Annotated in this window: 46 protein-coding genes, 2 tRNA genes and 1 pseudogene; 27 read left to right on the forward strand and 22 right to left on the reverse strand. The window is 62.5% G+C overall.

Annotated elements, in window-relative coordinates; translation table 11 throughout:
- A pseudogene (locus tag QZY01_RS10820) lies at positions 1 to 675 on the reverse strand (IS21 family transposase); the annotation flags it as partial.
- Positions 676 to 879: 204 nt separating this feature from the next.
- Between QZY01_RS10820 and QZY01_RS10825 the strand changes: the two are divergent.
- Both QZY01_RS10825 and QZY01_RS10830 read left to right on the forward strand, forming a co-directional pair.
- Positions 880 to 1,821: a DUF927 domain-containing protein gene (locus tag QZY01_RS10825; protein WP_294536922.1), complete on the forward strand. Its 942-nt coding sequence runs from the start codon at positions 880 to 882 to the stop codon at positions 1,819 to 1,821.
- A 259-nt stretch (positions 1,822 to 2,080) separates the two neighbouring features.
- Positions 2,081 to 2,359 (forward strand): hypothetical protein, encoded by a 279-nt coding sequence (locus tag QZY01_RS10830; RefSeq protein ID WP_294536925.1) that lies wholly within the window; start codon positions 2,081 to 2,083, stop codon positions 2,357 to 2,359.
- A gap of 48 nt (positions 2,360 to 2,407) precedes the next feature.
- On the opposite strand, the gene QZY01_RS10835 is transcribed toward QZY01_RS10830, so the two are convergent.
- Positions 2,408 to 2,944 (reverse strand): hypothetical protein, encoded by a 537-nt coding sequence (locus QZY01_RS10835; protein WP_294536928.1) that lies wholly within the window; start codon positions 2,942 to 2,944, stop codon positions 2,408 to 2,410.
- Positions 2,945 to 3,411: 467 nt separating this feature from the next.
- Here QZY01_RS10835 and QZY01_RS10840 point away from each other — a divergent pair, with 467 nt between their 5' ends.
- Both QZY01_RS10840 and QZY01_RS10845 read left to right on the forward strand, forming a co-directional pair.
- Positions 3,412 to 3,819, forward strand: coding sequence for a hypothetical protein (locus QZY01_RS10840; protein WP_294536931.1), 408 nt, complete (start codon positions 3,412 to 3,414; stop codon positions 3,817 to 3,819).
- A 43-nt stretch (positions 3,820 to 3,862) separates the two neighbouring features.
- Positions 3,863 to 4,036 (forward strand): RNA-binding protein, encoded by a 174-nt coding sequence (locus QZY01_RS10845; RefSeq protein WP_294536934.1) that lies wholly within the window; start codon positions 3,863 to 3,865, stop codon positions 4,034 to 4,036.
- Here the strand turns inward: QZY01_RS10845 and QZY01_RS10850 are convergent.
- Positions 4,033 to 5,034, reverse strand: coding sequence for a P63C domain-containing protein (locus tag QZY01_RS10850; protein WP_294536937.1), 1,002 nt, complete (start codon positions 5,032 to 5,034; stop codon positions 4,033 to 4,035). The genes QZY01_RS10845 and QZY01_RS10850 overlap by 4 nt on opposite strands.
- 192 nt (positions 5,035 to 5,226) lie before the next feature.
- Here QZY01_RS10850 and QZY01_RS10855 point away from each other — a divergent pair, with 192 nt between their 5' ends.
- The 3 genes from QZY01_RS10855 to QZY01_RS10865 are packed head-to-tail and all read left to right on the forward strand — an operon-like array spanning position 5,227 to position 10,201.
- Positions 5,227 to 6,681 (forward strand): N-6 DNA methylase, encoded by a 1,455-nt coding sequence (locus QZY01_RS10855; protein WP_294536940.1) that lies wholly within the window; start codon positions 5,227 to 5,229, stop codon positions 6,679 to 6,681.
- Complete coding sequence (locus QZY01_RS10860) at positions 6,678 to 7,856, forward strand: restriction endonuclease subunit S (RefSeq protein ID WP_294536943.1); 1,179 nt, start codon at positions 6,678 to 6,680, stop codon at positions 7,854 to 7,856. Before QZY01_RS10855 ends, QZY01_RS10860 begins: the two co-directional genes overlap by 4 nt.
- 8 nt (positions 7,857 to 7,864) lie before the next feature.
- Positions 7,865 to 10,201: a type I restriction endonuclease subunit R gene (locus QZY01_RS10865; RefSeq protein WP_294536946.1), complete on the forward strand. Its 2,337-nt coding sequence runs from the start codon at positions 7,865 to 7,867 to the stop codon at positions 10,199 to 10,201.
- Between the two features lie 430 nt (positions 10,202 to 10,631).
- Here the strand turns inward: QZY01_RS10865 and QZY01_RS10870 are convergent.
- From QZY01_RS10870 to QZY01_RS10880, 3 genes are all read right to left on the reverse strand, one after another.
- Positions 10,632 to 10,708, reverse strand: a tRNA-His gene (locus QZY01_RS10870).
- A 117-nt stretch (positions 10,709 to 10,825) separates the two neighbouring features.
- Entirely contained in the window at positions 10,826 to 11,422 is a 597-nt protein-coding gene (locus QZY01_RS10875; RefSeq protein WP_294536951.1) for a phasin family protein, read from the reverse strand.
- Entirely contained in the window at positions 11,422 to 11,790 is a 369-nt protein-coding gene (locus QZY01_RS10880; RefSeq protein ID WP_294536953.1) for a phasin, read from the reverse strand. Before QZY01_RS10880 ends, QZY01_RS10875 begins: the two co-directional genes overlap by 1 nt.
- 342 nt (positions 11,791 to 12,132) lie before the next feature.
- On the opposite strand from QZY01_RS10880, the gene QZY01_RS10885 reads away from it, so the two are divergent.
- Positions 12,133 to 14,997 (forward strand): PAS domain-containing sensor histidine kinase, encoded by a 2,865-nt coding sequence (locus QZY01_RS10885; protein WP_294536956.1) that lies wholly within the window; start codon positions 12,133 to 12,135, stop codon positions 14,995 to 14,997.
- 24 nt (positions 14,998 to 15,021) lie between these two features.
- Positions 15,022 to 15,288, forward strand: a complete 267-nt coding sequence (locus QZY01_RS10890) for a hypothetical protein (RefSeq protein WP_294536960.1) — start codon at positions 15,022 to 15,024, stop codon at positions 15,286 to 15,288.
- Between the two features lie 3 nt (positions 15,289 to 15,291).
- On the opposite strand, the gene QZY01_RS10895 is transcribed toward QZY01_RS10890, so the two are convergent.
- Both QZY01_RS10895 and QZY01_RS10900 read right to left on the reverse strand, forming a co-directional pair.
- Entirely contained in the window at positions 15,292 to 16,197 is a 906-nt protein-coding gene (locus QZY01_RS10895) for an outer membrane beta-barrel protein (protein ID WP_294536963.1), read from the reverse strand.
- Between the two features lie 242 nt (positions 16,198 to 16,439).
- The gene (locus tag QZY01_RS10900) at positions 16,440 to 17,321 is read right to left on the reverse strand and encodes an outer membrane beta-barrel protein (protein WP_294536966.1); all 882 of its coding nucleotides are present in this window, start codon (positions 17,319 to 17,321) and stop codon (positions 16,440 to 16,442) included.
- Between the two features lie 430 nt (positions 17,322 to 17,751).
- Between QZY01_RS10900 and QZY01_RS10905 the strand changes: the two genes are divergently transcribed.
- Together QZY01_RS10905 and QZY01_RS10910 are read left to right on the forward strand one after the other, a co-directional pair.
- On the forward strand, positions 17,752 to 19,047 hold the full coding sequence (locus tag QZY01_RS10905; protein ID WP_294536969.1) for an adenylosuccinate synthase: 1,296 nt from the start codon (positions 17,752 to 17,754) through the stop codon (positions 19,045 to 19,047).
- Between the two features lie 51 nt (positions 19,048 to 19,098).
- Positions 19,099 to 20,256 carry a hypothetical protein gene (locus QZY01_RS10910; RefSeq protein WP_294536972.1) on the forward strand — a complete coding sequence of 386 codons (1,158 nt, stop codon included), beginning with the start codon at positions 19,099 to 19,101 and terminating at the stop codon, positions 20,254 to 20,256.
- A gap of 111 nt (positions 20,257 to 20,367) precedes the next feature.
- Here the strand turns inward: QZY01_RS10910 and rpoH are convergent, their stop codons facing one another.
- A complete protein-coding gene (rpoH, locus tag QZY01_RS10915; RefSeq protein ID WP_294536976.1) occupies positions 20,368 to 21,288 on the reverse strand; it encodes an RNA polymerase sigma factor RpoH in 921 nt (306 codons plus the stop codon).
- A 253-nt stretch (positions 21,289 to 21,541) separates the two neighbouring features.
- Here rpoH and QZY01_RS10920 point away from each other — a divergent pair, with 253 nt between their 5' ends.
- Complete coding sequence (locus QZY01_RS10920) at positions 21,542 to 22,741, forward strand: amino acid aminotransferase (protein WP_294536979.1); 1,200 nt, start codon at positions 21,542 to 21,544, stop codon at positions 22,739 to 22,741.
- A gap of 207 nt (positions 22,742 to 22,948) precedes the next feature.
- Here QZY01_RS10920 and QZY01_RS10925 read toward each other — a convergent pair whose 3' ends face one another.
- A complete protein-coding gene (locus tag QZY01_RS10925; protein ID WP_294536982.1) occupies positions 22,949 to 23,587 on the reverse strand; it encodes a response regulator transcription factor in 639 nt (212 codons plus the stop codon).
- Between the two features lie 275 nt (positions 23,588 to 23,862).
- Between QZY01_RS10925 and QZY01_RS10930 the strand changes: the two genes are divergently transcribed.
- Together QZY01_RS10930 and QZY01_RS10935 are read left to right on the forward strand one after the other, a co-directional pair.
- Positions 23,863 to 24,579 (forward strand): PEPxxWA-CTERM sorting domain-containing protein, encoded by a 717-nt coding sequence (locus QZY01_RS10930; protein WP_294536985.1) that lies wholly within the window; start codon positions 23,863 to 23,865, stop codon positions 24,577 to 24,579.
- Positions 24,580 to 24,750: 171 nt separating this feature from the next.
- On the forward strand, positions 24,751 to 26,541 hold the full coding sequence (locus QZY01_RS10935) for a hybrid sensor histidine kinase/response regulator (RefSeq protein WP_294536988.1): 1,791 nt from the start codon (positions 24,751 to 24,753) through the stop codon (positions 26,539 to 26,541).
- 148 nt (positions 26,542 to 26,689) lie between these two features.
- Here QZY01_RS10935 and QZY01_RS10940 read toward each other — a convergent pair whose 3' ends face one another.
- Entirely contained in the window at positions 26,690 to 28,312 is a 1,623-nt protein-coding gene (locus tag QZY01_RS10940) for a mucoidy inhibitor MuiA family protein (RefSeq protein ID WP_294536991.1), read from the reverse strand.
- Between the two features lie 161 nt (positions 28,313 to 28,473).
- Between QZY01_RS10940 and QZY01_RS10945 the strand changes: the two genes are divergently transcribed.
- Both QZY01_RS10945 and QZY01_RS10950 read left to right on the forward strand, forming a co-directional pair.
- Positions 28,474 to 29,403 carry a DMT family transporter gene (locus QZY01_RS10945; protein WP_294536993.1) on the forward strand — a complete coding sequence of 310 codons (930 nt, stop codon included), beginning with the start codon at positions 28,474 to 28,476 and terminating at the stop codon, positions 29,401 to 29,403.
- A complete protein-coding gene (locus QZY01_RS10950; protein ID WP_294536996.1) occupies positions 29,400 to 30,590 on the forward strand; it encodes a lytic murein transglycosylase in 1,191 nt (396 codons plus the stop codon). The genes QZY01_RS10945 and QZY01_RS10950 overlap by 4 nt, the downstream gene beginning before the upstream one ends.
- Before the next feature lie 73 nt (positions 30,591 to 30,663).
- Here QZY01_RS10950 and hemA read toward each other — a convergent pair whose 3' ends face one another.
- Positions 30,664 to 31,950 (reverse strand): 5-aminolevulinate synthase, encoded by a 1,287-nt coding sequence (gene hemA, locus QZY01_RS10955; RefSeq protein WP_294536999.1) that lies wholly within the window; start codon positions 31,948 to 31,950, stop codon positions 30,664 to 30,666.
- 323 nt (positions 31,951 to 32,273) lie between these two features.
- Entirely contained in the window at positions 32,274 to 32,936 is a 663-nt protein-coding gene (locus tag QZY01_RS10960; RefSeq protein WP_294537001.1) for a carboxymuconolactone decarboxylase family protein, read from the reverse strand.
- Between the two features lie 255 nt (positions 32,937 to 33,191).
- Here QZY01_RS10960 and shc point away from each other — a divergent pair, with 255 nt between their 5' ends.
- The 5 genes from shc (at position 33,192) to QZY01_RS10985 (ending at position 38,187) form a co-directional block, all read left to right on the forward strand.
- The gene (gene shc, locus QZY01_RS10965; RefSeq protein ID WP_294537002.1) at positions 33,192 to 35,171 is read left to right on the forward strand and encodes a squalene--hopene cyclase; all 1,980 of its coding nucleotides are present in this window, start codon (positions 33,192 to 33,194) and stop codon (positions 35,169 to 35,171) included.
- A gap of 270 nt (positions 35,172 to 35,441) precedes the next feature.
- Positions 35,442 to 36,107, forward strand: coding sequence for a response regulator transcription factor (locus tag QZY01_RS10970; RefSeq protein WP_294537003.1), 666 nt, complete (start codon positions 35,442 to 35,444; stop codon positions 36,105 to 36,107).
- A 32-nt stretch (positions 36,108 to 36,139) separates the two neighbouring features.
- A complete protein-coding gene (locus QZY01_RS10975; protein WP_294537004.1) occupies positions 36,140 to 36,661 on the forward strand; it encodes a hypothetical protein in 522 nt (173 codons plus the stop codon).
- A gap of 27 nt (positions 36,662 to 36,688) precedes the next feature.
- Entirely contained in the window at positions 36,689 to 37,036 is a 348-nt protein-coding gene (locus tag QZY01_RS10980) for a DUF6460 domain-containing protein (RefSeq protein ID WP_294537006.1), read from the forward strand.
- Between the two features lie 113 nt (positions 37,037 to 37,149).
- On the forward strand, positions 37,150 to 38,187 hold the full coding sequence (locus QZY01_RS10985) for a glycosyltransferase family 1 protein (protein ID WP_294537007.1): 1,038 nt from the start codon (positions 37,150 to 37,152) through the stop codon (positions 38,185 to 38,187).
- 106 nt (positions 38,188 to 38,293) lie between these two features.
- Here QZY01_RS10985 and QZY01_RS10990 read toward each other — a convergent pair whose 3' ends face one another.
- Positions 38,294 to 39,154 (reverse strand): alpha/beta fold hydrolase, encoded by an 861-nt coding sequence (locus QZY01_RS10990; RefSeq protein ID WP_294537009.1) that lies wholly within the window; start codon positions 39,152 to 39,154, stop codon positions 38,294 to 38,296.
- Between the two features lie 744 nt (positions 39,155 to 39,898).
- On the opposite strand from QZY01_RS10990, the gene QZY01_RS10995 reads away from it, so the two are divergent.
- The gene (locus QZY01_RS10995; protein ID WP_294537010.1) at positions 39,899 to 40,975 is read left to right on the forward strand and encodes a histidine kinase dimerization/phosphoacceptor domain -containing protein; all 1,077 of its coding nucleotides are present in this window, start codon (positions 39,899 to 39,901) and stop codon (positions 40,973 to 40,975) included.
- A gap of 81 nt (positions 40,976 to 41,056) precedes the next feature.
- On the opposite strand, the gene QZY01_RS11000 is transcribed toward QZY01_RS10995, so the two are convergent.
- Together QZY01_RS11000 and QZY01_RS11005 are read right to left on the reverse strand one after the other, a co-directional pair.
- Entirely contained in the window at positions 41,057 to 42,130 is a 1,074-nt protein-coding gene (locus QZY01_RS11000) for a quinone-dependent dihydroorotate dehydrogenase (RefSeq protein ID WP_294537012.1), read from the reverse strand.
- Entirely contained in the window at positions 42,127 to 42,471 is a 345-nt protein-coding gene (locus tag QZY01_RS11005) for a DUF952 domain-containing protein (protein ID WP_294537014.1), read from the reverse strand. The genes QZY01_RS11000 and QZY01_RS11005 overlap by 4 nt, the downstream gene beginning before the upstream one ends.
- 205 nt (positions 42,472 to 42,676) lie before the next feature.
- Between QZY01_RS11005 and QZY01_RS11010 the strand changes: the two genes are divergently transcribed.
- On the forward strand, positions 42,677 to 44,368 hold the full coding sequence (locus QZY01_RS11010) for a lysine--tRNA ligase (RefSeq protein ID WP_294537016.1): 1,692 nt from the start codon (positions 42,677 to 42,679) through the stop codon (positions 44,366 to 44,368).
- On the opposite strand, the gene QZY01_RS11015 is transcribed toward QZY01_RS11010, so the two are convergent.
- Positions 44,349 to 46,241 (reverse strand): glycosyltransferase family 2 protein, encoded by a 1,893-nt coding sequence (locus QZY01_RS11015; RefSeq protein ID WP_294537018.1) that lies wholly within the window; start codon positions 46,239 to 46,241, stop codon positions 44,349 to 44,351. The genes QZY01_RS11010 and QZY01_RS11015 overlap by 20 nt on opposite strands.
- Before the next feature lie 92 nt (positions 46,242 to 46,333).
- Between QZY01_RS11015 and QZY01_RS11020 the strand changes: the two genes are divergently transcribed.
- From QZY01_RS11020 to QZY01_RS11030, 3 genes are all read left to right on the forward strand, one after another.
- Positions 46,334 to 47,170: a transporter substrate-binding domain-containing protein gene (locus QZY01_RS11020; RefSeq protein ID WP_294537020.1), complete on the forward strand. Its 837-nt coding sequence runs from the start codon at positions 46,334 to 46,336 to the stop codon at positions 47,168 to 47,170.
- Between the two features lie 227 nt (positions 47,171 to 47,397).
- A complete protein-coding gene (locus tag QZY01_RS11025) occupies positions 47,398 to 48,993 on the forward strand; it encodes an arylsulfatase (protein ID WP_294537077.1) in 1,596 nt (531 codons plus the stop codon).
- Between the two features lie 293 nt (positions 48,994 to 49,286).
- Positions 49,287 to 50,747: an esterase-like activity of phytase family protein gene (locus QZY01_RS11030; protein ID WP_294537022.1), complete on the forward strand. Its 1,461-nt coding sequence runs from the start codon at positions 49,287 to 49,289 to the stop codon at positions 50,745 to 50,747.
- A 112-nt stretch (positions 50,748 to 50,859) separates the two neighbouring features.
- Here QZY01_RS11030 and QZY01_RS11035 read toward each other — a convergent pair whose 3' ends face one another.
- From QZY01_RS11035 to QZY01_RS11055, 5 genes are read right to left on the reverse strand one after another with little or no spacing between them, the layout of a single operon-like run.
- Positions 50,860 to 51,480 (reverse strand): SCO family protein, encoded by a 621-nt coding sequence (locus QZY01_RS11035; protein ID WP_294537024.1) that lies wholly within the window; start codon positions 51,478 to 51,480, stop codon positions 50,860 to 50,862.
- Between the two features lie 19 nt (positions 51,481 to 51,499).
- Entirely contained in the window at positions 51,500 to 51,637 is a 138-nt protein-coding gene (locus QZY01_RS11040; RefSeq protein ID WP_294537026.1) for a hypothetical protein, read from the reverse strand.
- 12 nt (positions 51,638 to 51,649) lie between these two features.
- The gene (locus tag QZY01_RS11045; protein ID WP_294537028.1) at positions 51,650 to 54,763 is read right to left on the reverse strand and encodes an efflux RND transporter permease subunit; all 3,114 of its coding nucleotides are present in this window, start codon (positions 54,761 to 54,763) and stop codon (positions 51,650 to 51,652) included.
- Positions 54,760 to 55,848 carry an efflux RND transporter periplasmic adaptor subunit gene (locus QZY01_RS11050; RefSeq protein ID WP_294537029.1) on the reverse strand — a complete coding sequence of 363 codons (1,089 nt, stop codon included), beginning with the start codon at positions 55,846 to 55,848 and terminating at the stop codon, positions 54,760 to 54,762. The genes QZY01_RS11045 and QZY01_RS11050 overlap by 4 nt, the downstream gene beginning before the upstream one ends.
- Positions 55,848 to 56,930 carry an efflux RND transporter periplasmic adaptor subunit gene (locus tag QZY01_RS11055; protein ID WP_294537031.1) on the reverse strand — a complete coding sequence of 361 codons (1,083 nt, stop codon included), beginning with the start codon at positions 56,928 to 56,930 and terminating at the stop codon, positions 55,848 to 55,850. Before QZY01_RS11055 ends, QZY01_RS11050 begins: the two co-directional genes overlap by 1 nt.
- A 188-nt stretch (positions 56,931 to 57,118) precedes the next feature.
- Here QZY01_RS11055 and QZY01_RS11060 point away from each other — a divergent pair.
- Positions 57,119 to 57,194: transfer RNA gene (locus QZY01_RS11060), tRNA-Glu, on the forward strand.
- Positions 57,195 to 57,544: the final 350 nt, after the last annotated feature.

Genomic DNA, 57,544 nt, shown 5'->3' on the forward strand with positions numbered 1-57,544 from the left:
GGTCGGCGTCATGCCGTAATGGGCGCATAGATCGTCGTAGCGCCGGGTCAGATCCTCACGCGCGTCCTTGTCGAGATTGCGGAACGCGGCGGAGAGGCTGTCGCTGCGGTGTTCGAACGGCGCCCCGCCGAGCGCCCACAGGGCATTTTGCAGTCCTTCCGCCAAAGCGACGAAGCTTTCGCCGCCAAGGACGACATGGGCATGTTCGAAGCCGGAATAGACGAGGCGGAAATGATAGAGCCGGTGATCGAGGACTACGCCGCCGATGGTGACGGCGAGGTCGCCCATTTCGGTAAAGTCGGATAGGCCCATACGCCCAGGCTCATGCGTCTGGCGGAAGATCACCTCGCGTTCGGCGCCATGCAGGGCGCGCCAGACGCGAACGCGCCGCTCCAGCGTGCGGCGGATTCCATGCCCGAGTTCGGGATGACGACGGATCATCTCCTCGAAGATCGCGATTGGCCGCAGGCCCGGCGCCGCCGCCAGCATCGGCGCCACCTCCTGCTCGAAAATGGCGCTGAGCGGATCGGGGCGACGCCGCGCGCGCGTTTCGGCCTTTGCCGATGGCAGCCGCGGATCCTGTTCGATGCGATAAGCGGTGGCGGCGCTGAACGACGCCTTGGCTGCCGCGACGACGACTGGCTTGGTCTGACGGAACTTCATGAAAAGCCTCATCTGGTGGTCGGTTACGTGGCGGCCGGGCAAAAGGCGATTCCTCCAATGCGGAAAAGTCCCCTTGTGCCCGACCGGCCGCGATCGCCAGAAGGCTTCAGAAAAAATGCATCGCCGTGGGGCTGCGCCTTCGGTCGGGCTCCGCCCTCCCTCCGTCACAGCCCCACGGCGATTCTCATCCTGTTTGACGCGCCGTTCTCATCCTGATTGTCGCGCGGCAGCGAGGGGCGTGATGTGGGAGCGGCAGTCTATGCGCTGGCCAACGGGCTCGGTAAGGCGCGCGCTGGGCGCGACGGCGCGGCGCGCGATCCCCGGACGTGGCGCATCGGTTTATTGTCGTCTGGCGAGATTAGCGTCGCACAAAAGATCGCCGAGGACCGAGGGCGGAGCACGAGAGCGGGACAGGCCGTCAGGGTCCTCGACATTCCCGCCGACGCTGGCAAAGGTTACGGCGCTTTCGATCATGCCGGCGGCTTTGGACACGCGGGTGAACTGGCCGACGCCATCAAGGCCGAAGCTTGTCGATCCTACGGAACGGCGGGGCCTCAGTTCGTCCGCAGGATCACCGCCGAAGGCGTCGAGCGGGTCGTGGTGGCAGCAAAGACCGGCATGGCGCAATTTGTCGCCAAGGTCGCAGCTAAAGACGGCGGCGATCAGGTCGTCCGGGCGGCGAAGAAGTTTGCCTTGATCGCGGTCGCGGGTGAACTGGCGACGGTCCTCGGCGTCACCCCTTGGGCGAATGGCGAGGCCCGCCATGCGGCTGAGTGGGCCTTCTCCCGCTGGCTGGAGCAGCGTGGCGGCGTTGGGTCGCACGAGGCGCGGCAGGCCGTCGAACAAGTCCGGCTCGTTGTCGAGCAGCATGGCGAATCGCGCTTTGAAGATATCGGGGGCTCGGTGCACCCAGTGCGTGATCGGCTGGGCTGGCGCAAAGGCGAGGGCGCGGCGAGAGAATGGTGGGTCCCAGTTCAGACGTGGAAGTCCGAAATCTGCGCGGGCCTTGATCCGACATTCGTCGCCCGCACTCTCGACGCGAAGGGAATGTTGCGGCGCCAGGACACAAAAAATCTGCCTGCTGTCGTCAATGTCCGCGATCAGCGCATCCGCGCCTACGTCCTGACTGCTAAAATTCTCGACGGCGACCAGCGGTGAAAATTATGTTTTTCGCTCTTGCCCCGCCCACCAGATTCAACATCGGTCGTAACGGTCGTAACCTCTTAGGAGTTACGACCGTTCCAGGTCGTAACCAAATGCGAGAAAACCCAGATCGGTTACGACCGGAAGTGGTCGTAACTCAAGGGGAGTTACGACCGTTACGACCTGTTGTGCGGTTTAGAGCAGGGGGAGGGCAAAAAAACCAAAATTCTGGTTCGACAGCGACGACTAACCACCATCAAGCGAGGCGCAGACGATGAGTCTCTACATCAAGGAATTGATGCGCGACGCTGAACGAGCTAGCGCTGCCGCCGAAGCGCAGCGCTGGCCCCTTCTTCAACGGCTCGAAGCTTGGCATAAGAGTTTGCCGCCCGCCTCCCGCAACCGGCCCTTCGCCATGGTCGAGCTTGAGCAGGCGACGGGCGTCGCAGGCCGGCTCTTGTCGGCGACACTGATCGAGGCAGGCTGGACGCGAAAGCGCCGCTGGCAGGGCACGGCGCATTATTATCGGTTCTGGCTGCCGCCCGGCTCGTGAAAGGGGCATCCAGCACGGTTTCCAACTGAAAAGATGCTCTGCGACCCACTATTCGAAGAAACCATAAAAGCGTACGTCCCAACAATTATAATTTATCGGCTGCGTGACAGTTACATATATATCTCGAAAAAACTTTTTATCAGTGTCTATATATGTCCAATATTTATCATCTTCTGCATTATATGGAAATACGGTAATCGTAATAATATTATGTTGGCATGGATCAAAATTAGAAATTCCAAACTTAACTTTAGTTATTTTGTAGCTCGACGGCTTATTGTCGACGCATAACGCCACACGCCCATCTGATGTATTTTCATCACACCGTCTATAAGTGATTTTCGCTCTGTCCAAGAGCGTTTCTTGCGGTGCAGGCTCTGGAAAATACACGCTCTTTGGAGGAAACTTTTCGAGACAGACCACTTGCGCTATCGGGCCCATGTTCGCGGGCTGCCCTCGCATTTGCTCGATCATGCATTCGGCATAATTGCTAGGACCGAACCACCCAGCATTCGCGCCGCTGTTCAAATAGCCAGAGCAAGCCATTGCGCCGAACGTCACCGCGAAAAAATTGCTACGGGTCATGAAAACGCCCCTAGTGTCTAAAGGAGGCAATATTACACCGTAAGGTTTTGTTTTTCGATATTTTTTTATCATTTGTGGACGATCTTGAACGCCTGACTTTATCGCCTTCCACCCCCTTAGGGGTGGGCACCCCCTCTAAGAATTCCTTGCAGGGTTGCCCAGATCGGGCGATTCGAGGGGCGGGCCAGCGCCGAGACGCAGTCGCCAGCGGTATCTCACGAGGGCCGGGAAGGGTGTCGTAGCCGGCAGGGATGGCTTGGGGTTGGACAGTTCCGCACGGCCCTACGCAAGCTCGGCTTCAGGCGAGAGCGGCGGTGGACTGGCGATGATGGTTTTCGGGCGGTCTGACGAAAAGAGAATGAAATATCCTCGACGAGCAGTGTCTCAGTTTGAAATTTGAGGGGCTTGGCCGACGCTCGCGCGCCCCTATCTCCCGTGCTATGCTTAGGGCAAAGCAGGGGGCAGATTTGTCCGGGAAGGTCGCCGCATTCGCCAGCTACGGCGTTGTTCTAAGAAATGTTCAATGGAGCTGGTCGGGCATCACGCCGTCTGGAGAGGTTGTCGTTACGCTTTGGATCGATGAGTTTAATTATCGCGATACGCCAGCAACCTATAGCAACCAAAATAGTCGTGACTTTCAGGAATGGGTGTCGAGCCTAGGGAACCTAGAGAGAATTGAAAATCTGAAAATAGCCCGCGACAAGCACGCGGGAATTTTTCGCGTTATCGTAATAAAGGCTGTCAGCGAGACTACTTATCCGCGAACCATCGCAGAGGCATATCCGCGACACAATATAATCATGAGGCTTGTCGAATTCGACGAAAATACAGGTAAATTCAAGGCTGAACTTGTGGAGAATGCCCACCGGACCTAAAGGCGAAAATCGCCCCGCCGATGTGTTCGCGAACGCTGCTCGCGTGATGCGGATAGCCACGGGCGAAGAAGCCGAAGTGCTGACCAGCGACGGCAAGAATGCCGCCGCCGTCTCGCTTGGTAAGAAGGGCGGCGCCGCGCGCGCCAAATCTATGACGCCGGAGCGGCGCTCCGAGATCGCGAAAAAGGCGGCGGCAAAAAGGTGGACAAAGGGTTAGAGTCCCGTCGTCGGGCTGTCGAACGGCAGCGCCATTGTCTCGCCATACCGTGGTTTGACCCGGTCCAATTTCACCATGAAATCATCATATGTGTCGCTAAGCATCATTACTGTGATAACTGATGCGAGATGCTCTCTCAACTTGGGATGGCCGAGGTTTTCCGTAAGCCGCCTGAAGTACTGATGCTTGCGCCGCCCGCTTGGTAGTTTTGGGGTCAATCGTTTTAGTTCGTCGACAATGCCGGGTGCCAATCGCTTATAGATGACGTCGTTGGTTAGATAGCCGAAATACTGGGGCCGCTTCACGGTATCACGCGGATAATGCAGGCCGCGCAAGCGGAAGAGATTGTCGTAAAATTCGGGGGGAAACGTCTGCACCCAAGGCTGAAGTTCCTTGGCGATGTAGTTTTCCAAAATCCGAGCAAGGGCGTCAGCGGCTCGCTCACGCTGATACCCTGTAGCTTCGTCAATCAGGCCAATAATACCGACGCGAGTAAGACCCCGACTTAAGGTCCGACAAGCGGTAGCAATGTGTTTTTGGTTTGCGCGCAATACCCCGGCTCGGTCGGCATCAGCGAAAATATCGCAGACGTCTGGAAGCAGTTCTGCGCGATAGCCAATCATTTGGGCATCACCGTCCATGAAAAGAATGGGTTTGGAATTCACATCTAAGTCACTAGGGAAGAATGATTTTAGGTTCTCTGCGGTCAAGAAAACTGGCGTTTGGAATTCTTCATCGAAACCGCGTCCGCCCTTGACCTTTCCGGTTCGGCCAATAGCACGAACGAAACTGGCGCGCGCTAGGACGCGGGTTTCATCGTCAAGCACGTAGCACTGCAATTCAGTGTCGCCGACCTTAACGATTCCCTCTCTGCTGATTGCTTGGCGTAACGTTCCCCACCTTGAAGCGCCCGCCCTGCGAGCAATCTCACTGCGGCGCTCCGGGGAAAGAGCCAATGCTCTAGCCCTTCCTCCGGCCGATTTGCTAGATTCTGTCACCGACATCTCCTACTTGCAGGCTCGATGTGCAAGCTATAGTGCTTGCAGATAGAATTAGCAAGCATGAGGCTTTCGCTTGATGCGAAATTTCAAACTGAGACACTAACCCGAGCGCGCATCGCTTCCGCCCCCTCTGAAAAGTGCTAAGCTAGCCGCCATTCATCGCGACTCACGGCGGCTCGATCAAAAATCATGTTTGAACAGACGTTTAAGAATATCGACGACGTTCTCTGGAAAGAGGCGGGCTGCACGACCGAACTCGATTACACCGAGCAAACGTCATGGATTTTGTTCCTCAAGTACCTGGACGATCTGGAGCAGGAGCGCGCGCTTCAGGCCGAGTTGGTCGGCAAGGCTTACGCCTTTATCATCGACCCGCCGCATCGCTGGTCGAAATGGGCCGCGCCGAAAAACCGCAAGGGTGAGTTTGACCACGACAAGGCCCTGACTGGCTCGGACCTGATCGACTACGTCAACCAAAAGCTCTGGCCCTATCTGCGCGGCTTCAAGGCCTCGGCCGAGCATCCCGACACCATCGAATATAAAATCGGCGAGATTTTCAGCGAGATCGAAAACCGGTTCCGGAGCGGCTACAGCCTGCGCGACGCTTTGGAGCTGATCGACCAGTTGCGCTTTCGCTCCCAGGCTGAAAAGCATGAGCTATCGCACCTCTATGAAGCCAAGATCAAGAATATGGGCAACGCCGGGCGCAACGGCGGCGAATATTACACGCCGCGCCCGCTCATCCGCGCGATGATCAAGGTAACAAAGCCCAAGGTCGGCGAGCGCATCTATGACGGCGCCTGCGGCTCGGCCGGCTTCTTGTGCGAGGCTTTCGATTATCTGCGCGCGCAGCCGAACCTTTCGACCGCTAATCTCAAAACCTTGCAGGAGAAAACCTTTTACGGGCGGGAGAAGAAGAGCCTCGCCTACGTCATCGCCATCATGAACATGATCCTGCATGGCATCGACGCGCCGAACATCGTCCACACCAACACGCTGGCCCAAAACCTCAGCGACATTCAGGAAAGGGACCGGTATCACGTCATCCTGGCCAATCCACCTTTTGGCGGCAAGGAGCGGCCCGAGGTCCAGCAGAATTTCCCGATTCGCACCGGCGAGACGGCGTTTCTGTTCCTCCAGCATTTCATCAAGTCGCTGAAGGCAGGCGGGCGCGCCGCCGTTGTCATCAAGAACACCTTTCTGTCGAACGGTGACAACGCCAGCGTCAGCCTGCGCCGTGAGCTGCTGACGAGCTGCAATTTGCATACGGTGCTCGACTGCCCCAGCGGCACGTTCCTCGGCGCGGGCGTCAAGACCGTCGTGCTGTTTTTCGAGAAGGGCGCGCCGACCCAGAAAATATGGTTCTACCAGCTCGACCCGGGTCGCAGCATGGGCAAGACCAATCCGCTTAACGACGCCGATCTGATGGAGTTCGTGGCGCTGCAAGAAAGCTTCGCCGACTCGCCGAAGAGCTGGAGCGTCGAGGCCGCGAGCCTCGACAGGACGAGCTTTGAGCTTTCGGTCAAGAACCCCAACGGCGGCGACGATGTGACGCATCGCAGTCCGCAGGAAATCATAGACGAAATCGCGGCGCTAGACGCTGAAAGCGCCGACGTTTTGGCGACGATCCGGAGGCTGCTGTGAATAGCGGGTGGCAGATCAAAAAACTCGGCGAAGTTTGCGTAACGGATAAAACGCAAGGAATTCATCGCAATTTGCCTTATGTCGGACTTGAAAATATTGAGGCGCATACCGCTGAATTTATTGGCTCGCTTGAAGTACAAGCTGCGCAAAGCGCTACTTTCAGATTTTCACAAGAACACGTATTATACGGTCGTTTGCGCCCCTACCTAAACAAGGTATTCGCCCCAGATTTTGAAGGACATTGCTCGACTGAAATCTTCCCAATTCGGCCGAATCCTCGATTGTTACGCGAATTTTTACTCTACTGGTTCCTTGCAGATGAAACTGTAAACCGGATCAACGGGACCTGCACTGGCGCAAGAATGCCACGCGCAAATATGAATGACGTGATGGAGTTTGAGTTTCCGCTTCCTCCGCTCGCTGAGCAACGCCGGATCGTTAGCATACTTGATAACGCGCTAAGCGGTATCTCTGCCGCCAAAGCCAATGTCGAAAGCAACCGCAAAAACGTGCGCTCTCTATTCGAAAGCCGGGCCAACGAAATTTTTTTGCAGCGTGGCGACGGATGGATCGAAAGAACACTTGCGACGCTATGCGACATAAAACACGGTTTCGCCTTCAAGAGCGAGTTTTTCACATCATCCGGTGACTACACGTTACTTACGCCCGGTAATTTTTACGAGGCGGGCGGGTACCGTGATCGAGATGAAAAGCAAAAGTATTACTGCGGCGAAATCCCAAAGGGCTATGTTCTCTCAGAAGGAGACTTGCTGGTTGCAATGACAGAACAAGCGGCAGGGCTTTTGGGAAGCCCTGCGCTTATCCCTGCATCCGGAAAATTTCTTCATAATCAACGGCTCGGTCTTTTAACCAAGAAGCCTGACGCGCCTTGGATCAACGAATTCTTTTTCCATGTTTTCAACACGAGTGCGGTTCGAAAGGCAATTCATGACAGCGCGTCAGGTGTGAAAGTCCGCCATACATCGCCGACAAAAATCGGCGAAGTTATCGTCGCGTTTCCGAAATCAACCGAAGAACAGCGAGCAATTGTTGCTCAGCTTTCTGATTTAGATATTGAATCCCAACGCCTCGCCGCCATCTACCAGCAAAAAATCGACGCCCTCGACGAATTGAAAAAATCCCTTTTGCACCAAGCCTTTTCCGGCCAACTTTAGAGCCCGCCATGAACGAAGCCGAGACGCGCGCCGAATTGATCGACCCCGCCCTGACAGCCGCAGGCTGGGGAGTGATCGAGGGCAGCCGCACCCGACGGGAGATGATCGCGCCAGGGCGAATTCAGGGCGGCGGCAGGCGCGCCGACGCGCTTAAATGCGATTACGTCCTGACCTACCGCAACCAGAAGCTGGCGGTGATCGAGGCCAAGAGGTGCGGGCTCGCCGACACGGAAGGCGTCGGGCAGGCGAAGGACTACGCGGGGCGGCTTTTGACCCGCTTCGCCTATTCGACCAACGGCGTCGGCATCTATCAGATCGACATGAAGACCGGCGCGGAGGGCTATGTTTCCGCGTACCCCTCGCCGGATGATTTGTGGAATCGGGTCTTCGCCGAGGCGAACGTATGGCGCGACAGGTTCAACGCCATCCCCTTCGTCGAGAAGGGCGGCGGCTGGTCGATTCGCTACTATCAGGCCAACGCCGTCAATAAGGCGCTGGAGGCCCTCGCGGCCGGCAAAACGCGCATCCTGCTGACGCTGGCGACTGGAACCGGCAAGACAACCATCGCCTTTCAGATCGCCTGGAAGCTGTTCGAGGCGCGATGGAACCTTTCGGGCGAGCCGACGCGCCGCCCGCGCATTCTGTTCCTGGCCGACCGTAACATTCTCGCCAATCAGGCCTATAATGATTTTTCCTCGTTCGCCGCCTTCGCCGAAGACGGAATGATTCGGATCAAGCCGGACGAAATCGCCAAGCGCGGCCGGGTGCCGAAAAACGGCAATCTGTTTTTCACGATCTTCCAGACCTTTTCGAGCGGGCGCGACGCCGAGGGCAGGCCCGCGCCGAGTTTCGGCGACTATCCCTCGGATTTTTTCGATTTCATCATCATCGACGAATGCCATCGCGGCGGCGCGAACGATGAAGGCGATTGGCGCAAAATTCTCGAATATTTCGCGCCGGCCGTGCAGCTCGGCCTGACCGCGACGCCCAAGCGCAAAAACAATGTCGACACCTACGCCTATTTCGGCGAGCCGGTTTACACCTATTCGCTCAAGGAGGGCATCAACGATGGCTTCCTGACCCCGTTCAAGGTCAAGCAAATCGCCACGACGCTCGACGACTATGTCTACACGCCCGATGACACGGTCGTCGAAGGCGAGATCGACCAAGCGAGGCGCTACACCGAGGCCGATTTCAACCGGGTCATCATCATCGAGGCGCGCGAGCAATATCGCGTAAAACTCCTCATGAGCCTGATCGATCAGCGCGAAAAAACCCTCGTGTTCTGTGCGACCCAGCTTCACGCGCTCGCCGTGCGCAATCTGATCAACCAGATGAAGGCGAGCACAGACCCGCACTATTGCGAACGCGTGACCTCGGATGACGGCAAGCTGGGCGAACAAAGCCTGCTGGCCTTTCAGGACAACGAAAAAACCATCCCAACCATCCTGACCACGTCGCAAAAGCTCTCGACGGGCGTCGACGCCCGCAACATACGCAATATCGTGCTGATGCGGCCGGTCACTTCGATGATCGAATTCAAGCAGATCATCGGGCGCGGAACCCGGCTGTTCGACGGCAAGGACCATTTCACGATTTATGATTTCGTGAAGGCCTACGAACTTTTCAACGACCCTGAATGGGACGGCGAACCGCAAGACCCACCAGAACCGGCCACGCCACGCCCGCCGCGTCCCGACGGTGAGGGAGAGGGCGAAGGCGGGGGGGAGGGCGATGAGGATGAAGAGGCCGCCCGGCCCAAGACGATCAAGATCAAGCTGGCGGACGGCAAGGAGCGCACCATCCAGCACATGATGGCGACAACCTTCTGGAGCCCTGACGGCCGCCCCATGTCGGCGGCGGAATTCGTGCAGCGGCTCTTCGGCGAGTTGCCACAGCTTTTCAAGGACGAGGACGAGCTACGGAAAATCTGGTCCGCGCCTGAGACGCGCAAGGCCTTGCTGGATCAGCTTTCGGAAAAAGGTTTCAGCGGCGAACAGCTCGACGCAATGCGCAAGCTGATCGACGCCGAGAAAAGCGACCTGTTCGACGTGCTTGCCTATATCGCCTATGAACTGCCGCCGATCACGCGCGAAGACCGCGTCGAAGGACGCCGCGCGATAATTTTGGCGCCCTATGACGCCAAGCTCCAGACCTTCTTGAGTTTCGTGCTGGCTCGATACATCCGGGACGGTGACGGCGAACTCAGCTTTGAAAAGCTTGGCGGCCTGTTGGAGTTAAAATATCACTCGGTCAATGACGCCACCGTCGAACTGGGGAGCGTCGCATCGATTCGCGACGCCTTCAATGGGTTTCAGCGGTATCTATATGACGCGCCGAGCTAAGGCGTCGGTAACGACCCCAGCCATTACGCCTTAAAGTTATAGTGTTGGCGATTTTGTTGATCGGGTGTGCATGAACATTGAGCCGTGACGCTCGCGTTCAAAATCCCCCTTGGGGGTAGGGGCGGGGGGCCAGTAATTCTTCCCAAGCAGTCCCTGCCTAACCGCCATTCGCACGAGTCGGCGCGGGACGGGCGCTCGCGTCGCTGGGCGGGCGTAAGGGAGCCGGACAGCAGGAACGCAGCCCTGTGGTCTCTCATCGTCATCCTGTCGCCCGCTCTCGACGGAAGAGGCGCGCGCCGCAGCCCATCGCAAGCCAGAGGACTCAGAGGCGAGCGGGGCTATTTTCGCGGTGGTGCTTCCCATGTGCTTCCCAACCGAACTTTCTTGGAAGCGCGGAATGTCAGGATGGCCAGTAAACGATTGTTTCTAATGGTACCGCCACCCCGGCTTGAACGGGGGACCTCTAGATCCACAATCTAGCGCTCTAACCAACTGAGCTATGGCGGCCAATTTGCGCGGAACCTAAAGCGGAGAGCGCGCTAATGCAAGTGCATCGCGCGCCCAAAATTCGCCGTCCGGATTTCCGGCGCCCGCATTTCGCGGACGCCGGAAGGGACAAAGGATTCACTTCGGTTTGAAAACCTTGCCGATCTGGTCCTTGAACGGACCAGCCGCGTCGGAGGCGACTTGCTGCGCCAAAGCCGTCAGTTCCTTGGCTTGCGCCGACAGGTTCTCATATTGCTTGCGCGCATGTTCGCTCTGCAGGGCGATGGCCTCGGAGATGCTGCGCACGCCCGACAGCGCCTGAAGGTAGGACACGGAAGCCACGGCATTGGCCTGATAGGCCTCCAGCGCCTTGGCCGAAAAAGCCTGAAGGCTTTTGCTGGCCGCGCCGAAGGAGCCTTCGAGGGCATGGACCGTTTCCGTGACCGCTTCCTTGGCGGCCTGCTGGACCTTGGCGACTTCGGCGACGATCTCCTTCGTCTTGCCGGAGTCGAGGGCCTTGACCGATTCGAGCGCCTTGGCGGGGTCGAAAGTCTTGACCTGTTCGGCGGTTTCGGCGGCTACGGCCTTGACCGCTTCGACGATCGCCTTCAGGGGTTCGGCGATGGTCGTCTCATGTTCGACGACAGCCGTTTCCGGTTCGGCGACGGGCGCGCCTTCAGGCGCGCTGACCGCCTTGGCGGCGGGTTTGGAAGTCTTGCGCGGACGGGTCGGCATTATTTGGTTTCCGTCGGGGTGACGGCCTTCTTGACGGCTTCGCCGAGGGCCTTGGCCTGTTCTTGCACTGAAGCGACCTGGCTCTTGAGGTACTCGGACTGGATGGAGAGAAATTCCTTGGGATCCTTGGCCTTGACCAGCTTGTCGGCAAGATCGAAAGCGGCCTTGACATTGGTTTCGGCGAAGGTGATCGCCTTGGCGTTCAGTTCCTTCGCGCTGGAGGCGAGCGTCGAGGCGGCGGCTTCCGACTGGGCGGTGGCCTTCTGGGCGGCGGCGACATAGCTGTCGAAAGCCTTGCGGGCTTGATCGACGGTCTTTTCCGCGAATTCACGAACTTCGGTGGGGATTTCGAGGTTGAGGTTGGTCATGGAAGTTCCTTGAGGTTGCGCCCGGTCTGTAAGCTCCCGCCTCCGGGCCGCTTGTCATTACGATCCGAATATATCGCTAAACATGCTGCATTGCAATATGCTATTTGTGCACCGCAGCATGCGCTCCGCGACTGGAATTAACTCCGCCTTCATCATAAATGAATCCGATGGGGATTGTCATGGATCAAATGTGGATTCCCCGCACCGGACGTGATTAAGTTTTGGTTAAGCTGCGGCGCCGACCGGGGATGCCGCCACGGCTTGAACGGGCGGTCGGAACAAGCGGCGCGATCTGGTGGACTGGACCTCTTTTTCTTTCGTTCGGAACGGGCGCATTGACCCATGGTTGACGAGACCGCGAACAGGCCGCCGCGCCCCGACGTGACGGCGGCGCTGGCAGAGCCGACCTTCGCGTCGCTGGCGCGCGCCGGCGCGCCGATCGTCGTCGCGGACGGCGATCCGGCGCGCGTCATCTACGCCAATGGCGCGGCGCTGGCGCTGTTTGCGGCGGCCGGCTGCGAAGATCTGTCGCATCGGCTGTTCGCCTCCGACGAACCGGGGGCGCTGCGCCTCGCCCATCTCGCGCGCATCGTTCTCCCCGGCGCCGCTGCGCGTCTTGAAAGGCTGTCGCTGCGTTTCGACCTGCTGTCGGAAACCGTCACCTTCCTCTGCCGCCGCACCCCGGGGGCCAATCCGCTGTTCGTCCTCGCCGGGCTCGGCCTGCGCGCCGGCCAGCCGCGCGCGCGCATCCCGCTTGCAACGGAAGCGCCTCGGGGCGCGATGGCGCAAGAGTCGGGACAAGAATCGGAACACGAATCGGAACAAGAATTGGGGCACGCGTCCGCGCCCGAAGCGGTCGCGCCGCCCGCGCCCGTCGCCGGGACGGAATCCCCCCTTGCCGAGGATGGGTTGGCGCCTTTGCGCGATGATCTGGCGCGGCGTTTCCCCGGCCTGCCGCCGTCGCGATTCCTGTGGCGCACCGACGCCTCGAACATTGTCACCGAGGTCACGCCGCCGCTGGCCGAACTGGTGGGTCCCGGCTGCGCCGCCCTGATCGGGCGCGATCTCGTCGCCGCGGCCGAGGCGCTCGGACTCGACCCGCGCGGCGAGCTGACGCAGGCCTTGCGCGGTCGCTCGACCTTCAGCCGAATCGAGGTGGACTGGCCGGTTGAGAACGCCGCCGCCGCCGCGCCGGTCACGCTCGGGGCGCTGCCGGCTTTCGGACGCGGTCATGATTTCGAGGGCTGGCGCGGTTTCGGCGTCATCCATCTTGACCGCCTTCACGCCGCGCCCCTGATCGATCCGCCTTTCGCCGATACGCGCTCTTTCGACGAAGCGCTGCCGGCCGCCCCGCCGCAGCTTGCGTCGGCCTCGCCCGAATTTTCCGGCGTCGTCGTGCCGCTGCGTCCTTTCTTTCAGCCTCAGGTTCAAGCGCCGCCGCCGCCGGCTTTGGCGCGCGACAACGACGCCGATTCGGTTTTGGTCGCGCTGGCGCCGCATGAACGCAACGCTTTTCGGGAAATCGCCCGCACGCTCGGCGCAAGAAGCGAATTTGGCGCAAGAAGCGATTTTGGCGTGCGAAACGATTTTGGCGCACGCGGCGAGGCTGGCGGAAATTTCGGCGCCCCTTCCGAACCGGGTCGCGACCTTGGCGAGCCGCCGCTTCCGCCGTCCTTCGGCGCCGGAAACGGGCTTGATGCAGACGGGCTCGATGTTCTGCCTTTCGGCCTTCTGGTGCTGCGCGACGGCGAGGCGGTTTTCGCCAGCCGTCCGCTGCTCGACTGGCTGGGATTCGCCGATCTCGCGGCTTTCGAGGAGGCCGGCGGCCTGCACGCGGTCTGCCGCAACGCCCTGCCCCCGAGGTTCGAGCGGCAAGCGCCGGCGCCCGAACGGCGCGCCGTGTCGTTGCGCTCGATCGAGGGCGACTCCTTCGTCGTCGACGCCCAGCGCGGCCAGCTCAATTGGGAAGGCGCGCCTGCCGAATTCTGGGCGATGACGCGGCCCTCCTCGGCGGCGCTGGAACAGCGCGTCGGCGTGCTGGAGGCGGCGCTGCGCCAGCGCGAGGACGAGGCCGAGGAGACGCTGGCCATTCTCGACACCGCCGCCGACGGCTTTGTCCTGATCAATGCCGACGGCGCCATTCTCGGCCTCAACCGCTCGGCCGAAACGCTGTTCGGCTATGGCCGCAACCAGATCGCGGGCGAAAATTTCACGCTGTTGCTCGCCAGCGACTCCCAGCCGGCGGCGCTCGAATATTTCGCCCGGCTCAAGGCCGGCCAGCATGAGAGCGGGCGCCAAATGATCGGGCTCCATCAGCATGGTCGTGAAGTCTTGGGGCGCCCGCGCCTGGGAGGGACGATCCCGCTGCATCTCGCCATCGGGCGACTCGGCAGGGGCGCCGACGGCAAATTCTGCGCCGTGCTGCGTGACCTGAGCCGCTGGAAGCAGGCGGAAGCCGCCATCGAGGAGGCGCGCGCGCACGCCGAACGCGGCAGCCAGGCCAAGTCGGAATTCCTGGCCAAGGTCAGCCATGAAATCCGCACGCCGCTCAACGCCATTCTCGGCTTCGCCGAAGTCATCATGGAAGAGCGGTTCGGTCCGGTCGGCAACGAGCGCTACAGGGAATATCTGAAGGACATCCACGCTTCCGGCGTCCATGTGATGAGCCTCGTCAACGACCTGCTCGACCTGTCGAAGATTGAATCGGGCGGGCTCGATCTGACCTTTTGCGCCGTTGACGCCAATCGCGTCGTCGCCGAATGCGTCGCGCTGATCCAGCCGCAGGCCAATCGCGACAAGGTCATCACCCGACTCGCTCTGGCGGCGCGGCTGCCGGCGGTCTGGGTGGATGAGCGCTCGCTGCGCCAGATCGTGCTGAACCTGCTCGCCAATGCGGTGCGCTATAATGAACCGGGCGGGCAAGTGATCGTCTCGACCGCCTGTCACGCCTCCGGCCAGGCGGTGTTGCGGGTGAAAGACACCGGTATAGGCATGAGCGAAAGCGAATTGCAGAAGGCGATCGAGCCCTTTCGCCAGATCGATCCGTCGCGCGGCGGCGGCGCGGGCCTCGGCCTGCCGCTGACCAAGGCGCTGGCGGAGGCCAATCGCGCCAGCTTCGCCATTCGCAGCCGCAAGGGCGAAGGCACTCTGGTCGAAATCGCGTTTCCGCTGGCGCCGGCCGAATCGGTCGCCGACAAGGCGGGATAGAATTTTGTTTCCGGGAGACGCCACATGGATGCGCAGTTAAAAGAGCGGCTGGAACTGGCCGGGCTTTCGGCGACCGATCTGGCCTGGTTCGATTCGTTCGACTGCGACGATGCGCGCGTGCCGGTCCCGCGTCCCGGAGAAATTGCCGATTACAGCCGACGCGAGGCGGCGCTCAACGCCGCGGTGAAGGCTCTGACTTTCGCCGAGCGCGGCGAAGCCCCCGAGGGCCGCCTCGCCGCGGCGATCGGCGCCCGCATCGCCGACGCGCGCGATCCCGAAGAGGAAGAGTGAGTCTTACAAGTCCGGCGTGAAGCGCAATCCGGCGCGCGCCTCCTGCGCGGTGACGCTCGATCCCAGATTGAGGAAGCGATAGCCCAGATCCAGCTTGACATGCGGGGCGACGTCGATGGCGAGGCCGGCCATCAGCGCAAAGGCGAAGTTGATGGTCGATCCGCCGGGGCCGCGATCGTTGGGATAACCGAGGAAATAGCAAGGCAAGCCGCCGAGGCCGCCCTGGAACCCGCAATAATTATTGTGCCCGCCGGTTCCGTAAGCGACGCCGCTCATGAACTTGTAGTCGATGTTCGAACTGGTCAGCAGGTAGGAGGCGCCGAGCCCTGCCCCCACATAGGGCGTGAAGCCGGACCAGTTGCCGAGATCGATGTAGAAGTTCAGCAAATAAGCGCTGGCTTGCAGCTTTTCCCAAGGGTTGGCGGTGCAGGACGTGGTGAAGACATTGCCCGGAATAGCCGGGTCGGCGGCGACGGGGCAGCTCTGCGGCAACCGCCCCAGGCCGGGCGCGGCGATACTCGTGGCGGCGCCGGTCCCCGGCAGCGCGAAGGTCCGGCGTCTGGTGAAGGATTCGAGCCCTTCATAGGTCGCATCCACGCGGAAATAGGGGTTGAACTGGTAGCCGGGGCCAATGCTGCCGCCGACCAGCGGCGCGCTGACGCCGCCATAGGACATGTTCATGTGCAATTCGTTGTAGCCGACATCGCCGCGCAAATACCAGCCTGAGCCGAGTTCGGCCAAAGGCGCGGGGGAGCGCGGATCGTCCTGCGGGTAGAGCGGCGGCTGGCTCATGTCCGCGGCTTGCGCGCAGAGGGTCGCGCTGGCGGCCCACGCCGCCAGCGCCGCAAGCGCTGCAAGGGCCGCTTTGGACGGACGGGGGCCCCTCGCCGCCTGAATCGACTTACCCATGTCATACCTCTTCGACTGCTTTTCGGGCGCGTCGCCACAACTTCAGGTTGTGATAGAAGTAAAGAAAGAGGGTTAATCGCGGCTTAAGGCCGGCGCCCCTGGCTCGAAAAGACAGGCATGCCGGCCAAAATCGCGTACCCTTCGCCGGGCGGAGGGGCGCAATCGATACCCGACGCAAAAAAAGGCGGAAGCTTTCTGCCTCCGCCCCTGGCCGGATCGGCGAACCCGTCAGGCGGGTTCATTCAATATCTGGCGCGAACCGGCGGTTCGGCATAGGCGACTGCAGCCGGCATCCAGCGCAGGCCGACGCGCAGGTCGTTCGAGGCGACATTGAAATGCTGTGTTTCGAAATGGCAGCTAAATTGGGTCTGGTTGTTGCACGCGATGGTCCCGGTGTTGAAGGTTCCCATGTTGACATAGCGATAGCCGACATCGAGCAGCAGATTGGGAGAAAGGCGATAGGCGACGCCGGCCGTCAGCGCCCATGCGAAATTCGTCCCGTTGTTATTGTTGGCGAAGCCGAAGGCGGCGCCGGGATAGAGCGAAATATCCTTCAGGCCCGAGACCTGATAGGCGGCGAAACCGACGCCGCCGCCGACATAAGGGGTGAATCCGCCCCAGGTTCCGACGTCGATATAGCCATTGGCGAGAAACAGCGCGGTTTTGATCTGGCCGGTATATTCGTCCCCGCAAAACACTCCCGAGGTCGGGTCGCAAGGCGATACGGACGGATCGCCCCATTGATAGGTCGAACTGGCGCGATAATTGATGCTGTTGCGGTATTCGCCGGTGACGTCGGCGCGCAGCCATGGGTTGAATTTATAGCCGACGCCGAGTCCGAGCAGGAGGGGGTCGCCGACGCTGGCCGGGCCTTCGATCGTGCTGAGCGAGGCGACGGTCTGGCCATCGCGATAGGTCGACTGGAGATTCGAGGCGTTGGCGTTGGCGACGCCGAGGTCGCCGCGCAGATAAAAGCCGGTTTCCTCGACGATCGCGCCGCGCAGCGGTTCTTCGATCGGCGGCGCCGGCGGCAGCAGATCGGCGGCGCGCGCGCCGCCCCCGACGGTCTGGGAGCCGGCGATGGCCGCGACGCTTGCGAGAATGAGGGCTTCGATACGGCCCATGACGGAATCCCTTTTTTGGACGGGCGCATTTGGCCCGAAATCTTGTTCCACGAGGGGATTCTTGCCAGTAAAGGCTTAAATAGGTCTTAACCCTAATCTTTAACCGTATTTTTTATATCTTGCCGCATGGCCGGAACATCCGAGGCGGACGGGACTGGCGCGGCCGGGATCGTGACGTAGGTAAGGACTTTACTAATGCGTTTCGATCCGCTACGCCATTGCCGCAGATTGCCCCGGCCTTGCGCTGGGGTTTTTGCGTTGCGCCGGAAATGGGCGCCGGTTCGCCTGAACCGAAGGTCCGCGTTAGAGCTTTTTCAGGCGAGGCGCACCCGGTTCGCGTGAAGAAAACGCATGAAAACGACAACGAGGGCCCCGATCCGATGCGATTCGATCGATAAAGGCTCGGACGGAAAGCGAAAGACCTGAAGATATGGCCAATGTGGTGGTGGTCGGCGCCCAATGGGGCGACGAAGGCAAGGGCAAGATTGTCGATTGGCTGTCGGTCGAGGCCGATGTGGTGGTGCGATACCAGGGCGGCCATAACGCCGGCCATACGCTGGTCATCGACGGCGTCACCTTCAAATTGTCGCTGCTGCCCTCCGGCATCGTGCGCCCCGGCAAGCTGTCGGTGATCGGCAATGGCGTCGTCGTCGATCCCCGCCATCTCATCAAGGAAATCGCCGGACTGCGCGCGCAGGGCGTCACGATTTCGCGCGAAAACCTGCGCATCGCCGAAAACGCGCCGCTGATCCTGTCGCTGCATGGCGAACTCGACGCCCTGCGCGAAAACTCGGCCGCCGAGGGCGCGCGAATCGGCACGACCAAACGCGGCATCGGCCCGGCCTATGAGGACAAGGTCGGCCGCCGCGCCATCCGCGTCATGGATCTGGCGGAACTCGCGACCCTGGACGCCAAGATCGAGCGCCTGCTGACCCATCATAACGCCTTGCGCCGCGGCTTCGGCCTCGAAGAGATCGCGCCCGGGACGATCCGCGCCGAACTGGAGGAAGTCGCGCCGCACGTCCTGCCCTTCATGGACCGCACCTGGTCGCTGCTCGAGGATTTGCGCCGCGCGGGAAAGCGCATTCTGTTCGAGGGCGCGCAGGGCGCGCTGCTCGACATCGACCACGGCACTTATCCCTATGTCACTTCGTCGAATACGGTGGCGTCCAACGCGGCGACGGGGGCGGGTCTCGGGCCGAAAGCGATCGGCTATGTGCTCGGCATCGCCAAGGCCTATACGACGCGCGTCGGCGAAGGGCCTTTCCCGACCGAATTGCATGACGACATCGGCCGGTCCATAGGCGAGAAGGGCCGCGAATTCGGCACGGTGACGGGACGCGCGCGGCGCTGCGGCTGGTTTGACGCGGTGCTGGTGCGCCAGACCGTGAAAACCTCGGGAATTGACGGCATCGCCTTGACCAAGCTCGATATTCTCGACGGGTTCGAGGAACTCAAGGTCTGTGTCGGCTATCGCCTCGACGGCCAGACCATCGAGTATCTGCCGGCGAGCCAGGCGGCGCAGGCGCGGGTCGAGCCGATCTTCGAGACGGCCGAAGGCTGGCGAGAACCCACCGGGGGCGCCCGCTCCTGGGCGCAATTGCCGGCGCAGGCGATCAAATATGTGCGCCGGATCGAGGAATTGATCGAGTCGCCGGTGGCTTTGCTCTCGACCAGCCCGGAGCGCGAAGACACAATATTGATGCATAATCCCTTCCGGGATTGACGCCGACCGTTTCTCGACGGAAAAACTTCAGGCGAAGAGCAAAGGCGCAGAATGGCTGACTATTATCCGCTCCTGGCCAAAGCCGTTTCCGGCCTGAAGGCGTCGACGCCGGAGACGCGGCAGGCAATTTACGAACGCGCGCGCAAGGCGCTGCTGGGGCAATTGCGCTCGATGCAGCCGCCGGCGCCCGAAGGCGCCATCGAGCGCGAAGCCGAGGCGCTCGACGAGGCCATCGCGCGGCTGGAGCGCGCCTTTTTCGGCGCTCCAACCGCCGACGTCGCCGAACCCGCGCGCGACGAAACCACTATTGCCGAACCTGCCGCCGCCGCATCCGCCGTTCAACAGGCCGAACCCGCCGCGCCGGTCGATGAGCCGGAAGTTGTGACGCTTGCGCCGCGCGAAAACGCCCGTCCGGCGGCGCCCAAACCCGATCTCAAGGAGCGCGGCGGCTGGCGGCGGATCGCCATCGTCGCCGGCGCGCTGGCTTCGGTGCTGGCCCTCGTCGGCTTCGCCGCATGGAAATTGCGCGACAATCCGGAGGAACTGGCGCGCCGGAGGCCCACTCCGGAGGCGGCCGAACCGAATACCGGCGGCAAGATCGGCGAAAGAATCGGCGATGGACAAGCGTCGCGAAATCCGGCGGGAGCGCCAGGCGGGCCGGTCATTCCCGTGGCCTCCCGCGCCGCTGTATTGGCCCAGGCCCCTGACGAACCCGGCGGCGTCAAGACCTACATCGGTTCGGTGGTCTGGCGCCGCGATTCGGCCAACCGTGGCCCCAACCAGCAACTGGCCGGCGCGATCCGCGCCGATATCGAGATTCCGGAAGCGAAATTCAAAGCCTCGGTGGTGATGGAAAAGAATTACGACACGGCGCTTTCCTTCAGCCACACCATCAATCTGCGCTTCGAGCCGGCGGCGGGGTCGCCGATCGGCGATGTCAACGCCATCAACATGCCGGAAATGCGTCGCGACGACGCCGCCAAGGGATCGCCTTTGCTCGGCCTGCCCGTCCAGATCGCGCCGAATGTCTTTCTGGTGGGGCTTGCTTCGGCTTCCGAGACGCAAAATCTCGACCTGCTGCGCGGTCCGAACTGGATAGACATTCCGATGAGCATCGCCAATAGCCGCGTCGCCAAATTGACCTTCGAGAAAGGTCCGGGCGGCGACAAACTCGTCGCCGACGTCCTCGCGGAATGGAAGGGCCCATGAAAAGGCCGTCGTAATGGGCAGACCCATGCTGTAGAAACAATTGCCTGGAGACTTCTGTTTTAAAAGGCTCCAGAGCAACCTCTACGAACTGGCGCGCTCCAATCTGAGGCTTTAAAGCCGCGCCTGCGCCTGCGCCGGCGCGGACAGCGGCAGGGGACGCGGCAAGGCTTCGATGCGGGAGACGCGCTCGCGCACCGCCTGCTGCACTTTCTCGAATGCGCGCACCTCGATCTGCCGCACCCTTTCGCGCGAAATGCCGAATTCGGTGGAGAGATCTTCGAGCGTGATCGGATCGTCGGCGAGCCGGCGGGCCTCGAAAATGCGCCTTTCGCGCTCGTTGAGCACGCCGAGCGCCTGAGAAAGCGCCTCGCGGCGCGTGTCGCTTTCCTCGGACTGAACCAGAAGGCTCTCCTGACTCGCGGAATCGTCGACGAGCCAATCCTGCCACTCGCCTTCGCCCTCTTCGCGCAGCGGCGCATTGAGCGAGGCGTCGCCGCTGAGGCGGCGGTTCATATCGACGACTTCCTTCTGCGACACGCCGAGCTTGGTGGCGATGGCGGCGACGTGGTCGTGTTTCAGATCGCCGTCCTCCAGCGCCGAGATCTGGCTCTTGGCCCGGCGCAGGTTGAAGAACAGCTTTTTCTGATTGGCCGTGGTGCCCATTTTGACAAGGCTCCACGAACGCAGGATATATTCCTGAATCGAGGCGCGGATCCACCACATCGCATAGGTGGCGAGGCGAAAGCCCTTTTCTGGCTCGAACCGCTTGACCGCCTGCATCAGCCCGATGTTGCCCTCGGAAATCACTTCGCCGATCGGCAGGCCGTAGCCGCGATAGCCCATGGCGATCTTGGCGACGAGCCGAAGATGCGAGGTGACCAACCGATGCGCTGCGGCGCTGTCGGAATGTTCGCGCCAGCTTTTGGCCAGCATGTATTCTTCCTGCGGCTGAAGCATGGGAAAACGGCGGATTTCATCGAGATAACGCGACAGGCCACTGTCGCCTGCAAGAATGGGTAGCGCGGCTGCCATCAAACCCTCCTGGATCCGGACGCCCGGCACGGCGCGTCCGAGACGGTCGCAACACGCCGACCGTCGAACGGAACATATAGGGACCAGAAACCATGGCCGAAAGAGGGCGATGCCTTCAAATCCCGATTAAAAATCGGTAACCCGGCGCGCAGGCGCCTGTTCCCTCTACGGGGGAAAATGCTTTTTGGTTCTGGCATTGAACCGTCATTATGCGCTAACACAACGGTCAATCCCGAAAAAACAGGGCGCATCGATGCAAAACTCCCTTTTCGCTAATGTCGCGGAACTTCCCCGCGACCCGATCCTCGGCCTGACCGAGGCCTTTGTCGCCGACAAGAATCCGGGCCGCGTCAATCTCGGCGTCGGCGTCTATCAGGACGAAAGCGGAAAGACGCCGCTGCTGGCTTGCGTCAGGCTGGCGGAGGAAAATCTGCTCGCCAAGGCCGCGCCCCACAGCTATGTCCCGATCGACGGTCTTGGGGGCTTCAATTCCGCCATCACCCGGATGGTCTTCGCCGATTCCGCCGATTTCGCCCATGTCGCCACGGCGCAGGCGCTCGGCGGCACCGGCGCGCTGAAACTGGGCGCCGAACTCTTGAAGGTGATCTCGCCCGGCGCAAAAATATGGATCAGCGATCCGAGTTGGGAAAACCATCGCGCCTTGTTCTCCGCCGCCGGTTTTGCGGTCGAGACCTATCCCTATTACGGAGCCGATGGCGAACTGGACTTTTCAGGGCTGATCGCGGCGCTCGAAAAAATTCCCGCCGGCGACGTCGTGCTGCTGCACGCCTGCTGTCATAATCCGACCGGCCTCGACCTGTCGCAGGAACAGTGGCGACGAATCGCCAAAATCGTGCGCAAGCGCGGCCTGACGCCCTTTCTCGACACCGCCTATCTGGGCTTTGCCAAAGGTCTCGACGCCGACGCCTTTTCGGTGCGGCTGTTTGCCGAAGACGGCCGGCCTGTGTTGGTCTCCTTCTCGTTTTCCAAGTCGATGTCGCTGTATGGCGAGCGCGTCGGGGCCCTAAGCGTGCTGACCGCCAGTTCGGCGGAGCGCGGACGCGTGCTGAGCCAACTCAAGCGCATCGCCCGCGTCACCTATTCCTCTCCCCCGAGCCACGGCGCGGCGGCGGCGGCGCTGGTGCTGGCCGATCCGGCCTTGAGAACGCAATGGGTGGACGAACTCGCCAGGATGCGCCTGCGTATCAAGGCGATGCGCACGGCGCTGGCGGCCAACCTGTCCGAGCGCCTGCCGAACCGCGATTTTTCCTATATCACGCGCCAGAACGGCATGTTCTCCTACTCGCGCCTGACCGCGCCGCAGGCCATCGCACTGCGCGAAAAATATGCGGTCTATGCGCTCGACAGCGGCCGTATCTGCGTCGCGGCGCTGAACGGCAAGAACATCGATTTCGTCAGCGAATGCATAGCCAAAGTGATGACGGAAGTCTGAGGCGAGGCTCGGAAGTCTGGTTAACAACTTCGTCATGCCCGTGCTGGTTACGGGCGTCATGCAATCCACGCCGGGCCGCAGCCTCGGCGGAACCAAAAACAGCCTGAACCTCGCCACGAGAAGCCGCCGCGCCGCCGGTTAGCGTTCCGGCGGCGGCGCAATGGCGCAAGACGCGCGTGCGGGAATCGAGACGTTCCGGCAAGCCGGCTAAATCAACCCGTCGCGCTTCGCGGCCGCAGCGGCCTGCATGCGGTTCACGACATTGAAAGCCCTGAAAATGGCGGTGACATGGACTTTGACGGTTTTGTCCGAAAGTCCGAGCGCCCGCCCGATTTCCTTGTTCGACTGCCCGGCGCTTAGCAGTTGCAACACCTCCTTCTGCCGCTCTGTCAGGCTCACAGCGATCTCAGGCCCGCCGTGGTCGTCCCCCGTGGCCAACGGCTCCGGCGTTTCATTCGCCAGCAAAGTCGGAACGTAGACGTTGCCCGCGAGCACGAATTGCAGCGCCGCGAGAAGGGTCTTCGGGGGCGCCGATTTGGGAATATAGCCGACGGCGCCCGCGGCCAGGGCTTTGCGCACGTCGCGAGGGTCCTCCGATGACGACAGAATGATCACCGGGAGTTCCGGTCGCCGCCGCCCGAATTCGCCGATCGCCGCCCATCCGTCGCCGCCGGGCATCGCCAGATCGAGAAGCACCGCATCGAGATCGGCATGAGCCTCGGCGAGCGCGAGGCCCCTCGCGCTATCCTCGGCCAGTAGCGCGGTCGTGTTTGATCCCGCCTGCCGCAGCAAAGCCGCAAGGCCCTCGCGCACGACCGGATGATCGTCGACAATCAGCAGTTTCATTTGCGGATTGTGGATCATTGCCTGTTGTTCGGCAAGCGAACCGGAGGTCTTAAGACCAGTCTTAGCCGCTCAGTCCAATTTACATAGCGGCATCATACGCAGAAAGTGGAAGGATGACGGTCAAGTACAAAGCATACCAAGCTATGTCAAATTTATCGTGGACGATTGGTCGCGTCGAGCACAACAGGAATGGCGCGTGAATTGCGGACTATTGTTGCTCGTTGCCAAACAGAATATTACTTAGGTCATTTTCCATTTAAAACCAGGAGGATAACATGACAAGAGTGCATCTGGCAGTGGCGTTTGCGGCGCTTGTCGCAGGTTCCGAAGCGGCCTCGGCAGCTGTGATCGATAACATTAACGGCAATTTCCTGCCGCCCTTCAATGTGTTTGGGCCGCCTATCGAAAACATCGGTTGGACCTATACGCCGTCTTTTTCCTATAATCTGGATGGCGTTTTTTCGTATTTCAAGGCCGTCCCGAACGCCACCGCCGGCGCGCGAACAGTCACAGTCGTCATCGAAAATACCCCGGGCGGTTCCCCCATCGCCAGCGGAACTTTCACTGTCGGAAACGGCGGTGGCGCTCAAGGGGCGACCTTTTCACCCATTACACTTACTGCGGGTCAAACCTACTTCGTGGGCTTCGAGAATGTCGGCGATGGAACAGGCTCCAATACGAGCGGCGGTTTGGGCATCAACATTGTAGATTGGTATTCAGGTGTAAATGGTCAGCCTCTTAACCAGCAACCTGCCGGCACGGTCAACCTGAATGGTTGGTACTACGGTACGGCTTCGGGTAATGATTTCTCGAATTTCGTATCGCAAACGCCGTTTGCCGCGCCGATACTCAACTTCTATGGGACGCCAATCAGCACGGGCGCCGTCCCCGAACCGTCCACTTGGGCAATGATGCTGCTCGGCTTCGCCGGCCTTGGCCTGGCCGGCTATCGTCGGCAAAGAAAGACCGATGCGGTTGCCGATGCGGCCTGATCCGCGAGCGCCGCTATAAATTGCAAGAGACCGCCGCGAGGCGGTCTTTTCGTTTTTAAGGCCGCTTGTCGCCAGAAGCGAGTTTGAACTGTTCTCCAAGCGGTTGCTGCCTTAATGATGACCGAGGGCCCTACAATCCTGACGGTGGTTTTGCAAGGCAGGGAGTTGCGCATGCCTCGCGAGGTTGTCAGCGACCGGATTCGCGCAGAGCAGATCCGAATGCTCTATGGAACCGGGCGGGTGGGCGTCATCGCCGCCGCCGTTTCGGCCTTTCTGCTTGCCGGGGCATTGCAATTCATTGGCAGTTCGTCGTCGCTCGGAACCCGGTTGTGGTTGGCCTACGTCGTTGTCGTCGTGACCGGCCATCTCGCGCTGTGCCGACGGTTTTGGCGCGCGGCGCCCGCCGACGCCGCCTGGCGCCCATGGGCTTTGGGGTTCGTCGCGTTCAGCGGCGCCGAGGGAGCGATGTGGGCCCTCGCCTCGGCGGCGCTGACCACGCCCGGGCAGGTCGATCAGCAGCTGCTCGTGTTGGTGGTTGCCGGCTCGGTCGCCGCTGGCGCCCTGGCGGTGTTCGGCACTTACCTTCCCGCCTTCTACGCCCTGCTGTTTCCCTTCGCCGTTCCTTATGCAATCGCTGCGGCGGCCGGGGGCAGGCCGTTTGACCATTCGCTTGCAATATTGTTCCCCATCTACATCGTCGCCTTCGCGGTCCTGGGGCGGAAAATCAGCGCAAATCTCGTTGAAACGCTGCGCCTGCGCTTCGAGAACGAGGATCTGGCCCGCGAGTTGCGCATTCAGAAAGAGGCCGCCGAACAGGCCAATATCGCCAAATCAAGCTTTCTCGCTGCGGCAAGCCATGATCTTCGCCAGCCCGTCCATGCGCTGAGCCTGCTGGTCGGCGCGTTGCAGGGGCACGCGATGAGCGACGAGATGCGGGGTCTCGTCGAGCACATCGGCGGTTCGGTCGCCGCCATGGACGGCCTCTTCAATTCGCTGCTCGACATTTCCAGGCTCGACGCTGGCGTCGTGAAGACCAGCATCGAGGAGTTTGCGATCCAGCCGCTGCTCGCGCGAGTCTGCCGAGACTACGGCGACGAGGCCGAGACCAGGGGCCTGGGTCTGGTTTTGCTCCCGTGTTCCGCCATCGTGCGCAGCGACCCGGTGCTGATCGAGCGAATCCTGCGCAATCTCGTCGCCAACGCGCTGCGCTACACGGAGAGCGGGCGCGTCGTCGTCGGGTGTCGCCGACGCAACGGGCTTCGGATCGAGGTTTGGGATACCGGGCGCGGCATCCCGCCGGACCAGCAGCAGCAGATCTTTCGCGAGTTCTACCAGTTGGCCAATAGCGAGCGCGACCGTGCGAAAGGCCTCGGATTGGGGCTGGCGATTGTCGACCGGCTTGCGAAACTGCTCGATTGCCGCCTCTCGCTAAAATCGGCGCCCGGCAAAGGCTCGGTGTTCCGGATCGTCGTCCCGCTCGCCCACAATCAGGTTCTCAACGCCGCCCTTGCGCCCGAAGCGCCATTGAACGCCATGCCCCGCGGGCTGATCCTGGTCATCGACGATGACGCCGCCATTCAAGGGGCCATGGCAAGTCTGCTGTCGAGTTGGGGACACGAGGTCGTGGCGGCCGGTTCCCTTGCCGAAATGCTCGAGCGCGTCGAGACATCGCTGCGGCGCCCCGACCTCCTGCTTTGCGATTACCGGCTGCGCGATGGCGAGAACGGCATCGACGTCATCCGACGCTTGCAGTCCGAGTATAACGAAGCCCTGCCCGCGGTGCTGATTACCGGCGATACGGCCCCCGACCGGCTCAGAGAAGCAAGGGAAAGCGGCCTGATCCTGCTTCACAAGCCGGTCACCAACATCAAACTCAGGGCGACGGTCGGAAATCTGATTCGGGCCAACATCGGCGATAGGCTAAAGGATGCGGAGATATCCGGGAGCGAGCAGCTTTCTTAAAGCGATCCGGCAGCCATCCGTCTCCTTGCATTTTCCCGGCGGCAGGACCGTCTTTGCTGCCCGTTGCGCGGTGAACGCGGCATAGCCGGCGAGGCTCGCGAAGGACGGCGACGACCGCCGCAAGCGCCAGCCGCGCGCGCCGCCCGCCTCATTCAACCACCACTTCCCGGTCCGCCGGCCATTTCAGGCGATAGGCGAGGCGCAGTTCTTTGGCGGCGTTTGGCGCGAGGTCGAAACGCCAGCGCAACAGGCCCTGCTTGCCTTCCGGGGACTTTTCGTCGGGCGGCGTGGTCTGTCCCAGAATCTCGATGGCGATGGCGCTGTTTTCCGAAAAAGGCGTCTGGTCGGTGACCACCGCGTGGATCGGGAAATCGTGCAGGTTGCGCACGACCGTGCCGACCTCGCGGGTTTCGGTGCGGGTCTGGCCAAACAACGACGGCTCGTTTTCCTTGCGCGACACGGGGGCGCGCACAACGCTCACGCGGTCGTCGGCGCCAAAGCCCAGATCGAGCGCCGCGCCCGGCGCCGCAAAAGCCAGCCGGCTCTGGCCGACCAGCGCGCCGTCGCGGAAAATCGAGACTTGCCCCGGCAGCAGCGGCGCCTCTTCGCCATTGACGAAATGAGCGGAAAGGAAAGCGCGCGGATCGAGCGCCGGAGAAATCCGCCAGCTAAGGGCGGCTTCCGGCTGCTGCATCGTCAGGCCGATGTTTTTGGTCGTCCCATCCGAGGCGAGGCTCACTTTTCCCGGCGCGCGGAATTTCGACTGCCAGGTTCCGGCCTCGATCCGGCTTGGTCGATCTTCGGCGCGCATCGGCGCCGGCGCCGGCGCGGCGGCGAGCGTCGAGGCGGCCTTGGCCTGCGGCGCGGCGCCGACGGGAAAGGCGACCGGCGGCTGGACAAAATCAACGATCCGGGGCGTCACCTGCGGCGCCTCGGTTCCCCCGGTGGCGGGGAAGGCGGCGAGGACCAGCGACACATTACTCCAGTCTTCGCCGGTTGTTTGCGAGATCAGCGCGCGGCGGCTCAGCTCCAGATGGGGCTTGCCGTCTTTTCCGCCGCTGTCGAGCCGCGCGTCATAGGCCGGGGTCCAGCGCGCGCCGGGGACGCGGTAGTTGAGAACCAGCCGGAATTTTCCAGCCGCCGGGGCCTCGACTTCGACCGCGACATCCCGCGCCGGCCCGGCAAAGGACGGGGTCGGGCGGGCCGTCTCCAGCGCCTTGATGCGGGCGTCGATCTCGGCGACGGCGGCGCGTGCGGCGCGCAAGTCGAGCCCGATCTTTTCGAGCGCCACGCCGATGACCTCCCAGACCTGCGGCCAATCCTCCGGCTTCAGCGCCTTGCCGTCGGCGCCGAGCTTTTCCGGGTTGGCGTGAGAAAAGCGTTTCATCATCGCCTGTTTGCCGTCGAGCGCGTCGATCTTGACCTGGGCTTCGTCGCGCTCCACCCGGAGTTTCTTGAGTTGCATCTCCAGCGCGCTGTCGCTGACCGGCGCCGGAGCCTTTCTCGCATCCACCGCGCCAAGCAGGATTTTCTGGTCGCCTTCGCCGCTGACGCGCAGCGAGCCGGGATCGATTCCACCGGGCAAGGCGTGAAACACCAGCCGGCTCGTCCCGGCGGGCAGATCGACGTCGGCTGAGCGCGTCACCAAGGCCGCATCGGGATAGAGCGTCACCGTGTCGATGCGCGAGGCGGCGTCGATGTCGGCGGCGCGCGCCGGAGCGGCAGCGCACAGGGCCAGAATCGAAAGGGCGGCGGCTTCTCTTTTACGCATGTTTTTGTTCCGGGCTTTGGCGAAGGCGGATCATTCGCCGCCATTTGCGATTTTTTTTCGACGCAAAAGCGCCGTTACCGATTTGCAAGGCGCTTTTGCTGGACGGGGGCGGCAATCGCCGACATGGTCGGCGCGACCGCTGCACTCGAAAAGGCGCCCGCGTGACCGAATTTTTTCGCCGGATCGGGCGCAGCCTTTACGACCGCGCCGTGATCCCGCTGATGCTGACGGCGGCGCTCTGGGGCGCCAATGGCGTCGTCAGCCGCGCGGCGGTCGGCGAGGTTTCGCCCATGACCATGGTGACGCTGCGCTGGCTGGTGGTCTGCGCCCTGCTGGCGCCGCTGCTGCATGGCCAGATCGTCCGATATGAAGGCGAATTGCGCCGGCGCTGGCGCTATATCGGCTTGATGGCGCTCTGTGGCTATACCGGCTTCAACGTTTTGTTCTATCTCGCCGGCTACTGGACCAGCGCGGTCAACATCACGCTGCTGCAAGGCTCGATCCCGCCGATGGTCCTTGCCGGGGCCGCCTTGTTCAAGGGGCTTCGCGTCACGCCGATGCAGATCGTTGGCATGGCGGTGTCCTTTGCCGGCGTCGGGTTGATCGGGACGCGCGGCGACCTTTCCAATCTCGCGGCGATGGACTTCAATCGCGGCGACCTGATGCTGCTCGCCGCCTGCGCGCTTTACGCCGGCTATACGATTGCGCTTCGCGACCGGCCGCATCTGCCGCCGATGGTGTTTTTTGCCGGCATGGCGATCGCCGCTTTCGCCGCGTCGCTGCCTTTGTTCGCCGTCGAGATTTTTTCGGCGAGCTATCGCTGGCCAACCGCCAAGGGCTTTGCGCTGGTGCTGTTCGTCGGCCTCGGGCCGTCGCTGGTCAGCCAGCTGTTTTTCATGCGGGCGGTCGAATTGATCGGCCCCGGCCGCGCTGGTATTTTCACCAATCTGACGCCGCTGTTTGGCGCTTTTTTCGCGATCGTTTTGCTCGGCGAGCCTTTTCACCTTTATCATGCGGCGGCGCTGGCGCTGGGTCTTGGCGGCATAGGTCTGGCCGAGACCGGCAAGAGGCGCGCGGAGGAGCCTGTATGAACCGACGCCGGATTCTGGCCAGCCTGCTGCTGTGCGCCCTGGCCTTGAAGGCTCGCGCACAGGAGGCGGGCGAGTTCGGCAAATTTGTCGAAAGCTTGCGGGCTCCGGCGCGCGACGCCGGCGTGCCGGACGCGATTTTCGACTCCGTTGCATCGAGCCTCGCGCTCGATCCCTCGCTGACCGGCAAGCGCGCCAGCCAGGGCGAATTCGTCGTGCCGCTGAAAACCTATGTCGAGGGGGCGGCCAATCCCGTCCGCGTCGCCAAGGGACAGGCCATGCGCGACAAGTTTTCCGCGCCCCTGCGGCAGATCGCGAAAAAATATGGCGTTGCGCCGGAAATAGTGGTGGCGCTCTGGGGCATGGAGAGCGATTTCGGCGCATCGCGCGGCGACCGCGACATTTTCCGCGCGCTGGCGACGCTGGCCTTCCTCCATCGCGACAATCCGGTCTATGCGCAGGAATTCGTCGCCGGCCTCGCGCTGCTGCAAAAAGGCGTCGCGCGCGAGAAATTGCGCGGTTCATGGGCCGGCGCGATGGGCGATCCGCAGTTCATGCCCTCGGCCTATCTCAAATATGCCGTGCGTTTTACCGGCGACGGCCCGCCGGAAATCTGGAGCAGCGGCCCGGATTCGCTCGCCTCCATCGGCAATTTCCTCAAACAATCCGGCTGGCGGCCCGGCCTGAAGCCGGTAATCGAGACGCGCGTTCCGGCAGGCTTCGACTATGCGACGCTGCGACAGGATCTTGCCGGCTGGGCCCGCGCCGGTTTCAAGCCATTGGACGGCGCCGCCTTGCCGCAAGGCGGGGAGGCCATGCTGTTTTTCCCGGCCGGCGCGCAAGCAAACAATTCCGCCCCGGCCTTTTTGCTCAGCGAAAATTTCTTCGTGCTCAAAGCCTATAATTTTTCCGATTCCTACGCTTTCGGCGCCGCAACCCTGGCCGAGAAAATCGCCGGGCGGCCGGTTTTGCGCGAGAACTGGCCAGCGGAAGCGCAGCCTTTGACCCAAGCCGAGCGCGAGGCGATCCAGCGCGGACTGAGCGCGGCGGGGTTTTATGACGGCAAGATCGACGGGCGTTTCGGGCCGGTGACGCGGCTCGCCATTCACGCCTTCCAGCGCAAGGCCGGGATCGCCAAGGCCGACGGCTATCCTTCGCGCGCGGTTCTGGAGGCGCTGCGGCGAAACTGACGAAAAAGCCTCCGTTTCGGGAGAAACGGAGGCTCGACAACTCGGGAACCGGCGCGTCGCGTGAACGGCGGTTTTATTCGGCGGCGCGTTTCATCGCCGGATAAGAGCAATGCGCGTCATTGGCGAAGGGCGCGGCGACATCGCTCGACTGCACGAAGGGGATGCGCAAAGTCGCCCAGACATCGACCAGCGACTCCACGAGATGGGCGATATGGGCGTCGCCATGGTAGGGAGTCGGGGTAATGCGCAAGCGCTCGGTCCCGCGCGGCACCGTCGGGTAATTGATCGGCTGGATGTAGATGCCGTGGCGGTCCAGCAGCATGTCGGTCGCCGCCTTGCACAATTGCGCGTCGCGCACCATCACCGGCACGATATGCGACAGATTGGCCATGACCGGCAGGCCGGCCTGCATCAGCGCATGTTTGGTGAGCCAGGCCTGGCGCTGGTGCGCCATGCGCAATTCCGGCCGCGCCTTGGCGATGCGCACCGATTGCGTGGCGGCGGCGGCGACCGCCGGCGGCAGGGCGGTGGTGAAAATGAACGAGGGCGCATAGCTGCGCACCGAGTCGATGATCGCCTGACTCGCCGCGATATAGCCGCCTATAACGCCAAAACCCTTGGCCAGCGTGCCCTCGATGATGTCGATGCGGTGCATCTGGCCTTCGCGTTCGGCGACGCCGCCGCCCCGCGCGCCATACATGGCGACCGCATGGACCTCATCGATATAGGTCATGGCATGGTATTTTTCCGCGAGGTCGCAGACGTCCTTGATCGGCGAAATATCGCCGTCCATCGAATAGAGGCTCTCGAACACGATCAGCTTGGCGCGCTCCAGCGGTTGGGCGGCGAGCAGTTCCTCAAGATGGGCGACGTCATTATGGCGCCAGATCTGACGCTCGGCGCCCGAGCGGCGCACACCTTCGATCATTGAATTATGGTTGAGCGCGTCGGACAGGATCAGGCAGCCGGGCAGAAGATCGGCGATGGTCGAAATGCCGGCGAGGTTGGAAATCCAGCCGGACGTGAAGACGAGCGCGGCCTCCTTGCCGTGCAGGTCGGCGAGTTCTTCCTCAAGCTTCACCAGCGGATGGTTGTTGCCCGAAATGTTCCTGGTGCCGCCCGCGCCCGCGCCATGCATGGCGGCGGCGCTTTTCATCGCGGCGATCACTTCAGGATGGACGCCCATGCCGAGATAATCGTTCGAGCACCAGATGGTGACGTCCTGCGCTACGCCGTCGGTCCGGCGCCAGGTGGCGTGCGGAAAGCGCTTCGCGTCACGTTCGATGTCGGCGAAAACACGGTAACGCTGTTCGGACTTCAAGGTCCCGATGGCGTCTTCGAATACCTGCCGGTAGTCCATTTTCTCTGTCCCTTGGCCCCGCGCGCCGGCGAACCTCGTCGAACCGGCTGAACCGCTAGATTAACCGCCTGCCTAAGCTACAGGCTTTTTCGCGCCCGGACTTGTGTCATTTTGTCGCATTTCGCGGCAGTTTCGACAATTCCGCACCGACGCTCGCTAAAAAAACACGCAGTGACGGCGCTTTTCCTTGCGCTGGATCAACTTTGGCGTTTTTTTGCCGCTTGGCAAGGCCGGTTCCTTGAGACCTTGGCGCCGGATTGCGGCGTCAGCCGCCCTTGCGCCAAAGCCAAGGTTTGCCGGTTGGCGGCCGTGGCGAAAACGCGTCACGGGAATCGCGGCAGCGGTTTGGCGCTTTCGGGCGGGGCATAGCGCGCCACGTTCAATTCCATCGCCAGCAGCGTGTAATAGCCGAGGATCGCCGTCAGATCGACAACCCCCTTGTCGCCAAAGCGCGTTTGCGCCCGCGCATACGTGACATCCGAAACGCGCCTGTTGTTTTGCAGTTCGGTCGCGAAATCATAGACGATCGCCTCGTCCTCGCTCATCGCCTCGGGCCGCCGGCCGTCTGCGATGGCCGCGACGATTTCAGGCTTGATTCCCTGTTTGAGGGAAATCGGCGCATGGACAAACCATTCGTAATCCTGCGACCAGTTTCGCGCGACGACGAGGATCGCCAGCTCGCTCAAGGTCACGCCAACCGCCGAATTATAGCGCAGATAATCGCCCATCGCGCGTGCGCTGCTCATGACCTGGGGGCTGTGCATCAAGGGTTCGAACGGCCCGAACACCGGGGTTTTCCGCGCGGCGAGAAATTCATCGGCGGCCTTTTTCTGGATTTCGTCATATTGCGCGGGCGGGATCGTCGGCAGGCGCTGTTGCGCGCGCGCCGACGATCCCGCGCCCAGACCGAGCGCCTCGAAACAAAGGACAAGCGCTGCGAAACAACAGGCGGCGAGCGCCCGAAAGCCAATGTGCCGAATGGACATGCAACCTCCCGATTTTGGTATTTGACAGGCGAGTATTGATCCGCGCGCGGTTTCAGACAACGCGCAAACATTTGAGAGGGCGGGAATTTGGCGCCTTGTCGTGGGCGGGGGGCGTGTTTCCGTTCCGCGGAAAATGCGCCGAAACGCCTATCCGGCGAGGCAAAAAAGCCTTCGGACTTGGCCTGTACCCAAAAAACCTATAGCTCTCCGCCTTGTCAGCCCGCCGAAGGCCGAGTTTCGTTGCAAGGACCGATCATGCTGCAGGACGCCGCCGTCCAAATCGCGCCGAAGGAAAAGACGGCAAACGCCTCCCAAGGGGCCGCGCCGCTACAGGACAGGCTCGATTCGGCGATCCTTGCCGCGCGCGAAGCGCTGCTGGCCAAGATGGACCCCGGCGGCTGGTGGTGTTTCGAATTCGAGGCCGACGTCACCATTCCCGCCGAATATATCATGCTGCTGCATTTTCTTGGGCGCCCGGAGCCTGAGCTGGAGCGCCGGATCGTCCTTTATATCCGTCGAATCCAGAGCGAGGACGGTTCCTGGCCGCTCTACCCGGAAGGCGAGGGCAACCTGAGCTGCACGGTCAAGGCTTATTACGCGATGAAACTGGCGGGCGCCGGGGTCGACGATCCGGCCATGGCCAAAGCGAGGGCCTGGATCCGCGCCCATGGCGGGGCGGAACGGGTCAATATGTTCACGCGCATCGCTCTGGCGCTGTTTGGACAGATCCCCTTTCGCGCGCTTCCGGCCCTGCCGGTGGAGGTCATCCTGCTGCCGCTGTGGTTCCCGTTCAACATGTATAATATCGCCACCTGGTCGCGCACGGTGATCGCGCCGCTGTTGATCCTGTTGGCGAAAAAGCCGGTCGCGGCCAATCCGGGAAAGATCGGCGTCGCCGAATTGTTCATAGAGAACCCCGCCGATGTCGCCTATTTCCGGCCCAAGAACTGGATCGACAAGGCTTTCGGCTGGCTGGACACCGCCCTGCACTGGGCCGAGCCGCATATTCCCGCAAAGTTGCGCCAGAAGTCCATCGACGCGGCGCTGGCCTTCACGCTGGAGCGGCTCAACGGCGAGGATGGGCTCAACGGCATTTTCCCCGCCATGGCCAACGCGCTGATGGCCATGGACGCTCTGGGGTTTCCCGACGACCATCCCGACAAGGCGGTCTGCCGCAAGTCGCTCGACCGGCTGTTGCAGGAGCGGGGCGAGGAAGTCTATTGCCAGCCCTGCCTGTCGCCGACCTGGGACACCGCCATCGCCATCCATGCCTTGCTGGAGGCGGGCGCCGAACCGCCGGAGGTGAAGGACGCGCTGGACTGGCTGGCCTCGAAACAGATCGACGCGCCGGGAGACTGGCGCAAACGGGAGCCGGGGCTGGTTTCGGGAGGCTGGGCCTTCCAGTTCAACAACCCCTTTTATCCCGACCTCGATGACACCGCCATGGTGGCGAGCGCGCTCGACCGCGCCAACAGGACTTTGGGCGCCGGCGACGCCGCCCGCGACGCGGACCTGCGCCGCGCCGACGCCTGGATTATCGGGATGCAGGGATCGAGCGGCGGCTTTGCGGCCTACGACAAGGACAATAACAAGGAATATCTGAACCGCATTCCCTTCGCCGATCACGGCGCCATGCTCGATCCCGATTGCGTCGACGTTACCGCGCGCTGCCTCGGCTATCTCGCCCAGCGCGGCTATGCCTCCGATCATCCGGCGCAGGCGCGCGCGATCGCCTATATCAAGGCGGAGCAGGAGCCGGACGGTTCGTGGTATGGCCGCTGGGGCGTCAATTACATCTATGGCGTCTGGTCGGCGCTGATCGCCCTGAACATGGCCGGCTTGCCGCCGCAGGACGAATGCATCCACCGTGCGCTGCGCTGGCTCAGGCAGATTCAGAATCAGGACGGCGGCTTCGGCGAAACCACCGACGACTATATTTACCGCCGCTATGCGCCGGCCGGAAAAAGTGTGCCGTCGCAAACCGGCTGGGCGCTGCTGGCTTTTTGCGCGGCGGGCGAGGCGGCCTCGGACAGCGCCCGGCGCGCGGCCGACTGGCTCCTCGCCAACCAGCGCGGCGACGGGCTCTGGCGCGACGAAATCTATACCGGCACGGGCTTCCCGCGCATGTTCTATCTGCACTATCACGGCTATCAGGCCTATTTCCCGCTGCTGGCGCTGGCGCGCTGGCGCAATCTCAACGCCTCGGGCGCCCCGGCGCCGCAATTTGCGATCTGAGCGGGCGCTCGCGGGCCGCACGCGCGGGAGCAAAAGCTACAAGCTTTTTGCAACCCTGCGATGACGAAAGTCATGGACTTGCGCGCATTCGACTTGAGTATAAAATCGAAAGAAGTACAATTGACAACTCCTTTGACCGAATCGCGGGGCTCCTGCGTCAAGGTCAAGGAAATATCCCAACGGTTCCGGCCCGAACGCGGTTTTGGCCTTGGCCCATTTTTGGCATAAACCGGTTTTGGACCTGAACTGGGAGGCAGCGTGGAGCAGCAGTTGACGCGTATTTTGATCGCCGACGATCATCCGCTCGTGAGGGGCGCCTTGAGACAGGCCGTAGCCAATGCCGTGGCGGGAGTTGAGATCATCGAATGCGGCAGTCTCGCGGAAGTGATCAAGGCGCTCGAAGGCAAGCTGGAAGTCGATCTCGTCCTGCTCGATCTCGCCATGCCGGGCGTGCGCGGCTTTTCCGGGCTGATGGTGTTGCGCGCGCAATATCCCGGCGCTCCGGTCGTTGTCGTCTCCGGTCACGAGGAACGCAACGTCATCCGCCTGTGCATCGATTTCGGCGCCTCGGGCTTCATCCCCAAGAGTACCGACATGGAGACCATGCAGGGCGCCATTCGCTCGGTGCTCGCGGGCGAGGTCTGGGTGCCCGCCGATGTCGATCTGCATGGTCCGGCCGACCGCGACACCGTCGACAGCGTGCGCCGTCTGGCTTCGCTGACGCCCCAGCAGGTGCGCGTGCTGATGATGCTCTCGGAGGGCCTGCTCAACAAGCAGATCGCCTATGAGCTTTCGGTTTCCGAAGCCACGGTCAAGGCACATGTCTCCGCCATCTTGCAGAAACTCGGCGTGGAGAGCCGCACCCAGGCGGTGATCGCCGCCGCGCGAATCGAGGCGATGAGCGGCGCCGGCAATGGCGGGCTTTCCGGCGATTGATTTTCCTGCCTACGACGGACAAGGGGTCGAACATGGCTTTGGCTTCGCTCCCTCCCCTCATTCGGCGCGCCCGGCCGCAGGCCTGCGCGACCCTGCTCGTCACGCTCGGTTGCGGTTTTGCCGCCTGCGCCGAGACCACAAATCCTGCGCAAACCCCGCCTGAGCAAGCGCAGCCCGAAAAGGCCGGCGACGCCGCCAATGGCCGTTTCGTCATGACCCCGGTCGCCGAAGGGTTTTTGCGGCTCGACACCCGCAGCGGACAGGTTTCGCTCTGCACGCTCAACGCCGGTCAGGCGCAGTGCCGCGCCAGCGCCGACGAGCGCGCGGCGCTGGAGGCGGAAATCGACCGGCTGGCCAGGGAAAACGCCGCCTTTAAAGGGCAGGCGCCCAAATCGGCGCAAAACGCTGACGCAGCGCAAGGCGCCAAGCCGGCGCCCGACGAGGAGGAGCGCCGCTTCGACCGCGCTCTCGACCGGGCAGAACGCTTCTTGCGCAGGATGATGCAGATTTTCCGCGACTCCAGCGGCGACAAGCGTCCGGCGGCGCCGTTATAATCCACTTCCTGCGGCAAGGATTTCGACATGAGCCAGGACACCCCCCCCTCGCGCCACCCTTTCGAGCCCCGCGAGGCCGATCTCGCCGCCGGACGCCAGCCGGCGCCGAGCGAACTGGAGAATTTTCTCGGTGGCTCGCCGACGGCCGTGCTGGTCCGCCTGTTGATCGTGTCTCTGATCGTCGGTTTTTTCCTGGTCTGGCTCGACATCCGGCCCGTCGACGTGCTGTTTGGCCTGCGCAACATCGTCCGGCGCTTCTGGGATGCGGGCTTCGACGCGATTCGCGACATTGCCGAATATGTGCTGGCGGGGGCGGCGATCGTCGTGCCGCTGTGGGTCGCGCTAAGGCTGCTGAACATGCGGTCGCGCAAATAATTAGGTATGCCGGATGGCCACAGATTGCAAAAATCCTGCGGATTCCTGACGGTTTCATGAGACGGCCATCCGGGCTTATTATTTCGGTCATATCGGTCTGAAACTCTCCCGCCATGAAAATTTGCATCGTCACCGACGCATGGCGCCCCCAGGTCAATGGCGTCGCCATCACCCTCGCCAACCTGATGGCCGCCGGCGAAAAGCTCGGCCATGAATTCGTCGCCATCGGCCCGGACCGGTTCCACACCATCGCCGCGCCGTCCTATCCCGAAATCCGGCTGGCGCTGACCAGCCCCAAGGCGGTCGGCGAACTCATCCGCGCGCATCGGCCCGATCATATTCATATCGCCACCGAGGGGCCGCTCGGCGTCGCCGCCAGCTATTGGTGTCCGCGCAACGGCGAACTATTCACGACGAGCTACCACACCCGTTTCCCGGAATATGTCGAGGCGCGCTGGCCGATCCCCGCCGCTTGGTCCTATGCGGCGCTGCGCCATTTCCATCAGGGCGGCGCCGGCCTGATGGTCGCCACCCAGACGCTCGCCGACGATCTTCACGCGAGGGGGTTCCAGCGGCCGATGCTGTGGCCGCGCGGCGTCGACGAGCAAATGTTCCGGCCCGTGGCGGAACTGCCGGCGGAACTGAAAAACCTGGCGCGCCCGTTCTTCCTCTATTGCGGCCGGGTGGCGCCGGAGAAGAACATCGAGGCCTTTCTGGCGCTCGACCTGCCGGGCTCGAAAATCGTCGTCGGCGACGGCCCGGCGCGCGCGCCGTTGCAGGAGAGGTTTCCAGACGCCTGTTTCGTCGGCGTGAAACCGCGCGAAAAACTGGCGGGTTTTTATTCCGCCGCCGATGTCTTCGTCTTCCCCAGCCGCACCGACACGTTTGGCAATGTCATGCTGGAGGCTTTGGCCTGCGGCGCGCCGGTCGCCGCCTTCCCCGTTCCCGGCCCGGTCGATATCGTCACCGATCCGCGCATCGGCGTGCTCGACGAGGACTTGCGCGCCGCCTGCCTCGGCGCGTTGAAACTGTCGCGCGAAAACTGCCGCGATCACGCCTTGCGTTATACCTGGCCGGAAAGCGCGCGCCTGTTCATCGAAAATGTTTTGCGCGCGAGGGCTGAGGCTTTTTCGCGGCGGGTTTCGGCCTGAAGGGTGCTACGGCGACCGGCGCCGACCTGCTCAAAAACAGGAATTTCGGCGGCCATTGCGGGATTCGGCTGCAAAGCTTGCCCATAAGCGCTGCTTCGCAAAAACGCTAATCCGCCAAATGCCTTGCGAACCAATCGACAGCAAGGCGAGCGCTTTCGTCAAAACCGGCTTCGTAAGCGGTAAAGTGGCCGCCGGAGATCTGGACAAGGTCGATCAACGGGACCGTCGCCGCGATCTTGATCCCTTCGTCCGGCGGCGTGAGTCTGTCATCGGGCGCGACAATGCAGCGCAGCGGGATTCGGGTCCTGACCAGGAAGTCGATGGGCTCGAAGGGCTCCGTGAGGGCGCCAATTCTGACCTCGTTGCGCCAGGTCGGCGCCCGCTCCCTGCTGACCCGAGTGAACCAGTCATGCGCGTCATCCTGATACATGATGCCGAGCCCGTCGGCAGTGGCCGTGGCGGCTGGAATGACATCGTCGAGACGTCCATTCTGAATGGCGGCGGTGATTTCTGCGACCGTTGCCGCGGAAAGCTGCAATCCGCCCATGCTGAAGCCGGGAACCTGGGCGACGGCGCAACGGATCGGCAGAGGCTCCGCCGCAAGCATGATCACTTGTCCGCCGGAATAACTCGAACCCCAAACTCCGATGCGGTCGGGGTCGACTCCGGATTGGCGGCGCAACCACGCGATGGCGTCGCGATAACCCTCCAATTGCAAGCTCGGCGCAGGAGACTGACGGGGCTCGCCATCGCTGACGCCAAAACCGAAGTGGTCATAAACGAGCGTCATGAATCCTGCGCAGGCAAAAGCTTCGGCGTAAAGATCGAGAAACATCTCGCGCACGGCCGTGAGCCCGTGCGCCATCACGACGCCCGGCTTCGGCGTGTCGCCTTCCGGTCGATACAGCCATCCCCGAAGCGCGGCGCCATGGGAGGTGAACGTGACATCCTCTCGAGAAAATTTCATTGAAATCTCCAGGCTGCCGTTACTCGCTCCCGCCAAGATTGGCGATCGACCGGCTTGAAGTCAATCGGCGAACGGCGGTCCCATGACCGGAGTCGGAGCCACGATGACGCCGGCGCCGACCGATCGAAAAGCGCGCCTTTGCGCCGACCGCCGCTGCTGCCGATGCGGGTCGGGACGGCGAACCGTGGGAGCGGCCCAAGCGAAGCGGAACCCTGTTCGAGCGAACCGAAGGTCCGCGTTTGAGTGTTTTCCAGCGAAGCGGATGCCGGTTCGCATGCAGAAAAAACGTAAAAAAAGTAACTAGAACCCCTTTTCCGTTCAATCGGATCGGAAAATGCTCTGGCGGATAAAACTTCAAAACGCGAACTCGAGCGTTTTCGGTGAACAAAATTTGTCCGGACGCGCCAGTTATTTTTTTAATATATATTCTCTTGCGAAAAGTCTCCAAATTGTCGGAAATATGCTCTATTCAAAAAATAGCATAAATTGACGGTTGCACGCCCTGTTTGCCGCCGGCGAAATTTCAGAATGGTCCGCAGTTGGGCATCCAGGCGCTTTCGTTTGGTTCAAGCGCGCGGATGTCAGCTCGGGCGTCATGACCCGGTCATTCGCATGACCAGATGCGGGCATTCACCGACATGGGTCCATGTCCGGCATCGAAGGGCGAAACCCTGCGATTTCAGGCGCATGGAATAGACCGGCGGATCCTTTTGGGCTCGCAGAGGGCAAAAAAAGGGACATGCGATGACAGGCAGGGACGCCAAGAGGGTTAAGGAACTGCTCGACACCGATCATCTGGCCGAGGCGCTGGAAAGTGACCGGTTCAAGCAGTTCCTCGACCACGTGCCGGTGGCCATCGCCGTTTCGGAACTCCATCCTTCCGAAACCGTCACCTATGCCAACCTGGAATTCGAAAGGCTGACGGGTAAATCTGTCGCAGAAATTGAAGGCAAGAGCTGGCGAACCCTGCCCGGGGTCGCCGCCGCCGACGACGACAACCGAAAATTGAGCGATGCGGTAAGAGACGATGAGGAATATATCGGCGAATTCATCATCGAGCATGATGCCGGATCGGTGAATGTGGACGCCTGGTCCAATACAATCGAAGACGAGACCGGGAAGCCGATATTCCGTCTTGTCGCACTTGCAAGCGTGTCGCGCGCCGCCGTCGGCGAGCCGCAGGCGAAGGCGAAGGCGTTGCCGGGAAACGATGTTCTTCTTCGCGAACTGCAACACCGCGTCAAAAACAATCTCCAGTTGATCACGGCCTTGATCCGGATGGAGGCGCGCAAGGCGCCCGACGACGCGATTGTCCAAAGCTTCGACAGGCTTGCCGGCAGGATTCACGCGCTGGCCGTTTTGTACGACGCCCTTTCGCAAGAAAATGCCAATGACACCGTCGACCTTGGGGCCTATCTCGGACAGATAGCGACGTCGGTCATCCAGGCCCACGCCACCGAAGGCATTCGTCTCGACATCAAACTCGATACGTGGCCCGCATCGGTAAACGTGGCCATGCCGGCTGGACTTGTCGTGAATGAATTGCTGACCAACGCGCTGAAGCACGCCTTCGTCGGGCGCGATGGAGGCGCCATCAAACTTCACAGCCTGATCGACGACCGCGGTTGCCAAATTGTTGTTGCCGACGATGGCGTCGGTCTGCCTGAAGGCGTGGTCTGGCCGAAGCCCGGAAAACTCGGCGCGATCATCGTCCAGTCCTTGAGGCAAAACGCATCGGCGAAAGTGGCCGTGACGTCATCGCCGGGGAAAGGCATGAGCGTGACGATATCTTTCACGAAAGCCTCCGGATCATTGAAATAGCCTTCGCGAAGCGTTGGACCTCCTGGCGCCAGTTTGCGATTGCAGTCTGCGGTCGGCGCCCAACGCCCGGTTTTCATCCTCTCAAATCCAGTCCGCGACCCCCGTCCCCACCGCCTCCTCGATCTGGCTCATGCCCCGCGCGCGCAGATGCGCGGCCAGTCCGGCCTTGATGCGTTCGATCAGGCCCATGCCCTCGTAAACCAGCGCCGAATAGAGCTGGATCAGCGTCGCGCCCGCCTCGATCTTGGCCCAGGCGGCTTCCGGGCTGTCGACGCCGCCGACGCCGATCAGCGGGAATTGCTTTTCGACCCGTAAAAAGGTCTGCGCCAGCATGTGCGTCGAGAGCGCGAACAAGGGCGCGCCCGAAAGGCCGCCGATCTCGCTTTGCGCATCGTCGCGCATTGTATCGGGACGCGACGAGGTGGTGTTGGAGACGATCACGCCGTCGATGTTTTTCGCGCGGGCGACCCGCACCACGCCGTCGAGTTCCTTGAGCGTCAGGTCGGGGGCGATTTTGAGCAGCACCGGACGGCGCGGCAGGGTCTCCGCCGCCTCGTCGCGCGCCTCCAGCACACGGGCGAGCAGGTCGTCGAGCGCGCCGGCCTGTTGCAGATTGCGCAGGCCGGGCGTGTTGGGCGAGGAGACATTTATCGTGAAATAGCTGGCCAGATCGGCGAAAGCCCAGATGCCGGCGACATAATCGGCGGCTCGGTCGGTCGCCTCCTTGTTGGCGCCTATATTGACCCCGACCACCCCGCCTTTGGCGCTGCGCGCCAGCAGCCTATCGCGCGCCGCCGCGTGGCCCTGGTTGTTAAAGCCGAAACGGTTGATGACGCCGCGATCCTCATGCAGCCGGAACAGCCGCGGTTTTGCATTGCCAACTTGAGGGAGCGGCGTCAGCGTGCCGACCTCGGCAAAGCCGAAACCGAGTTGCAGCAAAGCGTCGGGAACGCGGGCGTCCTTGTCGAAACCGGCGGCCATGCCGACCGGATTGACAAAATCCAGTCCGAAAACATTTTGCGCGAGAATGTCGTCATCGACCGGCGCCGGCGGCAGCGGAAAATAGCGCAAGGCGAAAACCGTCAGATTATGCGCGCGCTCGGCCTGGACCGCATGAAGCATCGGCAAGGCGACGGAATCGAAAAAACCCATCATGTGAAAATTCCGGAAAAATCGGGCGCGCCGTCGGCGCGAAGCGGCAGGGGAATTTTTGTCACCGCCAGCGCGGTCGGCAGCGGGCCGTAAAGATGCGGGAAGGGGGCGCCGCCGCGCGAAATCTCATAGACCAGTTTTTCGCCCAAAATTTCCTCCTCGACGCCGACCAGCAGCAGGCCGGGGCGGCCAAAAAAATACTTCGCCGCCGTCTCCTCGACTTGCGCGCGCGTCGAGAAATGGATGAAGCCGTCGGCGAGATCGACGCCTGAACCGGCAAAAACGCCTTCGACGAGCGCCGCCTCCCATTCCTGCGCCGTCAAGATTTTATAGATCAGAGCCAAGCCGCATCCCCCGCGTCAACCCCGGATTTACGCATTTTTCTCGCCACGGCGCCAGACGCGAGCGTGGCCGCGATGCGGGAATCGCGGCAAATTGCCGGCCATTGGCCTGGAAATGCTGGTTTTGTCGCTGCGCAGAAGCTAAAACCTTCGGCTCTCACCCTTTGAAATGGAGGCGGCGGAGCTTTTTCGCCGAAAACCAGCCGGAATGACGCAAAACCTGCCCGACCTCGCCGCATTCGCCCGCCAATCGACCGCCTGGCCGTTCGAGGAAGCGAAGAAACTTGTGGCGAGGATCGAGCGCACCGGCCAGAAACAGGTGCTGTTCGAGACCGGCTATGGTCCTTCGGGCCTGCCGCATATCGGCACGTTCGGCGAAGTCGCGCGCACCACCATGGTGCGCCACGCCTTCCGCACCCTGACCGGCGACGCCATCCCGACGCGGCTGCTGGCCTTTTCCGACGATCTCGACGGATTGCGGAAAGTGCCCGAAAATATTCCCAACAAGGATCTGGTCGCGGCGCATCTGGGCAAGCCCTTGACCCAGGTTCCCGATCCATTTGGCGAATATTCGAGCTTTGGCGCACATAACAACGCGCGGTTGCGCGCCTTTCTCGACGCCTTCGGCTTCGATTACGAATTCGCGTCGGCGACCGCATATTATCAATCCGGCCGGTTCGACGCGACCTTGCTGAAAGTGTTGGCGCGGTATGAAAAAGTGCAAAAAATCATGCTGCCTTCGCTGCGCGCCGAGCGCGCGGCCTCCTATGCGCCCTTCCTGCCGATTCATCCGCGCACCGGCGTCGTCATGCAGGTTCCGCTCGACGAGATCGATGTGGCGCGGGGGCTGTTGGTCTGGCGCGACCCCGATACGGGCGAAAAATTCGAGACGCCGGTGACCGGCGGCCAGTGCAAGCTGCAATGGAAGCCCGACTGGGCGATGCGCTGGTGCGCGCTTGGCGTCGATTACGAAATGGCCGGCAAGGACCTGATCGATTCGGTCAAGCTGTCGGGCGAGATCGCCCGCGCGCTCGACGGCGCGCCGCCGGAAGGTTTCAACTACGAACTCTTCCTCGACGAGAACGGCCAGAAAATATCGAAATCGCGGGGCAATGGCCTGACCATCGACGAATGGCTGCGCTACGCCAGTCCCGAAAGCCTGTCGTTCTTCATGTACTGGAAGCCCCGCGAGGCCAAAAAACTCTATTTCGACGTGATTCCGCGCGCCGTGGACGAATATCTGGCCTTTCTCGACGCCTATCCGCGCCAGGACTGGAAATTGCGGCTCGGCAATCCGGTCTGGCACATTCATGCCGGCGAACCGCCGGCGCCCGAGTTCATCCATCGCGGCGACGGCGAGGACGGCGAGGCCGGAAAGACCGCGATTTCCTTCGCCATGCTGCTCAATCTGGCGGCGGTGGCCAATAGCGAAGACCCTGCGGTGCTGTGGGGCTTCCTGCGCCGCTATGCGCCCGACGCCAGCCCGGAGAAATTCCCGCGCCTCGACGCGATGATCGGTTACGCCGTGGCCTATTTCCGCGATTTCGTGCGGCCGAAGAAGGTTTTTCGCGCGGCCGACGAAGTGGAGCGGGCGGCGCTGGAAAAGCTTGGCGAGGGGCTCGCCGCCCTGCCGCAAGGCGCCAGCGCCGAACAGGCGCAGACCCTGCTTTACGACGTGGCGCGGCCGATCCCGCGCTATCAGAATTTATCCGCCAAGGGCGCGACGCCGGAACGGCCCGGCGTATCGAACGACTGGTTCAACATGCTCTATCAGGTGCTGCTCGGCGAAGATCGCGGCCCGCGCTTCGGCTCTTTCATCGCGCTTTATGGCGTCGACAACACCCGGGCGCTGATCGCCGACGCCCTGGCGGGCAAATTCCTCAAGGCCGTCGCCCCCTGATCGGGTCCGGGATCGGGCGGAACCGTTGGCGCGGCAGGTGGCTGGTCTTGGTCCATACAAAAGGCTGGCGCGTCCATTCCCAGAGGGCGCGCCAGGCGGCGAAACTGAGCGCCAGCAAATAGACGGGCGCCAGCAGCAGGACCGGCGAGGCGCTCAAATTCCGCCGCCTCATGCCGATCAAGTTCGGCGTGACGAAAACCAGCGCGCCGAACAGGACGATGCCGAGGCTGAAGCTGTCGAGTATCAGGCGCTCGGGGTCTTGCGGCGCAAGCAGGTCGCCGAACCACAGGTCGCGGATCAGGCGGACGACATAGAACGGGCCGAACAAGGGGCCGGCGATCAGGCTCGTCATCGCGCAAAGCGCGGAAAAGGCCTCGAACAGGCCCATTTTGCGGATATTGCGGCGCGGCGTGCGCAGGAACACCGCCAAAGTCTGCATCCACCCCTTCATCCAGCGCGTTCGCTGCCCCAGCCAGTCGGAAAAATTTATCGGCGCGTCCTCGTAGGTCGCGGAATCGATGGTTTCGACGCGGTAGCCGAAACGCGCCAGCCGCAGGCCGATATCGGCGTCCTCGGTGACGTTCCAGGCGTCCCAGCCAGCCACGCGGCGCAACAGGTCGGTGCGGAAATGGTTCGACGTGCCGCCGAGCGGCATCGGCATGCCGAGCCTGCCGAGGCCCGGATTGACGACATCGAACAGCGCCGCATAGCTTATGGCGAAGAAATAGGCGAAAAAGCCGTCGCCGCCATTATCCACCGCGAGGCGGGCCTGAAGGCAGGCGACGCGCGGCCCCGCCGCCGCGTAAGCCTCGGCGGCGACGCGCAATTGATCGGGCTCGGGCCGGTCTTCGGCGTCGAAAATCGTCAGCAATCGACCGCGCGCCAGCGGCAAGGCGACATTGAGCGCGCGCGGCTTGGTTTTAGGCGCGCCGGGCGGCGCGACCACGATTTCCATGTTCGGCGCGAGGCCCGCCGCCCGCAGCGCCGCCGACGTTTCAAAATCGTCGGCCTCGAGCACGAGCTTGACGTCGAGTTTTGCCGCCGGATAGTCGAGCGCCTTGAGCGCGGCGACGAACTGCGCCGCCACACTCGCCTCGCGGTACATCGGCGCGATGATCGTATAGGTCGGCAGCGCGCGCTCGCTCAAGCGACGCGGCGGCGGCGGCGCGCGCAGTAAATGCGCGGCTATCGCGCAGGAGCGCACGTAAATGCCGCCGAAAAACAGCAGCGACAGCAACAGCGACGAAACGGCGAACAGGCGCGGCTCGCTCGCAAACATTCCCGCCAGCACCGCGAGGATCAGCGCGATGGCGAAAAAATTGCTCCGGCGCACTTGCGGCGCGCTGGCGCTGAGGCGGGCGTCTGCGCGCGGCAGGGCGAAGCTCGCGTCCTCCGACAGGGCGCGGCGGCCCTTGGCTCGCACCAGCGCGGAAAAGAATTTCGGCGCGCAGACGGCGATGCGGCCCCACGCCCCAGGCGTGTCGGCGAGGCGCAAAAGATTGACGACCTGTTTGCCGCGCGGCGCCATCAGCCAGTCGAATTTTTCTGCGTTTGGGTCGGCGCGCGCGACGCTGGCGCGCAGCGCCGCGCGGTAATCGAAGCCGGGCGCCAGCACCATCGCGCGTTCGATGAAAGGGCAGTTCAGCCTTGACGCCAGCGCCCGGTAATAGGCGCTCTCTTCGATCAGTCCCTCGGCGATCAGCGCTTCCTCCGCGCCGACGCCCTGTTCCCGGGCGCATAGCGCCGCCCATTGCAGGGCTTTTCGCGGGACATCCGCCTCGCTCAGAAACGCCACTTCCGGCGGCAGCAATTCTCCCGGCCACTCGGCCGCTTCGCAATTCTCGGCGATTCTATATAAAGAAACGGAACGCATGAGCGAGACGGAATCGAAGGGTGAAAAAGGCAATGCGCGGCTACTATAACCGCCAAATACCGGCTTGGGCCAAGGCGAGTCTGCTTATCCTGATGTTTTTTTGGGTTCTGCAATCCAGCGGTTGCATAGCGGCCGAAAAAGACCCGGAAAACCAGGCAACGCCAAATCTATTCATTCCGAGTTTGTTCGATCCGAACAACCGTGCGGTTGCGCCTGATCCGGCGACGCTCAGGCCGATCCGCTTTCTCACCGCCGACGATTATCCGCCGTTCGAATTTCTGGGCGCCGACGGCGCGCTCGCCGGCTATAATATCGATCTGGCGCGGGCGCTTTGCGAGGAGTTGAAAATCTCCTGCACCATCCAGCCGCGCCGCTGGGACAATCTCATCGACGCGCTGGAGGCGAAGGAGGGCGACGCCATCGTCGCCTCGCTCAAGGAAACGGCGGCGACACGCGACCGGGCGCGTTTCACCGCGCCCTATTACCTGACCCCGGCGCGTTTCGTCGCCGTTGCGGGTACGAAAAGTTTCGACGCGCGGCCGGAGGGTTTGCGCGGCGCGACCATCGGGGTTTTGGGCGGCAGCGCCCAAGAAGCCTTTTTGCGTGCGTTTTTTCCCGGCGTGACGCTCGTGCCTTTTCCCGACCGGGAGCAATTGATGGCGGCTCTGCTCGCCGGGCAATTCGAACTCGCCTTCGACGATGCGATCGGTCTGGCGATCTGGATCAACGCGCAACGCAACCCCGGCTGCTGCGCTTTTCAGGGCGGGCCTTATCTGGAGCCGAGGTTCTTCGGCGAGGGCGTCGGCATCGGGGTGCGGCGCGACGACGACGCGCTCAGGCTGGCGCTGAACTGGGCGCTGCAAAGGCTCGACGAACGCGGCGTGATGACCGAGCTTTATCTGAAATATTTTCCGGTCGGAATTTATTGAAGGCGGCTGGGCGTTTTTCGGGGACGCCACGGCTTTACGCTGTTTTTTCACGCGGATAACCGTCAAGACGCGATTGTGCCGGTCGGCGGAGCGTGCATGATGCCGCTCCGACCGCCTTGGTCCACCTCAAAAAGCCGACGGCGGCAAACGGAAATTTTCGGCACTCATTCGCTAACAGGGAGGAAGCGATGCGTTTGTTGAGATCGTTCACATTTTTGGGGGCGGCAATGCTGCTGGCGGCGGCCGCGCCGGCGCCGGCTTCCGCGGCCGAGGAGAAAAAGCCCAATATCCTCGTCATCATGGGCGACGATATCGGCATGTGGAACATCGGCGCCTATCATCGCGGCATGATGGCGGGACGCACGCCCAATCTGGACCAGATCGCCAAAGAGGGCATGCTGTTCACCGATTACTACGCCGAGGCCAGCTGCACGGCGGGCCGCGCCAATTTCATCACCGGGCAATTGCCGATCCGCACCGGCATGACCACGGTCGGCCAGGCCGGCGCCAAGATCGGGATTCCCGCCGAGGCGGTGACCACCGCCACGGTGCTGAAGTCGCTGGGTTACGCCACCGGCCAGTTCGGCAAGAACCATCTGGGCGATCTGAACGAATTCCTGCCGACCGTGCATGGCTTCGACGAATTCTTCGGCTACCTCTATCACCTCGACGCCATGGAAGACCCGGCGCATCCCAATTATCCGCAGGAACTGCTCAACGTCGTCGGCCCGCGCAACATGATCCACAGCTGGGCGACCGATGTCGACGACCCGACGGAGCAGCCGCGCTGGGGCAAAATCGGCAAGCAGAGGATCGAGGACGCCGGGCCGCTGTTCCCGAAGCGCATGGAAACGGTGGACGACGAGATTCGCGATCTCGCCCTCGAATTCATCGAGAAGGCGAAAAAGGCCAAAAAACCGTTTTTCGTCTGGCTCAACCCGACGCGCATGCACATCGTGACCCATCTCTCTCCCAAATATGAGGCGATGCGCAATTCGGTGAACGGCTGGTCAGAAGAAGAAGCCGGCATGGCGCAACTCGACGACGACGTCGGACTGGTGATGAAGAAGATCAAGGATCTCGGCGAGGACGACAACACCATCGTCGTCTTCACCACCGACAATGGCACGGAAGTCTTCACTTGGCCCGATGGCGGCCAGACGCCTTTTGCGCAGTCCAAGGGCACCGTGCTCGAAGGCGGTTTCCGCGTCCCGGCGCTGGTGCGCTGGCCCGGCCATGTGCCGGCGGGTTCGGTTCAAAACGGCATATTCTCCGGTCTCGACTGGCTGCCGACTTTTTCCGCCATCGCCGGCAATCCGGACATCACCGAGGAATTGCTGAAGGGCAAGACCCTCGGCGGGCGCACCTACAAGAACCATCTCGACGGCTATAACCAGCTCGCCGCCCTTACCGGCAAGGGGCCGTCGGCGCGCCACGAGATCTTCTATCTCGGCGAAAGCACGGTCGGCGCGGTGCGCATCGACGACTACAAATACCGCTTCATCGACCAGCCCGCCGGCTGGCTCGGCGAAAAGACCCGGCCGGACGTGCCCTATATCACCAACCTGCGCCTCGATCCGTTCGAGCGCACCGGCTGGCCAAACAACGGCACCAAGGAAGGCGGACAGCAATATTTCGACTGGTTCAAGTTCCAGTTCTGGCGCTTCGTCTTCGTCCAGCAGCTGATCGGCAAGGAACTCCAGACCTTTATCGAATTCCCGCCGATGCAGCGCGGCGCGAGTTTCAATCTCGAAGCCGTCAAGGCGGAAATGCAGAGGAAGATGGAGGCGGCGGAAGCGGCGGCCAAGGGTGCGGGCAACTGACAAGGCGCTTTTCGGAGGGGCGGCTCGCGAGAGCCGCCCTTTTTTGTTTGATCGAGGGATTTTGTGTACGCGGTCCCTTGTCGGCGGGAATTCCTATTTGGAACCTTTTAATCCGACTGAATCGGATCGGGGCTGCAGTTCATTGTTTCTAAAATTCTTATTGACGCCAAACATTATCCGCGTCGCTTACAGCCGCTTGGCCGTCGGAGACGAGCCGCCAAATTGTCATCGTTATGTCACTTAAGGTCAGCAGAGATTAACGATCGGTAATCTTTAACCCGGAGACTCGAATCGTGCGCACCTCTGCTCTCAAGGCCCTTTTGCTCCTGTCCGCAATTTCCGCCGCGCCGGCTCAGGCGGGCGTAAGCCTGCTGGCCATCGGCACATTGCCCGGAACGACCGATCTGTCGGGTCTGACGGGCGCCCTCGAAAGCGGAGTGCCGGGCAATGTTCTCGGCGGCCTGGGATCCGGCCTCGCTTATGCAGGCGGCAATACGTTCCTTGCCCTGCCCGATCGCGGCCCCAACGCCCTGTCCTATAATTCAGCCCTCGACAACACCACCTCCTACATCAGCCGCTTCCAGACAGTGACCATGAACCTGACGGCCAATCCGGGCGGCGCGCTTCCCTTCAACCTGACGGCGGTCCTGAACCGCACGACCCTGCTGTCGAGCCCGACCGCGCTGAATTATGGCACGGGGACCGGCCTCGGCGTCGGTTCGGGCGTTCCGTCGCAGAACTCTGCCGGGAGGAATTATTTCAGCGGCCGTTCGGATAATTTCGGCCCCGGCAAATCCGACGCCGCCACCGACGCGCGCCTGGACCCCGAATCGATCCGCGTCTCCAACGACGGCCGGTCGGTGTTCATTTCCGACGAATACGGTCCCTATGTCCGCCAGTTCAACCGCTCGACGGGCGAGTTGATCAAGACCTTCACCCTGCCGGCCAATCTCTACGTCGCGGTCAAGGCGCCGCAGGGCGCGGTGGAGACCGCCAGCAACACCATTGGCCGCACCGACAACAAGGGCATGGAGGGCCTCGCCCTTACGCCGGACGGCAAGACGCTGGTCGGCATCGTGCAGGCGCCGCTGATCCAGGACGTCGCCATCAGCGCCAGCAAGAAGACGGTCCGCATCGTCACCATCGACATCGCGAGCGGAACCACGAAGGAATTCGCCTATAACCTCACTACCGGTACGGGCGTGAGCGAGATCGTCGCGCTCAACGACCACCAGTTCCTGGTCGATGAGCGGGATGGCAAGGGTCGCGGCGACGGCAGCGTGGCCGTGGTCAAGCAGCTGTTCGTCATCGACACCGCCAACGCCACCGAGGTGTCCAGCCTCTCCGGAAGCGCCCTGAAGAATGCCGCAATCGGCAAGCAGGGCCCTTTCCTCGACATCGTCGCGGCGCTCGTCGGGGCGGGCATCCCCGGGCAGGAAATACCCGCCAAGATCGAAGGTCTGGCTTTTGGACAGGATGTTGTGGTCAACGGCCAGATCGAGCACACGCTCTATGTCGCCAATGACAATGATTTCCTGTCTCAGGTCAGCTATAACGGCCAGACCCTCGACAATCCGAACCAGTTTTTCGTCTTCGGCTTCACCGACGCGGACCTGACGCCATTTGGCGTTACCTTTGTGGCCCAACAGGTAGCGGCGGTGCCGGAGCCCGCCACCTGGGCGACCATGTTCCTCGGCTTCATCGGGCTCGGTTTCGTCGCGAACCGCCGCAACAAGGCCTTGCGCGAGGCGTAATATTCGGGCCAATGCCGGGCTTGGCCGCTCCGGCAAGGGCGCCCGGGCGAACCGGAATCCGTTTCACGCGCGGGCCTGTCCGCGCGTGAAAGCAAATCGATGCGGGGTTGAATCAAAGCAGCGGTTTCAATTCCGCCGCCGCCTGTTCCGGCGCCCGTTCCAGATTGAACGCGCGCACGAATTTGCCGTAGCGGTCCATCAGATAGATCACAGCGCTATGGTCCATCGTGTAGTCGCCGTTGGCGCCGGCCGCCTTGCGCGCGTAGACGCGAAAACCGGCCAGAACCTTGTCGATTGCCGCGCGGTCGCCCGACAGACCGACGATTCGCGGATCGAAATTTTCGGCATAGCGCTGCATCAGTTCCGGCGTGTCGCGCTCTGGGTCGACGGTGATGAACAGCGCCTTGATTTTCGCGTCGGGCCCCAGCGCGCGCAATACTTCCGAGATCTGGAACAGCGTCGTCGGGCAGACGTCGGGGCAATGGGTGTAGCCGAAGAATGCCAGATAAGGCGCGCCCCGGACATCGGCGTCGGTGACGATGCGCCCGCCGCCCGTCTCCAGCCGGAACGGGCCGCCGATCCCCGCCGGGGACGAAGAACCTGCCCCCGGCTTGCCGCCGCCCAGCGACCCAAGGCCGATGGCGAGGGCGGCGAGGACCACGGCGAGGGCCGCCAGACCCAGCAGCAGCGCGCGCGGGGTTTTCGACTCGGACGATTTTGTCGGGGCGGCCATGCGAAACTCGCAAAAGAGGTCAGAGACAGGTCCAGACCGAGGTCAGGGCGTCGATGAATACCAGCGGGCCATACAGGACCCAAAGCGCCAAGGCCGCCGCGAACAGCGCGACGCCGAGGCCGCCGGAAAGCCATGCCCAGAAATTTTCGCGCGCCATGGGCCGCGCCTCCTAGTCCGCGGGCTTGAGGAGCGCATGTGGCCCCGGTTCGCCTCCATGTCCAGAGCCCGGCTCGGCGCCCGATTGCGGCGCCGGAATGCGGAACCAGGCGACATAGAGCGCCGGCAGGAACAACAGCGTCAGCGCCGTGCCGATGACGATGCCGCCCATCATCGCATAGGCCATCGGCCCCCAGAAGATCTCGTGCGAGATCGGAATCAGCGCCAGGGTCGCGGCGGCGGCGGTCAGCATGATCGGCCGCATCCGGTGTTCGGTCGCCTCATGGACGGCTTGCCAGGGCGGCTTGCCTTCGCCCAGCAGGGTTTCGATCTGGATGATCAGAATCACCGAATTGCGGATCAATATGCCGATCAGCGCGAGAATGCCGAGAATGGCGACGAAGCCCATCGGCGAATGACTCGGCAGCAGAGCCGCGACGACGCCGATGACCGCCAGCGGCGCAACGGCGAAGACCAGAAACAGCCGCGAAAAACTTTGCAGCTGGATCATCAGGATCGTCGCCATGATGAACAGCATCAAGGGCATGACCTCGGCGATCGGCCCTTGCGCCTTGGCGCTTTCCTCGACCGCGCCGCCGACCACGGCGTGATAGAAGGGCGGCAGGGTTTCGGCGAATTTCTGGACCGCGGGCGCGAGTTCGTCGACCACGGTCGCCGCCTGCACATTATCCTCGATGCCGACCTTGATGGTTACGGTGGGCTGGCGCGCGCGGCGCCAGATCACCGGCTGTTCGAGGCCGTAGCTGAAGCGCGTCACCGCCGCGAGCGGCGCCGACTGGCCGTTCGAAGCCGGCAATTGCAGGTTTTGCAGGGTTTCGATCGAGGCGCGCTCGTCCTCGCGGGCGCGGCCAATGACGTCGATGAGATAAATATCGTCGCGCACCTGCGTCACCAGCGCGCCATTGACCACGCTGTTCAGCGCGGTCGCTATGTCCTGCGAGGAGACGCCGAGCAGCCGCGCCTTGTCCTGCAGCACATTGACCTTGACCTTGCGCGCCGGTTCGCCCCAGTCGAAGGTCACGAGACCGAGATGCGGGTTTTTGGCGACGACGCTGCCGAGCTGGCGGGACAGGTCGCGCACTTTCTGCACGTCCGGTCCGCTGACGCGATATTGCACCGGGCGCCCGACCGGCGGGCCGATGTCGAGCAGATGAACCAGGGCGTCGGTTCCGGGGAAGGCGAAGCGCAGCCATTCCGAATATTTCCGGCGCAGGCGGTCGCGCGCCTCGATGCTTTTGGTCAGGATCACGGTCTGGCCGAAAAACACATTGGCCGGCTGCACGTCGAAGGACAGAACGAAGCGCAAGGCGCCCCGGCCGACATAGCTCGAAAACAGTTCGATATCCTTCTCGCCGATGAGCATTTCGCGCTCGAAACGCGCCATTTGCGCGTCGGTGTCGGCGATCGAGGCGTTTTGCGGCAGGTTCCAGTCGACGATCAGCTCCGGGCGGTCGGAACTGGGAAAAAACTGCTGCTGCACGAAGCCCATGCCGAACACCGCCAGCGCGAAGGCGGCGAGCGTCGCGCCGATGGTCAGCCAGCGCCAGCGCATGCAGAATTCGAGGGTCTTGGCGAACAATCCGCCGATGCGGCCCTTTTCGCCTTCCGCATGGGTTTTCATCTTCGCCGGCAGGATGGTCACGCCGAGCAGCGGGGTGAACAGCACCGCGACGAACCAGGACACGACCAGCGACACCGCGATGACGACGAAAAGCGTGAAGGTGAATTCGCCGGCGGCGCTGCTGTTGAGGCCGATCGGAATGAAGCCCGCGACCGTCACCAGCGTTCCCGTGAGCATCGGAAAGGCGGTGGACGTATAGACATAGGTGGCCGCCTTGCGCAGGTCGTCGCCGGCTTCGAGCCGCGCCACCATCATCTCGACCGCGATCATCGCGTCATCGACCAGAAGCCCGAGCGCAATGATCAGCGCGCCGAGCGAAATGCGCTGCAACGAAATATGGGTTTCGGCCATGTAGAGGAAGGTGATGGCGAGCACCAGCGGGATGGCGATGGCCACCACCAGACCGGCGCGCCAGCCGAGGCTGACGAAACTGATCGCCAGCACGATCACCACCGCCTCGAACAGCGCGCGGGTGAAGCCGGAAACCGCCTCGTCCACCACGGCGGGCTGGTCGGAAACCCGGTGCACGTCGACGCCGATGGGCAGGTCGGCCTTGATCCGCTCCATCTCCTGTTCCAGCGCCGCGCCGAATTCGAGCAGGTTCGAGCCGGCCTTCATGCCGATGGCGAGTCCGATCGCCGGCTGGCCGTTGAAGCGAAACAGGTTTTCCGGCGGATCGATATAGGTTCGCCGGATCGTCGCCACATCGGTCAGCGGAAAGAAGCGGTCGTTGACGCGCAAGTTTATCGAGCGAAGGCTTTCCTCCGAGGAAAACTGGCCGCTGACGCGGATGGCGATCTCCTCCGGCCCGGCCTGCACGAAGCCCGAGGGCGTGACGGCGTTCTGGGCTGCGAGCGTCGCCATCACCGTCTGGCTGTCGAGGCCGAGCGAGGCGATCTGCCTTGTCGAGAATTCGAGATAGATCACCTCGTTTTGCGCGCCGACCAGATCGACGCGGCCGACATTGGGCACGGTCAGCGCGCGGGACCGGGCGTTTTCGACCCGGTCCCGCAATTGCCGAAGAGTCAATCCGTCGCTGGTGAAGGCATAAATATTGCCGAACACGTCGCCGAACCGGTCGTTGTAGAAGGGTCCCTGCACGCCGCTCGGAAACTGGTTCTTGATATCGGCGACCATGTTGCGCACGCGCACCCAGATCGCCTCGACGTCGCGCGCCTTTGTGGTGTCGAGCAGGTTGACGAACACGGTGGTCTCGCCCGCCGTGGTCACCGACTTGGTGTAGTAGAGCGATTCCAGCTCTTCGAGCTTCTTCTCGATCCGCTCGGTGACCTGAAGCGTGACCTCGTCCGCCGTCGCGCCGGGCCATTTGGCCTGCACCACCATGGTCTTGATGGTGAAATTGGGATCTTCCTCGCGCCCGAGCTTCAAATAGGAGAAGGCGCCCGCCAACAGGAAGACGATCATGAAATACCAGACGAGGGAGCGGTGTTCGAGCGCCCAGTCGGAAAGATTGAATTTTTTCAAGGCGCGTCGCTCCCGTCGATCCGCACGGCCTGCCCGTCCTTGAGGCGATGCACGCCCGCGGTGACGACGCGTTCGCCCGCCTTCAGGCCGCCGCGCACGATCCAGCGGTCGTCGCGGTCCGGCGTGACCTCGACGTCGCGCAGCGAAACCTTGAGGCTTTGCGGATCGACGACGAAAACCCGGGACTTTTCGCCTTCCTGCAGCAAGGCGGAGCCGGGCACGCGGATCGCCGCGCCGGCGCCGGCGACCGGCCGGGCGAAGATGGTGGCGCCGAGGCGGAAGGAATCCGGCGGATTGTCGAGCGCCACCTTGATCCGCCGCGTGCGGGTGGCGTCGTCGGCCTGCGGCGCCATTTCGCGCACCACGCCATCGACCGCAACGGATGGGTCGAGTTGCAGCGTTACCTTGAACGGCGAGCCGATCGACAAGGCGTCGGCGACATGGTTGGGCGCGTCGATCACCGCGTCGCGCCGGCTCGGTTCGGCAATGGTGACGATGGGCTGGCCGGGCGAGACGGTCTGGCCGATTTCGGCGCTGGTCGCCGTGACCACGCCGGCGTAATCGGCTTTCAAGACGGCATAGGAAAGCTGCTCCTTGGCCTTGAGCAGATTGGCCTCGGCCTGGGCCATGCTGGCCTGCGCCGAGGCGCGCTCCTGTTCGGCGGCGTCGAAAGTCGCCTGCGAGGCGGTTTTCTTGGCGAGCAGTTTCTTTTGGCGCGCTTCGGCGGTGACGGCGTTGTCATAATGGGCGCGGGCGCTGGCGAGCGCCGCCGAAGCGGTGCGCGCCGCCATTTCCAGCGACAGCGGATCGATGGCCGCGAGCAATTGCCCGGCCTCGACGCGGTCGCCGGCCTTGACCGGGCGGGAGATCATCCGGCCGAGCACGCGAAAGCCGAACGGGCTCTGCACCTGTGGCTGCACCGTGCCGGACAGCACGACGTCGAGCGGCGGCGTCGGCGCGGCGACGAGGGTCAGCACCGGGCGCACGGGTTCTTGCGCCTCCTGCTTCTTGCCGCAAGCGGCGAGCGAGGCCAGCAGCAGCAGTGGCGCAAACGAAAGCGCCAAAGGCCTGAGACCTGTCGCCATCACGAGGCCTCCGGTTTCTGCACCTGCACGGCCTGGCCCTCGCGAAGGAACTTGGTTCCCTCGGTCACGACCAGGTCGCCGTTCGCCAAGCCTTCCCGCAACACGAATTTTTCCTTTTCATAGAACACCACGACAATGGGCCGGACGGTCGCCGTTCCGGTGGCGGGATCGATCACCCAGACGGCGGGCTGTCCGTCCTTTTCCGACATGGCGGTCCAGGGCAGCACGACGACATTTTCGAGGCGCCAGTAGCCGCGGCCGGTCACCGCCGCGCCGAGCGGCATGGCGGCGGCGTTTTCGGCGATTTCGACCTTGACCTGTACCGTGCCGGTCTTTTCATCGACCACCGGGGAAACTTCCCTGATTTTTCCACGCGCCGTGATCTTGGGATCGGCGACGAGCGCGAGTTCTATGCCCGGCCGGCTCAGGCTCTGGGCGAAAATCGATTCGAAGACGTTGAACACGGCGTCGCGCGGCCCGTCCTCGGCGAAGCCGAAAGCCGCTTCCGCCGCTTGCGCCACCTGGCCGACCTCGATATTGCGGGCGGTGATGACGCCCGAATGGCCGGCGCGCAACTCGGTATAGGACAAGGCGTCCTGCGCGCTCGCGAGCTGCGCTCTGGCGGCGTCGAGCGAGCCGGCGGCGGCGCGCTGCTCGCGATCGGCGAGATCGAAACTGGCCTGGGTGGTGAAGCCATTGGCGAGCAGCGCTTTCTGCCGCTCGAAAGTGGCGGCGGTCTGGCGCATGGTCGCCTCCGCTCCCGTCAGCCCGGCCTTGGCGGCGTCGAGATCGGCCTGCTGCTCGGAAGGATCGAGCCGGGCCAGAATCGTGTCGGCTTCCACATGCTGGCCGACATCGCCCGATCTTGCGATCACCCGCCCGCTGACGCGAAAGGACAGTTCGGTCTGGACGCGGGCGCGAACGACGCCGGTCAGGGTCACCGACCCCTCATAGGATTGCGGCGCCGCTTTTTGCGCGAGCACGTTAAGCGGCGGCTTTTCGGCGCCGGGACGGGACTCGCCGCATCCGGCGAGCGCCAGGGCGAGAAGCCCAACAGCGGCGGAACCCAGCCTGGTTCTCATGGCCCATCCTCGTATCGCGATCTCGAAAAAGTTGCTGTCGTTCGGCGACGCAGGATTGGGGTTGGCCAGCCTGAAAGTCAACAAGCGGGACAAAGATGGCGGGAGCGCGTCCCCTGACGGCGAGCGGACGGCTCCCGGGAGGGGCTTGCAGCCGACGACGCGCCCCGATATAGAACAACGCTCGCGCTGCTCCCTTCGTCTAGCGGTCCAGGACGTCGCCCTCTCACGGCGAAAACAGGGGTTCGATTCCCCTAGGGAGCGCCAAATAAATCAAAAACTTAGCTTTCGATCCGGGCTTGTGTCCTGTGCGCGTGTGGCCTGGACTGAGCGCGAAATGGACCATGTGGCGCCGGACGGATTCGTTTTATCTTGCCTGGGAACGGGGAGATGAGCGGTTGAAACAGCCGTTAGCGCAAACCCGGGGCTGAATGCTGTCGGCAATCGAATGAACCTTCGATCGACAGGAGCAATTTTTCGGTAACCAAGCTCAATTCTTGGCGGCGCCGACGTCTTCCAGAAATTCCGACAGAGGCGAACGCCCGGTCGGCAAAACGCGATCGCGTTCTTGTCGCTGCGACATAGATCAAATGCCTCTGGGTATTATACGCCACGTC

The sequence above is a fragment of the uncultured Rhodoblastus sp. genome (genome assembly GCF_903903185.1).
Taxonomy (GTDB): Bacteria; Pseudomonadota; Alphaproteobacteria; order Rhizobiales; family Beijerinckiaceae; genus Rhodoblastus.

What these genes read in the sequence shown, in the direction of transcription:
- QZY01_RS10830 (WP_294536925.1), top strand. Translation starts at nt 2,081, where the DNA reads ATGAGTCTCTACATCAAGGAATTGATGCGCGACGCTGAACGAGCTAGC.
- QZY01_RS10835 (WP_294536928.1), bottom strand. Translation starts at nt 2,944, where the DNA reads ATGACCCGTAGCAATTTTTTCGCGGTGACGTTCGGCGCAATGGCTTGC.
- QZY01_RS10855 (WP_294536940.1), top strand. Translation starts at nt 5,227, where the DNA reads ATGTTTGAACAGACGTTTAAGAATATCGACGACGTTCTCTGGAAAGAG.
- QZY01_RS10865 (WP_294536946.1), top strand. Translation starts at nt 7,865, where the DNA reads ATGAACGAAGCCGAGACGCGCGCCGAATTGATCGACCCCGCCCTGACA.
- QZY01_RS10875 (WP_294536951.1), bottom strand. Translation starts at nt 11,422, where the DNA reads ATGCCGACCCGTCCGCGCAAGACTTCCAAACCCGCCGCCAAGGCGGTC.
- QZY01_RS10880 (WP_294536953.1), bottom strand. Translation starts at nt 11,790, where the DNA reads ATGACCAACCTCAACCTCGAAATCCCCACCGAAGTTCGTGAATTCGCG.
- QZY01_RS10885 (WP_294536956.1), top strand. Translation starts at nt 12,133, where the DNA reads ATGGTTGACGAGACCGCGAACAGGCCGCCGCGCCCCGACGTGACGGCG.
- QZY01_RS10890 (WP_294536960.1), top strand. Translation starts at nt 15,022, where the DNA reads ATGGATGCGCAGTTAAAAGAGCGGCTGGAACTGGCCGGGCTTTCGGCG.
- QZY01_RS10895 (WP_294536963.1), bottom strand. Translation starts at nt 16,197, where the DNA reads ATGGGTAAGTCGATTCAGGCGGCGAGGGGCCCCCGTCCGTCCAAAGCG.
- QZY01_RS10900 (WP_294536966.1), bottom strand. Translation starts at nt 17,321, where the DNA reads ATGGGCCGTATCGAAGCCCTCATTCTCGCAAGCGTCGCGGCCATCGCC.
- QZY01_RS10905 (WP_294536969.1), top strand. Translation starts at nt 17,752, where the DNA reads ATGGCCAATGTGGTGGTGGTCGGCGCCCAATGGGGCGACGAAGGCAAG.
- QZY01_RS10910 (WP_294536972.1), top strand. Translation starts at nt 19,099, where the DNA reads ATGGCTGACTATTATCCGCTCCTGGCCAAAGCCGTTTCCGGCCTGAAG.
- rpoH (WP_294536976.1), bottom strand. Translation starts at nt 21,288, where the DNA reads ATGGCAGCCGCGCTACCCATTCTTGCAGGCGACAGTGGCCTGTCGCGT.
- QZY01_RS10920 (WP_294536979.1), top strand. Translation starts at nt 21,542, where the DNA reads ATGCAAAACTCCCTTTTCGCTAATGTCGCGGAACTTCCCCGCGACCCG.
- QZY01_RS10925 (WP_294536982.1), bottom strand. Translation starts at nt 23,587, where the DNA reads ATGAAACTGCTGATTGTCGACGATCATCCGGTCGTGCGCGAGGGCCTT.
- QZY01_RS10930 (WP_294536985.1), top strand. Translation starts at nt 23,863, where the DNA reads ATGACAAGAGTGCATCTGGCAGTGGCGTTTGCGGCGCTTGTCGCAGGT.
- QZY01_RS10935 (WP_294536988.1), top strand. Translation starts at nt 24,751, where the DNA reads ATGCCTCGCGAGGTTGTCAGCGACCGGATTCGCGCAGAGCAGATCCGA.
- QZY01_RS10940 (WP_294536991.1), bottom strand. Translation starts at nt 28,312, where the DNA reads ATGCGTAAAAGAGAAGCCGCCGCCCTTTCGATTCTGGCCCTGTGCGCT.
- QZY01_RS10950 (WP_294536996.1), top strand. Translation starts at nt 29,400, where the DNA reads ATGAACCGACGCCGGATTCTGGCCAGCCTGCTGCTGTGCGCCCTGGCC.
- hemA (WP_294536999.1), bottom strand. Translation starts at nt 31,950, where the DNA reads ATGGACTACCGGCAGGTATTCGAAGACGCCATCGGGACCTTGAAGTCC.
- QZY01_RS10960 (WP_294537001.1), bottom strand. Translation starts at nt 32,936, where the DNA reads ATGTCCATTCGGCACATTGGCTTTCGGGCGCTCGCCGCCTGTTGTTTC.
- shc (WP_294537002.1), top strand. Translation starts at nt 33,192, where the DNA reads ATGCTGCAGGACGCCGCCGTCCAAATCGCGCCGAAGGAAAAGACGGCA.
- QZY01_RS10975 (WP_294537004.1), top strand. Translation starts at nt 36,140, where the DNA reads ATGGCTTTGGCTTCGCTCCCTCCCCTCATTCGGCGCGCCCGGCCGCAG.
- QZY01_RS10980 (WP_294537006.1), top strand. Translation starts at nt 36,689, where the DNA reads ATGAGCCAGGACACCCCCCCCTCGCGCCACCCTTTCGAGCCCCGCGAG.
- QZY01_RS10985 (WP_294537007.1), top strand. Translation starts at nt 37,150, where the DNA reads ATGAAAATTTGCATCGTCACCGACGCATGGCGCCCCCAGGTCAATGGC.
- QZY01_RS10990 (WP_294537009.1), bottom strand. Translation starts at nt 39,154, where the DNA reads ATGAAATTTTCTCGAGAGGATGTCACGTTCACCTCCCATGGCGCCGCG.
- QZY01_RS10995 (WP_294537010.1), top strand. Translation starts at nt 39,899, where the DNA reads ATGACAGGCAGGGACGCCAAGAGGGTTAAGGAACTGCTCGACACCGAT.
- QZY01_RS11000 (WP_294537012.1), bottom strand. Translation starts at nt 42,130, where the DNA reads ATGATGGGTTTTTTCGATTCCGTCGCCTTGCCGATGCTTCATGCGGTC.
- QZY01_RS11010 (WP_294537016.1), top strand. Translation starts at nt 42,677, where the DNA reads ATGACGCAAAACCTGCCCGACCTCGCCGCATTCGCCCGCCAATCGACC.
- QZY01_RS11015 (WP_294537018.1), bottom strand. Translation starts at nt 46,241, where the DNA reads ATGCGTTCCGTTTCTTTATATAGAATCGCCGAGAATTGCGAAGCGGCC.
- QZY01_RS11020 (WP_294537020.1), top strand. Translation starts at nt 46,334, where the DNA reads ATGTTTTTTTGGGTTCTGCAATCCAGCGGTTGCATAGCGGCCGAAAAA.
- QZY01_RS11025 (WP_294537077.1), top strand. Translation starts at nt 47,398, where the DNA reads ATGCTGCTGGCGGCGGCCGCGCCGGCGCCGGCTTCCGCGGCCGAGGAG.
- QZY01_RS11035 (WP_294537024.1), bottom strand. Translation starts at nt 51,480, where the DNA reads ATGGCCGCCCCGACAAAATCGTCCGAGTCGAAAACCCCGCGCGCGCTG.
- QZY01_RS11040 (WP_294537026.1), bottom strand. Translation starts at nt 51,637, where the DNA reads ATGGCGCGCGAAAATTTCTGGGCATGGCTTTCCGGCGGCCTCGGCGTC.
- QZY01_RS11050 (WP_294537029.1), bottom strand. Translation starts at nt 55,848, where the DNA reads ATGGCGACAGGTCTCAGGCCTTTGGCGCTTTCGTTTGCGCCACTGCTG.
- QZY01_RS11055 (WP_294537031.1), bottom strand. Translation starts at nt 56,930, where the DNA reads ATGAGAACCAGGCTGGGTTCCGCCGCTGTTGGGCTTCTCGCCCTGGCG.